The following is a 55,254-nucleotide window of genomic DNA, read 5'->3' as shown; positions in this document are numbered from 1 at the left end:
GGACTGCGCGGGCAGGTTCTGATCTACCCCGGTCTCGGCTTCCCGCACGAGGCTGGCAGCTTTGTGCAGCACGCCGAGGCGCCGCTGCTGAGCACACGTGATCTTGGCACCTACCGCGAGGTCCTTGGCGGCGATCCCGAGGACCCGCGCCTCGTCCCGGCGAAGGGGGCGCTCTCAACGCTGCCGCCGACATGGCTGTTCCCGGCCGAATGCGATCCGCTGTACGATGATGCGCTGCGCTACGCCAGGGCCGCTCGGGAGGCGGGAGCCGAGGTGCATCTGCAGAGCCACGCCGGGCTCGTGCATGGCTGGCTGCGCGCGCGCGATGTGAATGATCATGCGCGGACCAGCTTTTCGCAGATCGTGTATGCGTTGGTTCAGCTCTCGCGCTGACGCGGACGGGGCGCGCGCGCCTTGCGGATCGGGTGGCCGAAGGCCAGCCGGAAGGCCTTGCTCAGCGCCGAGGCATTGGAATAGCCGCAGCGCAGGGCGATCTCGCGCAGGTCGTAGTCGCTCCCGGAGGCCAGCTCGCGGGCGTGGCTCAGCCGCATGAGCTGGTAGTAACGCCCCGGCGACATCGCCAGTTCCGCCTGGAAGAGGCGGTTGAGGGTCCGGCGGGTCAGCCCGGCGCGCTGCGCCAGATCCTCGAGGGGCAGGGGGTTTTCGATGGTCTCGACCATCAGGTTGACGATCTTGCGAAGCCGCGCGGTGCCCTTGCCCACCAGCCAGTTCGCGCCGCGCCCGCTGCGCTGCTGGCGCTCGGCGTCATGCACGAACATGGTCGAGACGAGGAAGGCATCCGCCGGGCCGAACTGCTCGGAAATGATCGCAAGCATCAGCTCGAGCGCAGTCGAGGCGCCGCCACAGGTCGAGACCCGCGGCCCGCGCACGAAACGCGCATTGCTCGGCTGGATTTGCGGGAAGGCCTCGGCGAACTCGGCGAGGACCGCCCAGTGGATGGTGGCGCCCTGATCATCGAGCAGGCCCGCCGCGGCCAGCAGCCAACTGCCGGTGTCGGCTCCGACGATGGCCCGCGCGCCGCGGGTCATCCGGCGCAGCGGCGCCAGGCGCTCGGGCCGCGCATGCTCACGGTAGCCGTAGCCGCTGACCACGATCAGCAAATCGCAGCGGTCGCAGTCGGCAATGGCCGCATCGGGAGAGATGTTCAACCCGCTCGAACTGCGCGCCGGCCCGTCATCGGGCGTGACGATCTGCCATGACAGCCCGCCCGCACCCTGGTCACGGACGGCTCGCAGCGGCTCCAGAAGGCACGAGAGCACCATGTTGGAGAAGCCGTCGTAGAGCAGAAGGGTGACGCTTTTCATCGCAGGAGGCATATTGGGAACATATTTTGTCACAATAGGTACATTTTGCCGGGGAGTCCCGAGGTATTCTTCGCGCGATTGGCAGTCGGATGTGCGCCCGATCACGAGGCGTTCCGCCCCTTTGAAAGGGCGATGACCTGGCTGCCACCGCAGGAATATCAGGAGTTCTTCATGCCTCTTACGATGAACAAAGAGGTCTTCATCACTTGTGCGGTGACCGGCTCTGGCGGCACGCAGGACCGCTCGCCGCATGTGCCGCGCAGCCCCGAGCAGATCGCCAGCAGCGCGATCGACGCCGCGAAGGCCGGTGCCGCAGTGGTGCATTGCCATGTGCGCGATCCCGAGACCGGCGCGCCCGCGCGCGATCCGGCGCTCTACCGCGAGGTCACCGAGCGCATCCGTGACGCCGAGGTGGACGTGGTGCTGAACCTCACCGCCGGCATGGGCGGCGACATCGTCTTCGGCTCGACCGAGGCGCCCTTTCCGGTCAAGGCCATCGGCACCGACATGGTCGGCGCCAGTGAGCGCATGGCGCACGTCGCGCAATGCCTGCCGGAGATCTGCACCCTCGACTGCGGCACCATGAACTTCGCCGAGGCCGATTACGTGATGACCAACACGCCGGGCATGCTGCGCGCCATGGGCGGCATGATGACCGCGCTCGGCGTCAAGCCCGAGATCGAGGCCTTCGACACCGGTCATCTGTGGTTCGCCAAGCACCTCGTCGCCGAGGGCGTGTTGACCAGCCCCGCGCTGGTGCAGCTCTGCATGGGGGTGCCTTGGGGCGCACCGAACGATCTCAACACCTTCATGGCCATGGTGAACGCGGTGCCCGAGGAGTGGACTTGGTCGGCCTTCAGCCTCGGTCGGGACCAGATGCCGTTTGTCGCGGCCTCGGTGCTGGCGGGCGGCAACGTCCGTGTCGGACTCGAGGACAACCTCTGGCTCGGCAAGGGCCAACTCGCGACCAACGCGCAGCTCGTGGAGCGCGCGGCCTCGATCATCGAGAACATGGGCGCGCGTGTGGTCGGCCCCGAGGAAGTCCGCGCCCGGCTCGGCCTGGTGAAGCGCGCGCCGAAGGTGATGGCATGAGCCCAGCTCGGAAGACCGCCGCCATCGTCGGCGGAGGGGTCATCGGCGGCGGTTGGGCCGCGCGCTTCCTGCTCAACGGCTGGAACGTGAACGTCTTCGATCCCGACCCCGAGGCCGAACGCAAGCTCTCCGAGGTGATTGCCAACGCCCGCCGCGCCCTGCCCGGGCTTTACGACCGTGCGCTGCCGGAGGAAGGCGCGCTGACCTTCTACGGCGATATGGCCAAGGCGGTCGCCGGGGTGGACTGGGTGCAGGAGAGCGTGCCCGAACAGCTCGCCCTCAAGCACAAGGTCCTGGGGGCGCTCTCGGGGCTGGCGCCGGAAAGTGCTGTGATCGGTTCCTCGACCTCGGGCTTCAAGCCCTCAGAGCTGAATGCCGCAGGGGCCCGCGCCATCGTCGCTCACCCGTTCAACCCGGTCTACCTGCTGCCGCTGGTCGAGCTGGTCGGCCTGCCCGAGCGCATCGGCCCCGCCACAGAGATTCTGCGCTCGGTCGGCATGTTCCCTCTGGTCCTGCGCAAGGAGATCGACGCCCATATCGCCGACCGCCTGCTCGAGGCGGTCTGGCGCGAGAGCCTGTGGCTGGTGAAAGACGGGGTGGCGACCACCGAGGAGATCGACGAGGCCATCCGCATGGCCTTTGGCATCCGCTGGGCGCAGATGGGCCTATTCGAGACCTACCGCGTCGCCGGAGGCGAGGCGGGGATGAAGCACTTCATGGCCCAGTTCGGCCCGGCGCTTTCCTGGCCCTGGACCAAGCTCATGGACGTGCCGGAGTTCACGCCCGAGCTGGTCGATCTCATCGCGGGCCAGTCTGACGCGCAATCCGGGCACATGTCGATCCGCCAGCTCGAGCGGCTGCGCGACGACAATATCGTCGGCATGCTGCGGGCGCTGAAGCGCAGCGGTTCCGGGGCGGGGGGCGTGGTCACCAGCCACGAGGCGGCGCTCGGGCAAACCAACATCGGGCAAGCCGGCACCAAGGACGGCCTGCCGGTCACCGCTCGGCGGCAGGTGCCTGCCTGCTGGACCGACTACAACGGGCACATGAATGAGACCCACTATCTCGAGGCCGCCTCGCTTGCGACGGACCGGCTGATGGAGATGGTGGGGGCTGGCGCCGACTATATCAGCGCGGGCCGCAGCTATTTCACCGTCGAGAGCCACATCCGCTACTTGGAGGAGGTGCGCGCGGGCGAGCGGATCACCGTCACCACGCAGGTCCTGCAGGGCACGGGCAAGAAGATGCAACTCTTCCACCGGCTGTGGCGCGGGGATGACGCGCTCGCGGCCACGATCGAGGTGCTATTGCTGCACACGGATCTCTCCACGCGGCGTTCAAGCCTGCCGGCTCAACCCGTCGCAGAGGCGCTGGCCGAATTGGCGGAAAAGCATGCACAGATCGAGAGCACGGGGGCCGGACGCTTCGTCGGAGAGCGCCCGCCCGGCGGATAAGTTGAGAAATCCGGGGATTGGTATTAGGAAGCGACCAAACGGAAACGACGGGCCCCCTCCCGGAGACGGGTCCGCAATAAAAACTGAAAGCAAGAAACAGGGGTACATGATGACCGACCAGACCAAGACATCGACCTACCAGCGCTTCGCCCGCAAGGGACTTTCGCGCCGCACTCTGCTGGGCCGAGCCTCCGTGCTCGGCCTTGGCGCTTTGATCGGGGGCAGCGTCCCGTTCAGCGCCGCGCTGGCGCAGGAGCCGGTCAAGGGTGGCATCCTGAAAATGGGCCTGGGTGGCGGCGAGAGCACGGAATCTCTCGATCCGGCGATGGCGCTGGCACAGGTGGCCTTCAACGTCACCCGGACCTTTGGTGAGACCCTGCTCGACGTGAACCCGGACGGCTCGCTGGACATGCGTCTCGCGACGGATGTGAGCTCGAGCCCCGACGCCAAGACCTGGACCTTCGCGATCCGCGAGGGCGTCAAATTCCACGACGGCTCCGATCTGACCGCCGAGGACGTGCTGGAAACCATGCGCCGCCATTCGGACGAGGACTCGCAGTCCGGTGCGCTCGGCATCATGAAGGGCATCACCGGCATGCGCGTCGAGGAAGGTAACTTCATCGTCGAACTGGCCGATGCCAACGCCGACCTGCCTTACCTCATGTCGGACTATCACCTGGTGATCCAGCCCAACGGCGGGCGCGACAACCCCGCCGCGGGCATCGGCACCGGGCCCTACCGCGTGGTCGAGGCCGAGCCGGGCGTGCGCTACACCTTCGAAAAGTTCGCGGACTATTGGGACGACAGCCGCGGCCATTTCGACGGCGTCGAATTTGCCGTGATCAACGACGGCACCGCGCGCAACGCCGCGCTGCAGTCGGGCCAGGTGCACATCATCAACCAGGTCGCGCCGAAGGTGGCCGGGCTGCTCGGCCGCGCGCCGGGTCTCGAGGTGAAGAGCGTGGCGGGTCGCGGGCACTATGTCTTCATCATGCATTGCGACACCCCGCCCTTCGACAATGCCGACCTGCGCATGGCGCTAAAATACGCCATCAACCGCGAGGAGATGGTCGACAAGATCCTGCAGGGCTACGGCACGGTCGGCAACGATATCCCGATCAACTCGTCCTACCCGCTGTTCGACGACACCCGCCCGCAGCGCACGTATGATCCCGAGAAGGCCAAGGAATACTACGAGAAATCCGGTCACGACGGCAGCCCGATCATCCTGCGCACCGCTGACGGCGCGTTCCCGGGCGCGGTCGACGCGGCGCAGCTGTTCCAGGAAAGCGCGCGCGCCTGCGGCATCCCGCTCGAGATCAGCCGCGAGCCCGATGACGGCTACTGGTCGGACGTGTGGAATGTCGAGCCCTTCTGCGCATCCTACTGGTCCGGCCGCCCTGTGCAGGACCAGATGTACGCCACGGCCTACCTGTCGACCGCTGACTGGAACGACACCCGCTTCGACAATGCCGACTTCGATGCCAAGCTGATCGCCGCCCGCGGCGAACTGGACCAGGACAAGCGCAGGCAGCTCTACCGTGAGATGGCCGATATCCTGGCCGATGAGGGCGGGCTCATCTGCCCCATGTTCAACGACTTCATCGAGGGCGTGAGCGACCAGATCCGGGGTTGGGAAGAGAGCGGCGTTCTGGAACTCATGAACGGGCTGGCGCCGCACAAGTGCTGGCTGGCCTGAGGCCGCCCGCATGAACGCCTACATCGCGAAACTTGTGGCCCAGCGTATCGCGCTGGGTCTGCTGCTCATATTCCTCGTGTCGATCATGATCTTCCTCGGCACGCAAATCCTCCCCGGGGATGTCGCGCAGGCGATCCTCGGCCAGACCGCCACGCCGGAATCCCTTGCCAACCTGCGCGAGGAACTGGGGCTCAACGTGCCCGCCACCCAGCGCTACGTCACGTGGCTCGCAGGGATCCTGCAGGGCGATCTCGGCACCTCGCTCAGCAATGGCCGCGACATCGCCGGCGCGATCTCGGAACGGCTGGGCAACACGCTCTTCCTTGCCTCTTGGGCCGCGCTGATCTCGGTGCCGCTGGCGATCATCCTGGGTCTGGTCTCGGTGCTCTACCGCGGCCGCTGGCCGGACAAGCTGATCTCGGCCGCGACGCTCTCGGCGATCTCGGTGCCGGAGTTCATGATGAGCTACATCTTGATGTACTATGTCGCCGTGCAGCTCGGATGGGCGCCCTCGGTGGCTATGCTCAACGACCGCATGAGCCTTCTGGAAAAGCTGCACGCCATCTCGCTGCCAGTCGCGGTGCTGGTCATGGTGGTTCTGGCGCACATGATGCGCATGACCCGCGCCGCGCTGCTCAACGTCATGCAATCCGCCTATATCGAGACCGCCGAGTTAAAGGGGATCCGCCGCTCCGCGGTGATCTGGCGCCACGCCTTCCCGAACTCCATTGCGCCGATCGTCAACGTGGTCATGCTCAACATGGCCTATCTCGTCGTCGGCGTCGTCGTGGTCGAGGTGGTCTTCGTCTACCCCGGGATGGGCCAATACCTCGTCGACCACGTCTCCAAGCGCGACGTGCCGGTGGTGCAAGCCTGCGGCCTCATTTTCGCGGCGGTCTACATCGTCCTGAACATGGTCGCGGACATCGTGTCGATCCTGGCGAACCCAAGACTGAGGCACCCCAAATGAGCCGTGTTCCCATTCCCGCCCTGATCGGGCTTGTCATCACCGCGCTCTTCCTCTTCAGCGCCATCGCCGCACCGCTCATCGCGCCCTACGGCGTCAGCGAAGTTGTCGGCGACGTCTGGGAGCCAGCCTCCGGTGCCTTCCTGCTCGGCACCGACAACATCGGGCGCGATCTGCTGTCGCGGCTGATCTGGGGCGGGCAGACCACCATCCTCGTCGCCAGCGCGGCCACCGTGGTCAGTTTCGTCACCGGCTCCATCGCCGGGCTGTTCGCCGCGGTCATCGGAGGCTGGGTCGACCAGCTGCTGTCGCGCTTCGTCGATCTGGTCATGGCGATCCCGACGCTGATCTTCGCGCTCGTGGTCCTCTCGGTGATGCCGGTCACCATTCCCGTGCTCATTCTCGTGATGGGGCTGCTCGACTCGACCCGCGTCTTTCGCCTGTCCCGGGCCGTTGCCAGTGATATCGCGGTGATGGACTACGTCGAGGCGGCCGAGCTGCGCGGCGAGGGCCGCGCCTGGACGATCTTCCGCGAGATCCTTCCCAACGCGCTGTCGCCGCTGGTCGCCGAGGCGGGCATGCGCTTCATCTTCATGGTGCTCTTCGTGTCGACCCTGTCGTTCCTCGGACTCGGAGTGCAGCCGCCCGCCGCCGACTGGGGCGGCATCGTGAAGGAGAACAAGGACGGTATCGTCTACGGCATTCCCGCGGCGCTTCTGCCCGCGGTGGCGATCGCGGCGCTGGCGATCAGCGTCAACCTCGTGGCCGACTGGGTGCTCGACCGCACCTCCTCGCTGAAAGGAGGCCGAAATGGCTGACCCGCTTCTGCGCATCGACAATCTCAAAATCGAGGCGACAGCGCAGCCCCCGGGAGAGGCGCCACGGCGCATCACCATCGTCGACGGCGTCTCCCTCGAGCTCGAAAAGGGCAAGGTGCTGGGGCTCATAGGTGAGTCCGGGGCGGGCAAGTCGACCATCGGCCTTTCGGCCATGGGCTACGGCCGTGGCGGCATCGAGCTGACCGGCGGGGAGATCGTGCTCAACGGGCGCGAGATCCGCGGCGCTTCGGGCCGCACCCTGCGAAGCCTGCGCGGCGCCGAGGTGACCTATGTTGCGCAATCCGCCGCCGCCGCCTTCAACCCCGCCAAGTGCCTGATGGACCAGGTGGTCGAAGCCAGCGTCAGCCATGGCCGGGCCACCCGCGCCGTCGCCGAGGCGCGTGCTGTAGAGCTCTTCCGCAAGCTTGGCCTGCCCGAGCCGGAAAGTTTCGGAGGCCGTTATCCGCATCAGGTCTCCGGCGGGCAGCTGCAGCGCGCGATGACGGCCATGGCGCTCTGTCCCGAGCCCGATCTGGTGATCTTCGACGAGCCGACGACCGCGCTCGACGTGACCACCCAGCTCGGCGTTCTGGCGGCGATCAAGACGGCGATCCGCGAGCAGGGCGTCGCGGCGCTCTACATCACCCATGACCTTGCCGTTGTGGCGCAGATCGCAGACGACATCATGGTGCTGCGTCAGGGCAAGACGGTAGAATACGGCACAGCCAGGCAGATCATCACCGCGCCGCAGGAGGACTATACCAAGGCGCTGGTCTCGGTCACCGCCAAGGTCCACGAGGAGAAGATCACCGAGCAGCCGCCCGTGCTCGAGATCGAGGGGCTCACCGCACGCTATCGCGGCATGGATCGCGACGTGCTCAGCGACATCAATATGGCGATCCAGCCGGGAACCACGCTGGCCGTCGTCGGCGAGTCCGGCTCGGGCAAGTCGACGCTGGCGCGGGTGATCACCGGTCTGCTGCCGCCCGGCTCGGGCAAGATCACTTTCGACCGGCGCGTGCTCCCCGCCGAGCGCAGGCGCCGCACCCGCGAGGAGCTGCGCGAGCTGCAGATGGTCTACCAGATGGCCGATGTCGCGATGAACCCGCGCCAAACAGTGGGCACGATCATCGGGCGGCCTCTGCGCTTCTACTTCGGCATGAGGGGCCGCGAGCAGCGGCGCAGGGTGATCGAACTGCTCGATCAGATCGAGCTGGGTGAGGACTTCATCGACCGCTATCCCGCCGAGCTTTCGGGGGGGCAGAAGCAGCGCGTCTGCATCGCCCGCGCGCTGGCGGCCAAGCCGAGGTTGATCATCTGCGACGAGGTGACCAGCGCGCTCGATCCTCTGGTGGCCGAAGGCATCCTCAAGCTGCTCGCCGATCTACAGGCGCGTGAGCAGGTTTCCTATCTCTTCATCACCCATGACATCGCCACGGTCCGCGCCATTGCCGACACGATCGCCGTCATGCATCTCGGCAGGCTGGTCCGCTATGGCGCCAAGTCCGAGGTGCTGGCGCCGCCTTTCGACGACTATACGGACATGCTGCTGAAGTCGGTGCCGGAGATGCGCCTCGGCTGGATGGAAGAGGCGACGTCCCGCTGAGGGCTTGCCGGCGCGCCGGTGCCGCCGCGCCCGTCCTGCGGGCGCGGCACACTGCGTTTCGCCTTGAAACCTCTCCTGTCGCCCGTCTAGCTTGTCGCCAAGGAAAGGCGCCGGACGCGCCGAGAAGGAGAACCTCATGACCCGATCCGCGATGCCCACCAGCATAGGAACCCGCTGATGGAGGCTGTCGTCATCCATGCTCCGAAGGACCTGCGGCTTGACACCCTGCAGGGCGCCCCTGCGCCCGGTCCCGGCGAGGTGCGCATCGCGGTCAGCCATGGCGGCATCTGCGGCTCGGACCTGCATTACTACCTGCACGGTGGCTTCGGCACGATCCGCATCCGCGAGCCCATGGCGCTGGGGCACGAGGTCTCGGGGATCGTCACCGATCTCGGCGCGGGGGTCAGCGGGGTGTCGGAGGGCGACCGCGTGGCGATCAACCCCTCGCGCCCTTGCAACGACTGCGAATACTGTCTGCGCGGCATGGCCAACCATTGCCTCGACATGCGCTTTGCCGGGTCCGCCATGCGCTTCCCGCACGAGCAGGGGTTCTTCCGCGCCCAGCTGACGCTGCCGGCGCGGCAGGCCGTGCGGCTCTCGCGCAAGGCCGATCTCGCGCTTACCGCCATGTCGGAGCCGCTGGCGGTCTGCCTGCACGCGGTGGCACAGGCGGGCAGCCTGATCGGCAAACGCGTGGCGGTCTCGGGCTGCGGTCCCATTGGCTGCCTGACAATCGCGGCGGCACGGCTCGCGGGGGCCGAGGAGATTGTGGCGACCGACATTTCCGCAGCGGCGTTGGAGGTGGCGCAGATCATGGGCGCGGATCGGGTGATCAACCTTGCGGCGCAGGAGGGCGCGCTCGAGCCGCTGCAGGCGGGCAAGGGGCAGGTGGATGTGCTCTTCGAATGCTCGGGCGCCCCGGCGGCGGTGGTCGCGGGCTGTTCGATCCTGCGCCCGCGCGGCACCATGGTGACCGTCGGCCTCGGGCCCGAGACGCCGCTGCCGATGACCGTCATCGTTGCCAAGGAGCTGCGGCTGATGGGCAGCTTCCGCTTCGATCCCGAGTTCGCCACGGCGGCGCGGCTGATCGACAGCGGGCGGCTCGATGTGAAGCCTCTCCTCACCGGGGTGTTGCCGGTCGTGCAGGCGCAGGAGGCCTTCGAGCTTGCCGCCGACAAGAGCCGCGCGATGAAGGTGCAAATCGCCTTCCCCGAGCCCTGATCCCGGGCGATCAGAATTGAGCCGAGGCCCGGCGCGTGAGGATCCCGCGCCGGACCAAGGCCAAGAGGAAGATCGCCGTCAGGATCAAGATGATCGTGGGGGCAGGGGCGCTGTCGAGGAAGAAGCTGAGGTAGGTTCCCGCCAGCATCGCCAAGAGACAGGCGGCGCAGGCGGCCAGCATCATCTTCCCGAAGCTGCGCGCGAGCAGAAAGGCGATGGCCCCCGGCGCGATCAACAGCCCCACCGCAAGGATCAGCCCGGTGGCGGTGAGCGTCGCCACGATGGTCAGCGAGATCAGCGTCAGCAGCCCGTAGTGCAGCAGCCCCACAGGCAGCCCGCTCGCCCGCGCCTGCGCCGGGTCGAAGGCGTGCAGCAGCAGGTCCTTCCACTTCAGTAAGAGTGCCCCGGCCACCAGCAGGGAAATCAGCCCGGCGGTCCAGAGGTCCTCGCTGCCCACGCCCAGCATGTTGCCAAAGAGGATGTGGTCGAGGTGCACATTGGTGTGGATCTGTGTGTAAAGCACGATGCCGAGCGCGAACATGCCCGAGAAGACCACGCCCATCACCGTGTCCTGCTTGACGCGGCTGTTGCCCGCGAGAAAACCCGTGGCGAGCGCCGTGACCATGCCCGCCCCAAAGGCCCCGAGGATCAGCGGCAGGTTCAGGACATAGGCCAGCACCACGCCCGGCAGGATGGCGTGGCTGATCGCGTCTCCCATGAGCGCCCAGCCCTTGAGCACGAGGAAGCACGACAGCAGCGCGCAGGGGATGGCGACGATGGCGCAGATCAAGAATGCGTTCTGCATGAAGGGGAACTGGAAGGGGGCGAGCAGGGTCTCGGTCATGCCGCCTCCTCCAGCGCGGCCTTCGCCTTGCGGCGGGCGGCGAGCCGGCCGTGCTTGGGCGCGAAGGTGAAGGTCAGCAGGAAGATTGCGGTTTGCAGAAGCACGATGATCCCGCCGGTCGCCCCGTCGAGGAAATAGCTGAGATAAGCGCCCGCGAAGCTGGTCACGGTGCCGATCGCCACCGAGGTCGCGATGAGCCGGGGAAAGCGGTCGCAGAGCAGGTAGGCGGTGGCACCGGGGGTGACCACCATGGCGATCACCAGAAAGGCCCCGACGGTCTGCATCGCGGCAACCACGCAGGCCGAGAGCAGGGTGAAGAAGAGCGCCTTCAGAAGCCCCGGCCGCAGCCCGATGGAGCGGGCGTGGCCCTCGTCGAAGAAGACGACCATCAAGTCCTTCCACTTGGCCAGCAGAACCGCCAGTGAGACAAACCCGATGATCGCGAGCTGCAGCGTATCTCCCGGGGTGATGGCGAGAATGTTCCCCATGGTGATGGTCTGGATCGAGATCGCCATGGGGTTCACCGAGGCCATGAAGAGGCCGAGCCCGAAGAAGCTGGTGAAGATGAGCCCGATGATCACGTCGCTCTTCAGTCCCGAGCGGTCCGAGAGCAATAGCATCGCCGCCGCCGCCAGTCCGCCCGAGATGAAGGCGCCGAGCGCGAAGGGCAGGCCGAGCATGTAGGCCCCGGCGACGCCCGGCACGACCGAGTGCGAGAGCGCGTCGCCGATCAGCGACCAGCCCTTGAGCATCAGATAGCTCGACAGGAAGGCGCAGACCGCGCCAACCAGCGCCGACACCCAAATGGCGTTGGTCATGTAGCCATAGGAGAAAGGCTCGAACAGGCTCATTCCGTCTCCTCCCGCTTCGCTCGGCGGGTCTCGCCGCCGTAGCGCACCAGCGGGCGCTCGTCGTCGGTGAGGATCGACAGGCGGCGGGGGTCGGCATCGTCGTGCAGCTCCGCCCCTTCGATGGTGAAATGCCGCAGCACCCCGCCGAAGGCCTCTTCCAGCGCGGCGCGGGTGAAGGTGGTCTCGGTCGGCCCGTAGGCAAGAACCGTGCCCTTGACGAGGACAGTGCGGTCGCAGAACTCGGGCACCGTGCCGAGGTTGTGGGTCGAGACAAGCATCACCCGGCCTTCGTTCTTGAGTTCCCGAAGCAGGGCGATGATCTGCTCCTCGGTCTTCACGTCGACGCCGGTGAAGGGCTCGTCGAGCAGGATCACCTGTCCCTCCTGCGCCAATGCGCGGGCGAGGAAGACGCGCTTTTTCTGACCGCCCGAGAGCTCGCCGATCTGGCGCTGGCGGAAATCGGTCATGCCGACGCGGGCGAGCGCCGCCCCGACGGCGACGTGATCGACCTTTGCCGGGCGACGCAGGAAACCCATGTGGCCGTAGCGGCCCATCATCACCACGTCCTCGACCAGAACCGGAAAGGACCAGTCGACCTCTTCCGACTGTGGCACATAGGCGACAAGGTTGCGCTTCAGCGCCTCTGCCACCGATTGGCCGAGCAGGCTGATCGAACCCTGAGCCACCGGCACGAAGCCCATGAGCGCCTTAAACAGCGTCGATTTGCCCGCGCCGTTGACACCGACCAATGCGGTGATCGTACCCCGCGGGATCTCGAAACTGGCGCGGCGCAGGGCGGTGTGGCCGTTGCGGTAGGTGACGGTGACATCTTCGACGCGGATGCCGTCCATCGAGGCGGTGTCCTTCACGGAGGCCTCCAACGCGGTCATCGTCCGGCCTTCTGCGTTTCGAGCCCCGCCTCGAGCCCGTCGGCAATGGTGCGCGAGGTGACGGCGAGCAGGTCGAGATAGCTCGGCACCGCGCCGTCCGGCTCCGACAGGCTGTCGACGTAGAGCACGCCGCCATAGGCCGCGCCGGTCTCACGCGCCACCTGTTCGGCGGGGCGGGTACTGACGGTGCTCTCGCAGAACACCACGGGGATCTCGTTGTCGATGACCCCGTCGATCACGGCCCGCACCTGCTGCGGCGTGCCCATCTGGTCGGCGTTCATCGGCCAGAGGTAAAGCTCTTTCATTCCGAAATCGCGGGCGAGGTAGCTGAAGGCCCCCTCGCAGGTAACCAGCCAGCGCTGCGCCTCGGGAATGGCGGTGATGCGCGCGCGCAGAGGCTCGAGCGTGGCGCGAAGCTCGGCCTTGTAGGCCTCGGCGTTGGCGGCATAGGTCGCTGCGTTGTCCGGGTCGTGCTCGGCGAAGGCGCGCTCGATATTGTCGATGTAGATCAGCGCGTTCTCAAGCCCCATCCAGGCGTGCGGATTGGGTTTTCCCTGGTAGGCCCCCGTCGAGATCGGGATTGGGTCGATCCCGTCGGAGAGGGTCACCGAGGGCACATCCCGCAGGTTTGACAGGAACTGCTCGAACCACAGCTCGAGGTTCAGCCCGTTCCACAGGATCAGGTCCGCCCCCTGCGCCCGCACGATGTCGCGCGGGGTGGGCTGGTAGCCGTGGATCTCGGCGCCGGGCTTGGTGACCGAGACCACCTCGGCGGCCTCCCCGGCGACCTGTGCCGCCATGTCCGCGAGCACGGTGAAGGTGGTGACCACCTTCATCTTCTCTGCCGCTTCGGCAGGCTGGGCGATGAGCAGGCCAAGCGTAGCAAGGGCAGTCGACAGCAGGGATTTGGCGGGCATGGGGTCTCCTCGGGGCGGTTTAAGAAATGTAAATGCGAGGCATTCGCAGAAGTCAAGGTAGATGAGAGTCGTTCTCATTTATGTGTGCAGTGCCGCCTTCCCGCCGCGGCGTGGTTGCCTCGTTGCCGGACCGGGGATATCAAACTGGCCTGAACAGGAGTTGCCAATGACCGCGGTCTCGACCGATTTTGCCCAGGCCTTGCGCGATGCGGGGCTGCGCGTGACGCAGCAGCGCATGATCGTGATGTCCGTGCTCATGGAGTCCGAGGACCATCCGAACGCCGACGAGCTTTTCGCGCGGACCAAGGCGATCGATGGCTCGGTCTCCTTTGCCACGGTGTATAGGACGCTGGCGGCACTCGAGGAGGCGGGGCTGATCCGCAAGCTCAGCTTCGAGCACGAGTCGGCGCGCTTCGAAGTCACGCCCGCCGCCGAGCACGATCACCTTGTCGACGTCGACACCGGCGAGGTGATCGAGATCGAGAGCGCCGAGATCGAGCGGCTCCGGCGCGAGCTGGTGGAACGGCTGGGCTACGAGATCATCAGCCATAACACGCTGATCCGCGCGCGCAAAAAGCCGCGCTCCTGAGGGCTGCGCATCTGTCCCGCGTGGCTTTCACGAGGATTTTCCGAAAGATGCCCCTGGGGGAGATTTGCTCTGCCGACGCGCTCGGGTAGTGTCTGAATATGGATTCGGGCATCGATTGGCATTGGGCGCGCGCGGCGCTGGACTGGCAGCTTGAGCTGGGCGCCGACGAGGCGATCGGCGAAGCGCCTGTTGACCGCTTTGCGCTGGAAGCGGCGGAGCAGGCGGCGCGGGCGCAACCTGCTGCCGCGCCGCAACCCGAGCGCGGCGCGGCCCCCGCACCCATGGTCGCGCCCGCCGGGCCGGACCCGGTGCAACTTGCGACGGAGGCCGCAAAGGGCGCGGGCAGCCTCGAAGCGCTGCACGCGGCGATGGACGCCTTTGAGCACTGCGAACTGAAGCGCGGCGCGCGCAACCTTGTCTTCTGCGACGGAGTCCCCGGCGCGCGGGTGATGATCGTCGGCGAGGCGCCGGGCCGCGAAGAGGACTTGCAGGGAAAGCCGTTCGTCGGGCGGGCCGGGCAACTGCTCGACCGGATGCTGGCGGCGATCGGCCTCGACCGGTCAAGCTCGGTCTACATCACCAACGTGCTGCCCTGGCGGCCGCCGCAGAACCGCGACCCGCGCCCCGAAGAGATCGCGATGATGAAGCCCTTCCTGGCGCGGCACGTCGAGCTGGCCGATCCCGACCTTCTGGTGATCATGGGCAATATCTCCTGCGATGCGCTGCTCGGCAAACGCGGCATAACCCGTCTGCGCGGCAAGTGGACCGAGGCCGAGGGCCGCCCCGCCATGCCGATGTTCCACCCGGCCTACCTGCTGCGCCAGCCCGCCATGAAGCGCGAGGCCTGGGGCGACTTGCTTGAGCTTCAGGCCAAGCTCAAGGCGCTGGGGTGAGGCCCGTGCGGGCCGGGCGCATCTGTGCCGGGGCCGTTTGTGCGTTGCTGCTTGCGGTTGCAACCGGGGCTCGTGCCGATGGCTTCAGCCCGGACTACATCGCGCTTTTCCGCGTTCACGCCTCCGAGGTCGAGGAGCCATCTCCGGGGCTCGAAATCCTCGAACTGCCTGGCCCGGTGATCCTCACCCGCCGCGACGGCGAAGGGGTGCGCGCAGAGGATCAAAGCGGCCATGGCCCTGCCGGCTGCGCATTGGCACGGCTGGTCGAGATCACCGCCGCCGTGCAGCTCTGCCCCGATCTGCTGTCCATAGCCGAGCGGGACCGGCTGGCCACGCTCCTCCTGCGCGCCGCGCGATTTGCCGCCGAGAACACTTATCCTCCGCTCTCGGACGACGAGCGCGAGGATGCGCTGGCTGCGACGCTGGCCAAGGCGCGGCTGGCACAGGGCGGCACCTGTCCGCAGCCAGAGACCGAGGCCGACTGGGTGCGCTTTGCGCGCAGCCTTGCCACCGATGCGGCGGCCCGCCGCTTCGCCCATATTTTCGCCGTGCCGCGTCTGCCTGTGGCGGAGCCCTGCCCGTGACGCTATGGCTGACGGCGAGACCCCTGTGATCCCAGTCCTGATGGAGCCTGCATGAGCCGCATCGACGAAACCCGAGAGTTCATCCCTGTCCGCATCGCGGTGCTGACCGTGAGCGACACCCGCGGCCCAGATGAGGACCGCTCGGGCACCACGCTGGTGCAAAGGCTGACCGATGCCGGTCACCTGCTGGCCGATCGCGCAATCGTGAAGGACGACCGCGCCGCCATTTCTGACCAGCTTCGCGCCTGGATCGCCAGCCCCGAGGTGGATGTGATCATTTCCACCGGCGGCACCGGGCTCACCGGGCGCGACGTGACCGTAGAGGCGCACCGCGATGTCTACGAAAAGGAGATCGAGGCCTTCGGCACCGTCTTCACCCTGGTTTCCATGAAGAAAATAGGCACTTCGGCAGTACAGTCGCGGGCCACGGGCGGGGTCGCGGGCGGCACCTACCTCTTTGCGCTGCCGGGCAGCACCGGCGCCTGCAAGGACGCCTGGGACGAGATCCTGCGCTGGCAGCTCGACTACCGGCACATGCCCTGCAATTTCGTCGAGATTTTTCCGCGTCTTGAGGAACACAAACGGCGGAAATGATACGATCCCGCGTATCACCGTGACGACTTGGATTGCGCCGGGCATCGGGCGTAAGCTGAATGCAGCCAGACAGAGGGGCGCCGCCCCTCCATTTCGCGGGACGATCACATGCGGTTTCTTCGCCGGAGCCTAGTCGGGCTCTTTCTTCTTTCGCTGACGCTGGGCCTGCTGGCCTGGGCCGGGATCCTCGTGCGCGACGCGGTGCAGACCCGTCTGGCAGACACGCCGCAGATCCCGCAGGCCCGCGAGCGGGTGTTCGCGGTGAACGTCGTGCCGGTACGGCTCGAGACTGTGGTTCCCGAGATGACCGCCTTTGGCGAAATCCAGAGCCGCCGGAGCCTGGAACTGCGCAGCGCCGTGGGCGGCACGCTGATCGACCTTGCGCCTGCCTTCGTCGAGGGGGGGCGGGTCGCCGCGGGCACGCTTCTGGCGCGCATCTATCCGGCTGACATGCAGGCCGAACTGGAACGGGCGCAGAGCGCCTTGCAGGACGCCGAGGCCGAGCGCCGCGAGGCGATCCGCGCGGTCGAGCTGGAGAAGGACGCGCTGGCCGCCGCCGAGGAGCAAGCGGCGCTGCGCCAGCGGGCCTATCAACGTCAGGCCGATCTGCAGACCCGCGGCGTCGGCACCTCGGCGCTTGTGGAAGAGGCAGAGCTTTCGGCCTCTTCGGCACGGCAGGCGGTGGTCACCCGGCGGCAGGCAGTGGCCCTGAGCGAGGCGCGCGTCGACCAGAGCACCACCGCGCTCACCCGTGCGCATATCGCGCTCGACGAAGCGCAGCGGCGGCTCGACGAAACGGAAATCCGTGCCGAGTTCGACGCCCAGCTCGAGGATGTCTCGGTGGTCGCCGGGCGGCGGATCTCGGCCAATGAGCAGCTCGCCACGCTGGTTGACCCTACGGCGCTGGAAGTTGCCTTCCGCGTGTCGACCCAGCAGTACCTGCAGCTGCTCAACGCCTCGGACCAGCCGCGCGAGTTGCCGGTGACGGTGACGCTGGATTTCTACGGCGCCTCAGTGAGCAGCGCGGGCACGCTGATCCGCGAGGGCGCGGCGGTGGGCGAGGGGCAGACCGGTCGCCTGCTCTTTGCGGCATTGGAAGAGCCCCGCGGCTTCAAACCCGGCGATTTCGTCACCGTGAAAATCGCCGAGCCGCCGCTCGAGCAGGTGGCGCTTCTGCCTGCCACGGCGCTTGGACCGGCGGGCGATGTGCTGGTGCTCGGTGCCGACGAACGGCTCGAAGCGGTGCAGGTCGAGCTGCTGCGCCGGCAGGGCGATGAGGTGCTTGTCAGGGCAGCGCTGGACGGGCGGATGGTCGTTGCCGAGCGCACGCCGCTTTTGGGCGCCGGGATCAAGGTGCGCCCGCTCAACACCGAGGCCAGCAGCGGCCCCACCGGCCCCGACGTGCAGGCCGAGGCCGCCATGCTCGAGCTGACCGAAGAGCGCCGCGCGCGGCTCGTCGCCTTCATCGAGGGCAACGACCGCATGCCCGCCGAAGCCAAGCAGCGCCTGCTCGCCCAACTTTCCGAGGCGATGGTCCCCGCCCATGTGATCGAGCGGCTCGAAGCGCGGATGGGAGGCTGACCCGATGCGGCACATCCCCGGAACCGCCAGCGGCCTTTTGAGCTACTTCACCCGCCACCGCACAGTGGCCAACCTGCTGCTGGTGCTGCTCATCGGTGCGGGGCTGCTCGCTGTGCCCAACATGCGCGCGCAGTACTTCCCCGACGTGATCGAGGATGAGATCGACGTGCGCGTCAACTGGGACGGCGCCGGGGCGCAGGATATCGACAACGCCATCGTGCAGCTGCTCGAGCCCACGCTGCTGGCGGTCGAGGGCGTGGTGGCGACCGAGAGCCTCTCGCGCGAGGGCTCGGCGCTGATCGAGCTGGAGTTCGAGCCCAATTACAACATGGCCAAGGCGCTCGACGACGTGCAGACGGCGGTGGATTCCGTCGACAACCTGCCCGAGCAGGCGGATGATCCTCAGGTGACCTCGGGCGGATGGCGCGACCGGGTGACCGATGTGGTGATAACCGGGCCGGTCGGGGTGGACCAGCTCGGGCGCTTCGCGGACGAGTTCGTGGTGCGGCTCTTCGCCGAGGGGGTGACCCGCACCACCATCCGCGGCGTCGCCGCGCCGCAGATCATCGTCGAGGTGCCCACCGCCAACCTGCTCGGCTACGACGTCACAATGCAGCAGATCGCCGAGGCGATCTCTGCCGAGGTGGATGCCGCGCCGGCGGGCGATGTCAGCGGCGCCAATGCCCGGGTCCGCGCCGGGGTCGAGAAGCGCGCGCTGCGCGACATCTCGGCCATCGTGCTGCGATCGGAGCCTGACGGCACCAAGTTGACGGTCGGCGACGTGGCGCTGCTCCGCGAGGAGGGGATCGACCGCCAAAGGGCCTACTACGTCGGCGACCATCCGGCGATCTCGGTACGCGTCGATCGCTCGGCGGATGGCGACGCGATCAAGATACAGGCCGCGGTGGCCGAGGTGGCGCGCGAGTTCCAGTCGGTGCTGCCCGAGGGCACCACCGTCGACCTCATCCGCACCCGCGCCGAGGCGATCACCAACCGGCTCGACCTTTTGCTGCACAACGGGCTGTCGGGGCTGGCGCTGGTGCTGTGCCTGCTGTTTCTCTTCCTGAACGCGCGCACCGCGCTCTGGGTGGCGGCGGGGATCCCCACCGCGATGCTGGCGGCGCTGGCGCTGATGTATGCCTCGGGTCTGACGCTAAACATGATCTCGCTCTTTGCGCTGATCATCACCCTTGGCATCGTCGTCGACGACGCCATCGTCGTGGGCGAGCATGCCGACCACCTGCACCGCCGGCGCGGCCTGTCGCCGGTCGAGGCCGCCGAGACCGCCGCCCGGCGCATGGCGCTGCCGGTGTTCAGCTCGACGCTGACCACGGTCATTGCCTTCTTCGGGCTGACCGCCATCGGCGGGCGCTTCGGGCAGATGATCTCGGACATCCCCTTCACGGTGATCGTCGTTCTGATCGCGAGCCTCGTCGAGTGCTTCCTGATCCTGCCCAACCACATGGCCCATGCCATCGCCAAATCGACCGAGCACCATTGGTACGACTGGCCCTCGCGGCTGGTGAACCGTGGCTTCCGCTGGGTCCGAGAGACACTCTTCCGCCCGTTCATGGCCGGGGTGATCGCGGCCCGCTACGTGGTGCTTGCGGCGGCGGTGCTCCTGCTTGCATCGCAGGTCGCGAGCTTCATCCGCGGCGACGTGGTCTGGCGCTTCTTCAACTCGCCCGAGCAGCCTTCGGTCAGCGGAAACTTCGCCATGGCGCCGGGGGCCACGCGCGCCGATACGCTCGCGCAGATGCGCGAGCTGCAGCGTGCCACAGAGGATCTGGGCCGCGAGTACGAAGAGAAATACGGCCGCAATCCGCTCGACTACGTCATCGCCGAGATCGGCGGTAACTCCGGGCGCGAGCTGGCCGAGGCCGAAAACAAGGAACCGGACCAGCTCGGCGCCATCTCGATCGAGCTGATCGAGCCCGACTTCCGCCCCTATTCCAGTTTCCAGTTCGTCGCCGACCTGCAGGAGCGGGTCGCGCAGATGCCGATGCTCGAGGTGCTCAGCTTCCGGGGCTGGCGCTCGGGACCGGGTGGTGACGCGCTCGACGTCCAGTTCTACGGCGCCGATGCGGCGACGCTGAAACGGGCCGCCGAAGATCTGAAGACCGCCGTGCTGCGCTACCCGGAAGTCTCGGCGGTCGAGGACAACCTTTCCTACGACAAGGACGAGCTCGTGCTCGAGCTGACCCCGCAGGGGCAGGCGCTGGGGCTGACCGTGGATGATCTTGGCGCGGTGCTGCGGCATCGCATCGGCGGCATCGAGGCGGCGACCTTCCCCGTGGGACCGCGCAGTGCCGAGGTCAGGGTCGAGCTGCCGGAAAGCGAGCAGACCGCCGATTTCCTCGAGCGCACGCAGATCCGCACGCCGCAGGGCGCCTACGTACAGCTCGCCGACATCGTCCAGGTCGCACGCACCAGTGGCTTTTCCACGGTGCGGCGCGAGAACGGCCTGCGCACGGTCTCGGTCACTGGAGACATCTCGGAGGACAATGCCGAGCGTGCCGCCGAAATCATGAAAGCGCTGCAGGACGAGATCCTTCCCGGCATTGCCGCCGAGCGACAGGTCGAATATCGCGTCTCCGGCCTTGCCGAGGATGAGCGGGACTTCCTGTCCGACGCAGGCGCAGGCCTCGTGCTGGTGTTGCTTGGCATCTACCTCGTGCTGGCCTGGGTGTTCGCCAGCTGGACGCGGCCGCTGGTGGTGATGGCGGTGATCCCCTTCGGCCTTGTCGGCGCGATCTATGGCCACGCGCTCTGGGATGTTCCGCTGTCGATGTTCACCGTGGTGGGGCTGCTCGGCATGACCGGGATCATCATCAACGATTCCATCGTTCTGGTCAGCCAGATCGATGAATACGCGCCGGACCGCGGTATCTTCCAGGCGATCATCGACGGCGCCTCGGACCGCCTGCGGCCGGTGTTCCTGACCACGGCGACCACGGTGCTCGGCCTCGCGCCGTTGCTGTACGAGCGCAGCTCGGACGCGCAGTTCCTCAAGCCGACGGTGATCACCCTGGTCTACGGGCTCGGCTTCGGCATGCTGCTGGTCTTGCTGGTGGTCCCGGCGCTGCTGGCGGCGCAGCATGACATCGCCCGGCGGATCGCGGCAGCCCGCCGGGGCGCGCGGCATCGCCACGGCGGTGTGCGGGCTCTGGTGCTGGGCCTCGGCGCGCTGGTGCTGGGCTGGCTGGCGGCCACGATGGGCAGCCTTCTGGTCCAAGGCGCGCTGCCCGAGGCGTTGCAGCTTCCCGTGCTGGACGGGCTTCCGGGGCCAGTCGCGGGCTTCGCGCTCTTCGTCTGCGGCGTGGCGCTGCTGCTGGGGCTGGTCTGGGTGGCGGTGCTCGCGATGGCGCTGCGGCGGGGCCGGGCAGGGGCGTAGCGCCCTGCGCGTCCCGGCGGGCCGTCAAGGCTCAGGCGCTCAGCCGCAGCCCCGGATGTCGACGGCCTGGCTCTCGCCGAGCACGGTGAAGCGCAGCTTCGAGCGGTCGAGGGCAAAGGGCTTGCCCTCCATGTGCATCAGGCGGGTTTCGCTGATCAGCGTGCCACCTTGGCGGCGGGTGTTCGGTTCAGACGCCCAGAGCTCGGGCTGCCCTGCCTCGACCACGGTCTCTTCCGGTCCGGGAAGCGCGGGCATGTCGATCTCGGTGCGCAGCTTGACGCCGCCCTTCGCCGGGCTGACGGTGCAGCGGACCGCGCTGACCCGCGCCTCGCGGGCGGTAAAGGGAGCTTCGGCCAGCGCCGCAGCGATCATCGGGTCAACGCTGCTGCTGTCGGGGAGCGCTGCCGTCACATGCAGCGTCTGCGGCACGCAGATGTCGCTGCACACGCCGATCATCATGTTCGCCTCGAGCGTGACCGGGCCGCCGGTGCCCGCGATCCGCAGCGGCAGCAGGAGTTCGTCCTTGTAGCCCACCGAGCGCGCGCCGGACTGGCGGAACACATGCGGCGTCGGCCAGAGCGCCGTCACCCGCGCCACATTCGACGAGCCGCTCCAGTCGAAGACGGGCGGGATGCCGGCCTCGCCGGGCGCGCGCCAGTAGGTCTTCCAGCCGGGGGCCAGTCGCAGGTGCAGGGCCGCCATGTGATCGCCGTCCGGTAGGCGCCAGCCGGGCCGCAGCTCTGCGGTCACCGGATCTTGGGCATGGGCAGGCCCGGAGACCAGCGGGGCCATGCCGAGCGCGCAAAGGCAGGTCAGAGCTTTGAAGATATTGCGGATCATGAATTTCAAATGGCGCCTCCCCAAGCTCCTGCCAAGTCACATTGCAGCGAGAGCACGGTGTTTCAAGCAGGATGTGTGCTTGCACCCTCAGTGCCGGAAGGTCACACTCTGCAGGCAGACTGCAGAAAGGTCCTCATGACGCACGCCCAGATCGCCTCCGGCGCCACCGACCTCACCGGCTCCGTGCTGATCGCCATGCCCGGCATGGGCGATGAACGTTTCGAACATGCGGTCATCTACCTCTGTGCCCACTCGGATGAAGGGGCGATGGGGCTGATCCTCAACAAGCCCTCGTCCGACGTGACGCTCGAGGGGCTGTTCGAGCAGCTGGGAATCGACGCCGCGCCCGGATCGGGGCAGGTGCCGGTGCATTTCGGCGGCCCGGTCGAGATGGGCCGGGGATTCGTTTTGCACAGCGACGATTACCGCTCGGAGCTGACCACGCTGCAGGTCGACGACGGGTTCTCCATGACAGGCACGCTCGACGTGCTCGAACATATCGCGCGAGGGGATGGTCCGGACGCGTGGATTGCCATGCTCGGTTACGCGGGCTGGGGGCCGGGGCAGCTCGAGGATGAGCTGGCCGAAAACGCCTGGCTGGTTTGCCCGGCCAGCCACGAGCTGGTCTTCGGCACGCCTGATGACGCCAAGTGGGGCGCGGCGCTGGACAGCCTCGGCATCGCGGCGCTGGCGCTCTCGGCCGAAGGCGGCCGGGCCTGAACGCAGATGAACGCACCGACCAATGATCACGGCGTCTAAACGCGTCAGCGTGGCGCGGCGGCGCGGCTGAGCCGGTCGTTGATCGCCACGCCTGCCCCGACATGCGGAATCGGCGCGACGGCGATCACCTCGGCGCCCTGCGCATCGAGTTGGTGCAGATGGGCAAAGAGGTTGGCGGCGGCCTCATCGAGATCGCCCTTCGCCGAAAGATTGAGGTCGCATTCGATATCCCCGAATCCAAGCCGCGCCTCGCCCTCACGCCATTCGGCGGCGTTGAGTCGCATCTGTGCCTGCGGCGCGTAATGCGAGGCGGTCTGGCCGGGGGCCGAGATCGCCTCGCGCTCCTGCCGGCGCATCACCGGATGGCCGAGCGCTTCCGAGAGTTGCTCGGCGCTGATGCCGCCGGGACGCAGCAGGGTGGGGCGGCCGGCAAGGCCGAGGATGGTGCTTTCGAGGCCGACCGGGCAGGGGCCGCCGTCGAGTACCGCGGCGATGCGGTCGTCGAGGCTGCTCAGCACGTGATCGGCAGTGGTCGGGCTGATCCTGCCCGAACGGTTGGCCGAGGGACCGGCGAGCGGCCCGCCGAATTCGGTCAGCAGCTCGCGCGCCAGCGGCGCGGCGGGCATACGCACGGCCAGCGTGCTGAGCCCAGCGGTGACCCGGTCGGCGATGCCCGCATCCTCGCGCAGCGGCAGGACCAGCGTCAGCGGGCCTGGCCAGAAGCTCTGCGCGATGTTCTCGGCGGTGCCGGACCAGCGCACCAGCTCCTTGGCGTGCTCGATGCTGGCCACGTGCACGATCAGCGGGTTGTAGCTGGGGCGTCCCTTGGCCTCGTAGATTGCCGCTACCGCGCCATCGTCGCGGGCATCCGCCCCGAGCCCGTAGACCGTTTCGGTCGGGAAGGCGACGAGCTTGCCCGCGCGCAGCAGTTCGGCGGCGCGGGCGATCCCTGCCGCGTCGGCGGTCAGGCGCTGGGTCGAGGTGTGGGGCATCGAGGTATCCGTGACGCTGCGTTCCGTTTGGTCCGGGGCGAGCCATGGTCTTAGGGTCGCACACAAATCGTGGGATCCTCCCTAACCGAGGGGACCCGCCTTGCCAACCAAGATCGGAGGACCTGCCATGCCCTATCGCGCGCCCGTCGCTGAAATGACCTTCCTGCTCAACGAGGTGGTCGGCTTCGATGCGGTCAGTGCGACAGAGAGGTTTGCCGAGGCGAGCCCCGACATGGTGCAGGCGGTGCTCGGGGAGGCGGGGCGCATCTGCGAAGAGGTGATGGCGCCGCTCAACCGCGCGGGCGATCTTCAGGGCGCGAAGCTGGAAAACGGTGTGCTGCGCAGCTCGCCGGGCTTTGCCGAGGGCTACGCGGCGTTGGCCGATGGCGGCTGGGTGTCGGTCTCTGCCCCGCCCGAGTTCGGCGGCATGGGGCTGCCTGTGGCGGTGGGGACTGCGGTCAACGAGATGATGTCCGGCGCCTGTCTCGCGCTGCAATTGAACCCTTTGCTGACGCAGGGCCAGATCGAGGCGCTGGAGCATCATGCCAGCGAGGAGATCAAGGCGCTTTACCTGCCCAAGCTGATCTCTGGCGAATGGTCGGGCACGATGAACCTGACCGAGCCGCAGGCGGGCTCGGACGTGGGGGCGCTGACCAGCAAGGCGTCCGCCAATGGCGATGGCACCTACGCGGTGACCGGGCAGAAGATCTTCATCTCCTGGGGCGATTGCGACTTCACGCGCAACGTCTGCCACCTCGTGCTGGCGCGCCTTCCAGATGCGCCGGCGGGAACCAAGGGGATCAGCCTCTTCCTCGTGCCCAAGTTCATCCCCGACGCATCCGGAGCGCCGGGCGTGGCGAATGACCTCAAGGTGGTCAGCCTCGAGCACAAGATGGGCCTGCATGGCTCGCCGACCTGCGTGATGAGCTTCGAGGGGGCGACGGGCTGGCTGATCGGCGAGGAGGGCGACGGCATGCGCGCGATGTTCACTATGATGAACAACGCCCGGCTTGGCGTCGGCGGGCAGGGGATCGGTGCCGCAGAGGGCGCCTACCAGCACGCGCTCAACTACGCGATGGAGCGCAAACAGGGCCGTTCGCCCGATGGCACGATCGTCGGTCACGCCGACGTGCGGCGGATGCTGGCGGGGATGAAGGCGGATATCCTTGCGGCCCGCTCGATCGCGCTGAGCTGCGCCGTGGCGATCGACATGGGCCGGGCCACCGGCGAGGCCGACTGGATCGCCCGTGCGGCCTTCCTGACGCCGATCGCCAAGGCCTTCGGCACCGACATCGGCTGCGAGGTGGCCGAGGCGGGCGTGCAAGTCTACGGCGGCATGGGCTACATCGAGGAGAGCGGCGCTGCGCAATACTATCGCGACGTGCGGGTGACGGCGATCTATGAGGGCACGAACGGCATTCAGGCCATGGACCTGGTCGGCCGCAAGCTGATGGACGGCGGCGAGGCCGCGGGGCGGCTGCTCGACGAGATCGAGGCGCAGGCCGAGGCCGCGAAAGCCGGGCTGCCCGATCTCGCTGGCGCGGTCTGGGAGGCCGCCGAGAGCCTGCGCGAGGCCACCGAGGCGCTCGTGGCGACGCCGATGCCGGAGCGCTTCGGCGTGGCGGTGCCCTATCTGCGCGCCTTCGCCCGTGTGCTCGGCGCGCATTTCCATTTGCGCGCAGCCATGGCAGACCCCTCGGGAGCCCACGCGCGTCTCGCGCGTTTTTACATCACCCGGCTCCTGCCGGAACACGCTGGCCTGCTGGCCCACGTCTCGCGGGGGGATGCCGAGCTGATGGCCATCACTGCCGAGGACCTCGCCGCCTGATGAAGCCTGCCTTGCACTACCCGTTCGATGCCCCGCCGGCCTGGGGCGACGCCCTCGAGGTTGCCGAGGGGGTGCTCTGGATGCGCCTGCCGCTGCCGATGAAGCTCGATCACGTCAACGTCTACGCTCTGGACGATGGCGATGGCTGGACGCTGATCGATACCGGCATGCATACGCGGCGGGCGCTGCAGGTCTGGGAGCAGTTGCTGAAGGGGCCGCTCAAGGGCAAGCCGGTGCGTCGGGTGGTCGTGACGCATCACCACCCGGATCACGTCGGGCTCGCGGGCTGGTTCCAGCAGCAGGGGGCAGAGCTGCTGACCACCCGCACCGCCTGGCTCTTCTCGCGCATGCTGCAGCTCGATGCGCAGCAAGCGCCGCCGCCCGAGCAGGTGACCTACTGGCAGCGGTGCGGCATGGCGCCGCGGGTGTTGGAACGGCGGCGCACCGAACGGCCCTTCAACTTCGCCGACTGCGTCTGGCCGATGCCGCTTGGCTTCACGCGGCTGCAACAGGACGACGTGCTGCACATGGGCGGGCGCGATTGGGAGGTGCACATCGGCAACGGCCATGCGCCCGAGCACGCGACCTTCTGGTCGAAGGGGGACGACCTGGTGCTGGCGGGGGATCAGATCCTCTCGACCATCAGCTCCAACCTTGGGGTCTATGCCACCGAGCCCGAGGCCGATCCGGTGGGCGACTGGCTCGAGGCCTGCGAGCGCCTTGCCACGTTGGCGCGCGAGGCGCATTTCGTGCTTGGCGGGCACAAACTGCCTTTCACCGGGTTGCCCTTCCGCATGCGCCAGTTGATCGACAACCACCACGGTGCGCTGGAGCGTCTGGAGGCCTATCTCGATAAGCCGAAGAGCGCCGGAGACTGCTTCGCACCGCTCTTCAAGCGCACGATTGGTGACGCGGAATACGGGCTCGCCCTGGTCGAGGCCATGGCCCATTGCCAGCATCTCTACCTCGAGGGGCGTGCCACGCGGACGCTCGGCGAGGATGGTGCCTGGCTCTGGCAGGCGGCGCAGCGCTGAGCCCCAGAGACGGGCTTGCGCGGCCTCAAGACAGGTGACAGCTCGGCCAGAATCCGCTAAGCCTCTGAGCGGAGAAGAAACGCCCGAGGAATGGACGGACACATGGCAGACTACAAGCCTGGCAGCATGGACATCACCACGCAGGAAGAGACCTTTCACGGCTTTATCAAGTTCGTGATCCGCACGGTCTATGTGATCATCGCGATCCTGCTGTTCCTGGCAGTCTTCAACTCCTGAACCCGCGGGATCGCGGGAGGAGGATTTCTGCCAAGGACGGGCGGCGGAGGAGCCGCCCGCCGAGTAAGAGAAAGTCGGCTTTCATGCTGCATCGCGCCACGGTTCTGGCCGCTCTCGCCGCGCTTGCGCTGGCGGGATGCACAACGCCGTCCAACCAGTATCCGAATGCCACCCCCGAGGAGGTCGCCGCCGCGCGCTATGCCGCAGACGGGCCGCCGACGCTGACGCTTTACACGATGATCAACAACACCTCGAACGCCGGTGCGCATTCGAGCCTGATGGTCAGCGCACCGTCGCAGCGGGTGGTCTTCGATCCGGCGGGCTCGGTGCGGGCGCGCAACGTGCCCGAGGTGGACGACGTGCTCTACGGCGTCACCCCCGAGGTCGCGGATTTCTACGCTCGCGCCCATGCGCGGGAATCCTTCCGGGTGCGGATCCAGAGCGTCGAGGTCTCGCCCGAGGTCGCCGAACAGGCGCTGCGCGCGGTCGAAGCCTATGGCCCGGTGGGCCAGTCCCGCTGCACCCAGGCGACCTCGACCGTGCTGAGCCAGCTTCCGGGATTCGAGGGCATCAGCCGGAGCTGGTTCCCGAACAGCCTTGCCGAGGAGTTCGCCCGGCTGCCGGGGGTCACCGAGCAGGTGCTGCGCGAAGAGGATTCCGACGACAAGACGCTGGCCGTCGCCGCCTTCGAGGAAAGCGCCGGGGGCTGAACCGCCTCAGCCGATCAGGTAGCCGCCCGCCAGCAGCGCCGCCGCGCCGCTGAGAATCGCCAGGATCACGTTCTTGGTCAGCATGCCGATGCCCAGCGTCGCCGCAGCCGCGAGCAGCCGCGCCGGATCCGTCTGACCGTCGGTTGCCGCGGGCCAGGCCACCAGCGGTGCGACCAGCGCGGGCATCATCGCCACGGCCGTGTAGCGCAGGTGCCGCGTCAGCCAATCGGGCAGGGGGCGGTCGCCGACGAGCCCGAGGAAGAGAAAGCGCAGGCAGAAGCTGCCGAGCCCAAGGCCGATGATCACCAGCCAGAGATCGCCACGGTCGATCATTGTGCCATCCTCCGTTCGGTCTCGGCCCCGGCGATCATCCCGAGCGCGGCGGCGCACAGCACGCCGAGGTTGTAGGGCATCCAGGCCAGCAGCAGCGCACCAACCGTCGCGACCAGCGCCGCCACGACATGCGCACCCGAGCGCAGCGCCGGGGCGATCATCGCCAGGAAGGCGATCGGCAGGGCAAAATCGAGACCGATATCGCCAGGCACCGCCTCGCCGAGCCAGGCACCGAGCAGCGTGAAGCCGTACCAAGGCGGGCAGGTCGGGGTCATCGTCCCCATGAAGAAGGCAAATTTCTGCGCCAGTGTCTTCTCGGGGTGCCGCTCGAAATTCAGCGCCGAGGCGGCATAGGTCTGGTCGATCAGGAAATAGGCGCTCAGCGCGCGCTTCCAGAGCGGCAAGCCTCCGAGATGCAGGGTGATGGCGGCCGAGTACATCGCCATGCGCAGGTTCACGGCGAGGGCCGAGGCCAGCACGATCAGCGCGGGCACATGCTCCTGCAAGAGCTGAAGCGACACGAACTGTGCCGCGCCGGCGATCACCACGACCGAGAAGGTGAGTGTCTCGAAAATGTTCAGCCCCGCCTCGTTGGCGAGCACGCCGAACAGCGTGCCGAAGGGTGCGATCACCAGCAGGAACGGCGACGCGGCGCGAACACCTTGCCAGTAATCAGAATTTCGGGATGGCAGGGGCATTCGGGACTCCGGTCTTTCGGCCCGGCAAGGCCTAGCCAAGGCGCAAGGGAGATGCAATCGGCGGTGTGAAAGGAAAGGGGCGCGGCGCGCGGTGATGCGCGGGGAAGGTGAGGGCAGTGCGCGCCGTCCGCCTCTGGCGGACTGCACGGGAGACCTGAGCCTAGAAGAAAGTTAGGAGGCGTACGGTTGACGGTCTCAGTCGAAGGCGCCAGCGACGCGGCCCAGCAGCATGAAGGCGCGGGCGGTGCGGGTGTTGGACAGCTCGGCGATCTCGCTGTCGGAGGCGGTTTCGGCGAAGCGCACGAAGGCGCGGTCGTAGAGGCGCAGGAAATGATGCGCCGCGTCGCGGAAGATCGCGTCCTGCTTCATGCGGCCCGAGCTCAGCGCCAGCGACGCGCGGTCGCGCACGCCGCCGAGCGCCGCCACGGCGCGCCCGCGGGTGCCCCTGGCGAACTCGCGCCAGACTTCGGGACGGGCCAGATCGGGGCGCAGGTCGTCCATGTAGATGCCGTCCTGCGACAGCAGCGTCAGCACGTCCTGCGAGGCTTGGATCAGCTGCGCCGCGGGGCGGTCCTTGAGCGCCCGGCGCAGGGCGGCGAAGCCCTCGAGATCCTCGGCTGTGTCAGGGAAATTCAGCGCGCGGATGAAATCGGCATGGGCGAGCGGTGGCTCCAGCGCCTCGGCCGGGGTGCCGAGCGAGAGGGCGGGCTGGTCCTCGGTGGCGGCGACTTCGGTGAGGGTCGCGGGGGACTGAGCCTGCTGGATGGCCGCCTGCGCAGCGCGGGTCGAGCCGAGCATCGCCAGTGTCGTCTCGATCTTGCGTTGCGCCGCGGCGATCTCGTCGAGCTTGCGGGCGAGCGTGCTGGCCGAGGGATCGTTGCGCCCGGTCTGCGCCTGCGTCAGGTAGGATTTGCGGATCGCCTCGATGGCGGTCTGCAGGCGGGTGCTCTCTTCGCGCATCACCCGCGAGGCCCGGGCGGTCATCGCCGCCACGCAGATCATCGCCACCGGCAGGAACACCACCATCACCGCGAGCACAAAGCCCAGCCCACCCGGAATCGCCGGGCCGAGCGCAAAGACGTAGCCGCCCGAGAGGACCAGCCAGAGCAGGCTGGCCACCAGCGCGGCGATCTCGATCCCGGCCAAGCGGCGCTTGCCGCCCTGGTCATACATGCCAAGCGGCGCGGAGCGGCTGTCGTTGCTGTCTGCCATGATGCGGCGCGACCCTTACCTGTGGTGGGTTACTTGTAAGCGATCGTGAGGATCTCGTAGCTCTTCTCGCCGCCGGGCGTGCGCACCTCGACGCTGTCGCCTTCTTCCTTGCCTATCAGGGCACGGGCGATGGGCGACTTGATGTTGAGCAGACCCTTTTCGATGTTGGCCTCGTGCTCGCCGACGATTTGCCAGGTCTTCTCCTCGTCGGTGTCCTCGTCCACGACGGTGACCGTGGCGCCGAACTTCACCGAGCCCGAGAGCTTGGTCGGATCGATCACCTCGGCGAGCGAGATGACGCCCTCGATCTCCTTGATCCGACCCTCGATGAAGCTCTGCTTCTCGCGCGCGGAGTGGTACTCGGCGTTCTCCGACAGATCGCCATGCTCGCGCGCCTCGGCGATCGCCTTGATGATGGCCGGACGCTCCACGGACTTGAGCGTTTTCAATTCGGTCTCGAGCGCGGTGAAGCCCGCGCGGGTCATGAGTATCTTTTCCATTGGGTCTTTCCGCAACTGTCCCGGGGCCTGTCCCCGGCCCCTTGTGTTTGCCGTCTAAAACCATGTGTGGTCGTTTCTGGCAAGAGTGGGGATTGAACCCGGCTTTGGCAAGGGCGCGCGTGGTTTGCGGGGTGCGCGGGGTTTCGCCGCGTCCGGCCTTCGCGCTCTCCCCTATTCTTTTACCAAGGTCGCGAGAGGCGTCTTTTATGCCGCGTTTCGATTGACCTGTGCTGCGCTGCCGCGCTACGCCAATGCGCAAGATAATTACAGCAAACAGCCAGCGGAGGACCGGCATGGCCGAGATCGAGCGCGAGTCGATGGAATACGATGTGGTGATCGTGGGGGCGGGCCCGGCAGGGCTTTCGGCCGCGATCCGGCTGAAGCAGCTCGACGCGGATCTGAACGTGGTGGTGCTCGAGAAGGGCTCCGAAGTAGGCGCGCATATCCTGTCGGGCGCGGTGCTCGACCCCTGCGGTCTCGACGCGCTGATCCCCGACTGGAAGGAGAAGGGCGCGCCGATCAGCGTGCCCGTCAAGGAAGACAAGTTCTATCTGCTTGGGGAGGCCGGCAAGGTCTCGATCCCGCACTGGCCGATGCCGAAGTTCATGTCGAACGAGGGCAACTACATCGTTTCAATGGGCAACGTCTGCCGCTGGATGGCCGAGCAGGCCGAGGCGCTCGGCGTCGAGATCTTCCCCGGCATGGCCTGCTCGGAGCTGGTCTACGGCGACAAGGGCGAGATCCGCGGCGTGGTCGCGGGCGAGTTCGGCAAGGAGGCCGACGGCACCCCGGGCCCGGGCTACGAGCCGGGCATGGAACTCTTGGGCAAATACGTCTTCCTGTCCGAGGGCGTGCGCGGCTCGCTGTCGAAGGAAGTGATCGAGACGTACAACCTGTCGGACGGTCACTGCCCGCAGAAGTTCGGCCTCGGGATGAAGGAAATCTGGGAGATTGATCCCGCCAAGCACAGCGAGGGCCGGGTCGAGCACACCATGGGCTGGCCGCTTGGCGGCAATGCCGGGGGCGGGGCCTTCATCTACCACCTGGAGAACAACCAGGTCTATGTCGGCTTCGTGGTGCACCTGAACTACAAGAACCCGCACCTCTATCCCTACATGGAGTTCCAGCGTTTCAAGCATCACCCGCATGTGGCCGAGCTGCTCGAGGGTGGCAAGCGCGTCGCCTATGGCGCGCGGGCGATCTCCGAGGGCGGCTACCAGTCGATGCCGAAAATGGTGGCACCGGGTGTGGCGCTGCTGGGCTGCTCGGTCGGCCTCGTGAACGTGCCGCGCATCAAGGGCAACCACAACGCGATGCTCTCGGGCAAGGCGGCGGCAGAGGCGGCTTTTGAGGCGATCCAGGCCGGTCGCGCCTCGGACGAGCTGACGGCTTATGAGACCGAAGTGCGCGAAGGGGCCATCGGCAAGGACCTGTGGAAAGTGCGCAACGTCAAGCCGCTCTGGTCGAAGACTGGGCTCTTCGGCTCGCTGGCGCTCGGCGGTCTCGACATGTGGACCAACAGCTTCGGCTTCTCGCTTTTCGGCACGGTCAAGCACGGCAAGAGCGACGCGGCCTCGACCGAGATGGCGGCGGGGCACCAGCCGATCGACTACCCGAAGCCCGACGGCAAGCTCAGCTTCGACCGGCTGACCAACGTTGCCTTCTCCTTCACCAACCACGAGGAGAGCCAGCCGGCGCATCTGAAGCTCAAGGACAATCGCGTGCCGGTGCTCGACAACCTGCCGAAATACGCAGGGCCCTCGCAGCGCTACTGCCCGGCGGGCGTCTATGAGTTCGTCGAGAAGGACGGCAAGACGGAGTTCGTGATCAACTTCCAGAACTGCGTGCACTGCAAGACCTGCGACATCAAGGATCCGAGTCAGAACATCACCTGGACGGTTCCACAGGGCGGAGACGGTCCAAATTACCCGAACATGTGACCTCGCGGTTGCGGTTGACGCAAGGAAATGCCCCGGCCAAGCGCCGGGGCAAATTTTTTGGGAATCCGGCTCTTGCGCCCGGTCGCGACTTTCCTGTAGAGCGGTCCGCGGAGAGGTGGCCGAGTGGTCGAAGGCGCACGCCTGGAAAGTGTGTAGGCGGGGAACCGTCTCGAGGGTTCGAATCCCTTCCTCTCCGCCACTTGCACATCGCAAACCCGAAAACAGGTCCCTCGCGGGGCCTTTTTCTTTATGTGCCAAAGGGGTTTGCAGGGACCCTCCGCCCTTCGGAGACGGCCCAGCCGCGCGAGATCGGTCTCCGAACGCCCACCGTCTCTTTCCACCCGCCCTGCGCTCTCGGCAAGACGGGTAAAAAATCCCAATATATTTCAGTGAACTGACGTGACCTGCCCACTGCCGGTCCCTCATTCATAGCGAAAGTCTGCAGGTTGGATTTGGGCATTCGGACTCCCTGTTTGACGCACGCGCACCGGTCGCGGAGCCCTCGAATTGCTCAAGCGTGCGGCGCGCTTGCTGCGGTGTCTGGTTGGCCAGGGACGAATGCGGTCTGACGGTATTGTCGTCGTAGCACCAGAGAGACAGCCTGCGGTGCGGGTCGTCCAGACTGTCGAATATCTTCTCGTTCAGAAGCGCGTCGCGCAAGCCGCCGTTGAATACCTCGGTGATGGCTGTCTGCAGTCTTTGCCAACTACAATCTGCCGGTCAGGATCGAGTGCGAGGCGACCGGCAGCTGTCTCCGGCTGCCGGACTATGATCTCGGCCAGCAAGCGTTCGAACTCACGCTGGTCTCTTCCGTCAGCCTCGCCCGGACGCAGTGCACGAGGGTCTGGTCTAGCCGGGCAGCGGCAGGCCGATCGACCGTGCTGCGGGAAGGGTGACGGGCGCGCCGGGTACCTGCGGCTCAGAGTTTCACCGGCTGCCCGGTACGGATGCTCTCGTCCGCCGCGAGGCAGATGCCCAGCGAGGCGACGGCGTCGCTCATGTGCCGGGCCAGGTCCACGTCGCCCACGATAGCGCGATAGAGGTAGTCCTGTTCGCGGTCGCAGAGCGCCTGGTGATCCGGCTCGCCTTCCATGCTCAGCCATTCGTCCTCGTGCAGAAGTTCGCCGTTCTCATCGGTCTCGGCGTGGTGCACGCGCAGCCGCGACGTCTGGGTGTGCGCGTTGATGTCCGCCGAGCCGGTCTTTTCCTCCATGACGATAGAGACGGCGCCATTCGGCGACATGACGTCCTTCACGAAATAGGCGGTCTCCGAGATCATCGGCCCCCAGCCCGCTTCGTACCAGCCGACGCTGCCATCGTCGAAGAGCACTTGGAACTGGCCATAATTGTACATGCCCTCCTTCAGCCCCTTGGCGAAGGGCACGCCCATGCCGCGCACCTCGACCGGCGTGCCGTCGGTGATCTGGCACATGACATCCACGTAATGCACGCCGCAGTCGACGATCGGCGAGGTGGTCTTGAGGATCTCCTGGTGGATCTTCCAGGCGGCGCCGCTCGACTGCTGGTTGAGGTTCATGCGGAAGGCGTAGGGGCCGCCGAGATCGCGCGCCTCGGAAATCAGCCGCATCCACGAGGGGTGGTGACGCAGGATGTAGCCGACGACCAGCTTGCGACCGTGCGCCTTGGCGGCTGCGACCACCCGCTCGGCATCTGCGACATTGGCGGCGAGCGGCTTTTCCACGAAGACATGCGCGCCCGCTTCCAGCGCCGCGACGGCGTAATCGGCGTGGGTGTCGGTATGGGTGGCGATCGAGACCACGTCGGGCTGCAGCTCGCTCAGCGCCACAGCGAAGTCATGGTGCAGCGGGTAGCCAGCAAGCGTGTCGGGCAGGTCGCGTGTTGAGCGGTTCACCAGGCCGACGATCTCGAAGCCGGGGTGGGCGTGGTAGGCGAGGGCGTGGCTCTGGCCCATCTGGCCAAGGCCTACGACCATGACAGAGAGTTTCTTGCTGGCGGGGTCGGTCATCGGCGGCTGTCGTCTTTCTTGCTGTGCGTCAGGGCGGTGAGGCGAGGTCAGGCGTCGGCTTTGGCCACCGCGCGGCGCGTCTCGGCGATCTTCTGTGCGCCCATGCTGGCCAGCGCCACGATGAAGGGCGTCGGGTTGGTCGCGGTCACCGTGGGGATGATGCCATTGCCCGCGACGTAGAGGTTCTCGAAGCCCCAGACACGGCTGTAGCGGTCGCAGACGCTGGTGCCGTCGTCGCTCTCGCCCATGCGCATCGTGCCCTGGTAGTGGAGCGAGTTGCCGGTGGGGATGCGGACCGTCGCAAAGCCGTCGAGCAAGGTGCCGAGCGTGGTGGCGATCTTCTCGGCCATCGCCTTGCCCATCTCGATGCGTTCCTGGTCGACCTCGTTGACCGGGGCGTGAATCGAGAAGCTCGGCAGCCCCTTCCAGTCGAGATTGTCCTCGTCGAAGACGATCCGGTTCTCGGGCCGGGGGTCGGCGGCGACAAAGAGCCCCATGCCGACCAGCGTGCCCTCGATCTCTTCGGGGAATGGGAATTTCGCCGGATCGTTGCCGTGAATCGTGACCGAGAAGGGGAAATCCTCGGTGTCGACGCGCGGGATCCAGGACATCGAGGTGAGCGGGCCCTCGATGTCGGTGATGAAGAAGCGGTTGATCAGATAGTGGTCGTTGATGCCGCGCCCCAGCGCCTCGGGGCGAATGCCCGATCCGTAGAGCAGCTGCGGCCCGTGCAGCGAATCCGCCGCGACAACCACGGTGCCCGCCTCGACCTTCCAGCTCTCGCCGTTGGCCATGCTGACCAGCTCGACACCGGTGGCGACGCCATTTTCATGCAGCACCCGGCGGCAGGCGGTCTCGGGCAGGATGCGGAACATCTCCTCGGGCTCGGTCACCATCTCGCCGAGGATGTGGTCGGTGCCATGGGTTATGACGCCTTCTTCGGTGACCGTGTAGGCCAGCGGCATGGGCTGCACCTTGCGGTCCTTGGGGCGACCGGGGTTGAAGACCTCGCCGAGCCGGCGGCGCATTTCCTCGGAACCCTTGCACCCGGGGAACGGATGCTTGTTCGCGCCCAGCAACGCGTCGGCCAGCTGTAGCGCGGCCTCCATCTCGGCAGCGTCGATAAACGGCACGCGCTCGGACTTCGAGGGATGCGGGCAGCCCGACGTCCATTGCACCCCCATGCCGCCGACCGACGCGGCGGCAAAGCCGGCAAAGGCTCTCTCGTCCGGCGTGTCGGTATTGGCGAAGAAGAGGCCTGGGCGGCGCAGCAGCGAGGCATCATGCTTGCCGGCCTTGCGGGCCTCCCATTCGTCACGGGTGATCGGCGCATAGCTCTCGCCGCGTTTCGGACCCTGCGCCAGAAGCTGCGCCTCGGTGCGGGCGGCATCGGGCAGGTTGTCGAGATGTCTGCCGATCTCGGGCGTCGCCTTGGGGCCGGCTTCGACCATGAGGATGCGCGCCTCGGGCCAGTCGCGGCGGATGATCCGCGCATAGGTGGACCCGGTCGGGCCACTGCCCACGATGACAACATCGGCGGCTAGGATCGTCATGGTCGGACCTCCAGGGTGACATGGGTTGGACGAGGTTCTGCGTAAATTCTTTTCATTTTTGACCGCATGAACGCTCGGCGGGGTCGCAAAGTCAATAAGGTTGTGTAAAATATTTTCGGATGCTAGCGTCCCCGAAAGGCCGGCTGACCGACGCAGCGTGGCGCCTCCGTTCCCAAGTGAAAATAAGGATTGGCCATGCAATTCGGCATCAGCTCCTACAGTTTCCAGCCGCTGCTGCGGCGCCAGGAGATCAGCCTTGAGGGGGTGTTCGAGCAAATCGCCGCCTCGGGGGGAACGCATATGGAACTGGCCACGATGACCATCGGCCAGAGCCCCGAGACCATGATGGAATATGAGCTTTACGAGGACGCAGAAACCCGGCGGCGGCTCGAGGCGGCTGCCGAAAATTCAGGCGTTGCCCTGTCGGGTCTCTGCATCCCGGCGAGCTTTATTGATGAGGACGCGGCCACGCGCCGGGCGCAGATCGACAGGGCCAAGCGCTACGTCGATCTTTGCGCAGATATCGGCGTGGGGTTTCTGCGCACCGATGTGGTCCCTTGGGCGCTGCGGCCCGAGAGCTATGTGCAGGTCGAAGCGCTCTTCCCGGTTATCGTCGAGGCTTGCCTAGAGGTGGCAGAGCATGCGGCGAGCCGTGGCGTGGTGACCAGCATCGAGAACCACGGCTTTCTGATGAATTCGAGCGAGCGCTGCCGCCGGCTCGTGCAGGCGGTGGACAGCCCGAACTTCCGCATGACGCTGGACGTGGGCAACTTCCTCTGTGTCGATGAGGATCCGCTGATGGCGACGCGCAACTGCCTCGACATCGCGAGTTTCGTGCACGTGAAGGACTTCCTCTTGCGCAAACGTTACCCGGGGCCGGGCTGGCTCGAGACGCTGGGCGGGCGGCACATCGTCGGCACGGTCTTTGGCTTTGGCGACCTGGAAACGCGGGAGATCGTCCGGGCCATCCTGAGCTCGGGCTATGATGGCTACGTATCGCTGGAGTTCGAGGGAAACGAGCCGACGCTCATGGGCTGCGACACCGGGCTTGCCAACGTGATCCGCATCTTCGACGAGGTGACGGCCGAACTGGCCGCGTGACACTGATCCCATGAGAAGGGGGCGCGCCTGTGAGTCCGGCGCGCCCCTTTGTCTTGATCGCGCCCTCAGAGCACGCGCAGCGCCTCGACCCGTTCCCGGATCTCTGCCAGCCGAGCGCGCCCGCCGCCCGGCACCTCGACCGAGGCCCAGCCGCTGTAGCCGACCCCGCGCAGCGCCGCGTTCACCGCGGCCCAGTCGCAATCGCCCTTGCCAAGCTCGACGTCGAAACCCTTCCAAGGCCCCTCGGCTTCCATCTTGGCGCGGCTGAATTCCTTGAGATCGACCCGGGTGATGCGCGCGCCCAGCACCTCGATCCAATCGGTCGGATAGCCGTTGCGCAGGAGGTTGCCGACGTCGAGGTACCAGCCCAGCAACGGGTGATCGAAGCGATCGAGGAAGGCCGCGGCCTCGAGCGGGCTGAGCAGGAAGTTGTTCCAGACGTTCTCGATGGCGATGCGCACGCCGGTGCGCTCGGCATGGGGCAGGAGCTGTTCGAGTCCCGCGATCGCGCGGTCCCAAGCGGTGGCATAGCTGACCTCTGGCCCGACGGCACCGGGCACAAGCAGCACGGTTTCCGCGCCGATGGTGCGCGCGGTCTCAAGCGCCGCGATCATTCCCTGCACACCCGCGGCGCGGGTCTCGGCGTCGGGCGAGGAGAGCGGCTGGCTCCAATGGCGCGCGTTGATCACCCCGGGCAGGGCGACGCCGCTGGCGGCGCTGGCGCCGCGCAGCTCGTCCAGCGGCATGTCCGTCGGCGCGTCGATTTCGACCCCGTCGTAGCCCAGTTCGGCGAGCATGGCGAAGGTCTCGGCGATGCTCAGCTCAGGGGCTTCGATCATACTCCACTTGAGGCTGATGCGGGCAAAGGGGAGCGGGACGGTGGACGTAGCGGTCATGGAAAGGCTGGGTCCTTGTATCGGGTGCCCGGACAAGCCGGCGTATGGCTTCCTGCGATGTTTGGAAATTTCTTTCATAAATTCGCACAAACCGCGAGGAATCTATTGCCTAGTTTCAATGTTCGCGCCAGAAAAAAGAAAATCAATTTCGTGGAGTGCCCGTCATGACCCTTCCCGGTATTCAGCGCCTGGACGCCGCCGACACCCAGGCCGGCGGCCAGGAGCGCCCCTTTTCCAAGGCCGTGCGTGCCGGGGACTTCGTCTTTGTCTCGGGTCAGGTGCCGACGCGCGACGGCGAGGTGGTCGCGGGCAATATCGCCGTTCAGACCGAAGTGGTGATCGAGAACCTCAAGGAGGTCTTGGCACTGGCGGGCTGCGGGCTTGAGCACGTGGTGAAAGTCGGCGTCTGGCTTGATGACGCGCGGGACTTCTCGTCCTTCAACGCGGTCTTCAAGAAGCACTTCAGCATTCACCCGCCAGCCCGCTCGACGGTGGAATCGCCGCTGATGGTCGATGCCAAGGTCGAGATGGACGTGATCGCCTACAACCCTCTGAAGGCCTGAGCCGCGGTGAAGATCCTGATCCTTGGGGATGCCGCGGCGGCAGCGGTGCGCGCCGCCGAGATCATTGCCGCGCAACTCACCGCCAAGCCCGCCTCGGTGCTGGGCCTCGCCACGGGCGGCACGATGGAGGCGGTTTACGAGAAGCTGATTGCGCTGCACCGCGTCGGACGCGCCTCCTTTGCCGGAGCGCAGAGCTTCAATCTCGATGAATACGTCGGGCTTTCGGGCGATCATCCCTGTTCCTACCGCCGCTACATGGCCGAGAAGCTCTTCGACCAGATCGACATCGTGCCAGACGCGGCGCATCTGCCCATGGGCGAGGCCGCGGATGCGGAGGCCGAGGCGGTGCGCTACGAGGCGGCCATCGTCGCGGCGGGCGACATCGACCTGCAGTTGCTGGGGCTGGGGCTGAACGGCCACATCGGCTTCAACGAGCCGACCTCGAGCCTCAGCTCGATCACCCGGCTGAAGACGCTGGAGCGTTCGACTCGCGAGGCCAACAGCCGTTACTTCCCCGAGGGCGAGGAACCGCCGCGACTGGCGATCACCATGGGCATCGGCACGATCATGCGGGCGCGCGAGGTGTTGCTGGTCGCGACCGGCACGGCCAAGGCACGGGCGGTGGCGCAGGTCGTCGAGGGGCCGGTCTCGGCGCGCTGGCCGGGAAGTGTCTTGCAGATGCACCGCCATGCGACGCTGGTCCTCGACCGGGCTGCGGCCAGCGAGCTGGAGCTCTTCGACTACTATCTGGATGTGCACCCCGAGTGAGGCGACTGCCGGTCACGGGGAGAGGGTGGCCCTAGGGCCGCCCGCTGCGGTCCTCGAGCAGGCGTTTTAGCCCGGCCACGGTGGCGGCATCGGTGCGCCGTGCCCCCTCGGTCTGGAAGCCGAAGCGGGCAATGGCGCCGCTTGCGGGATCGGGCTGCGAGGCGGACGCATGCACGTCGCTCGGATCGAGAGCCGCGAGCAGGCCGGGGAGGGTGGCGGCAGAGATCCCGGCGCCGGGCATGATGCTCAGCTGGCCCGCGGCGTGCGCGGACATTTCCTGCAGGCGCGTGATGCCTTCAACGGCCGACAGCGCGCCTCCCGAGCTTAGAATGCGCGAGATGCCGAGCTCTGCCGACTGGTCGATGGCTTCGAACGCGTCTTCGATGAGGTCGATGCAGCGGTGCAGGGTGAGATCGAGCCCCTGTGCCGCCGCAACCAGTCGCTGCATGACGGGAAGGTCGAGCGTCACGGTGCCTGCGCCGGAGCGCGTCGCGCCGATCACCACGCCCGCGAGGCGCGCGCGCGCGACGGCGGCGATCTCGACTTCCATCGCGAGGACCTCATCCTCGCTCCAGTCGAAGCCTCCGGCACGGGGGCGGATCATCGCCACAACCGGGATCGGCGCACGGGCGGCAAGGTGTATCAGCCCTTGCGTCGGCGTCAGCCCACCAAGCGCCAGCGCCGAGCAGAGCTCTATGCGGTCCGCACCGCCCTCGACGGCGGCGGCAAGGCCAGCGGGGCTGTCGACACAAATTTCCAGGGTGCGGGTCATGGCCTCTCCTCTGCGGCGGCGGGTGTGAGCGGATGCCAGCGTTCCAGTGCCACGAGGCCGAGCGCCCCGGCAAGCCCGGCGGCGATGCCCATGAAGGCGACCGTGGAATAGCTGCCGATGGTGGTGCCGAAGCCGAAAAGCCCGGCGGCGATGGCGCCCGCAAGAAAGAGGTTCAGCGAGATCAGCGAGGCCGAAAGACCGGGACGATCCGCGATCAGCTCCTGCAGGTAGCCGAGCGGCAGGGTGATCAGCGCCGAGGCCGCGGTGCCTCCGAGAAAGGCGCCGGCGATGATCATGCCGGGCGAGGTTGCCAGAGCGATGGTGCCCAGATAGCCGGTATAGAGCGCCATGGCGATGGCCAGCGTGGTGACCGTCGAGATGTGGCGTGTGACCCGCGCCCAGCCGAGCAGGAAGAGCAGTTCCATGCCCGCGACGATGCCGACGGTGATGCCGACATCGCCGTTGGTGCCCCCGGCGCGGCCGGTCATGATCAGCGGCATGACGGCGGCATGCACGTGGATCGCCGAGGTGATCGCGGCGGTTCCGACCACGCGCAGGGTCACCGCGGGGCGCGCCAGCAGCCCGAAGGCGCCGAGCAGCGAGACCTTCGGCGGCCGCTTTGCCGGATCTCCGCTGCCGCCGCGGGGCATGGCGAGTTTAAGCACGATCAGCACAGCCGTGGCGGCCAGCGCCGCGACGAGGAAGGCAGGCAGCATCGAGCCGCGCCCGGCGAGTGCAAAACCCAGCATCCCGGGCACGAGGATCCAGGCCGCCGAGACCATGCCGCGCAGGACCGAGGACATGGCGGCGCGGTCGGCGCGCGGCAACCCGTCGGAAAACACCCGCCCGGCTGCGAAGAGCATGGGCGTCAGTCCGCTGAAGATCGACACCGGCAGCAGCAGCGCGGGCACGAAGACTGCGGGCTGCGGGAAGAGGAAGATCGCCGCATAGCCGGCGATGCCGATCGCGGCGAGCCACATGAGCAACTTGCGGTAGCCCGTATCGCGGTCCGCCAGCATGCCGAGGTAGATCGAGGCCAGCACGTTGATGATCGCCGCCGTCAGGGTGAGCGCCGAGAAGGCGCCGTCCGAGAGGCCGAGCTCGCGGATCGCCACCACCGATTTGTAGGGCGCGGTCGAGGCCGCGGCGATGCCGCAAAAGAAGACCGCTGTTGCGCAGGCCCGCAGGCCCTGCGAGGCGCGGAGCGATTTGAGGATGTCGAACATCGGGCTCTCGGAGGGATGCGGCCCGCGGGCCGAGGCGGAACGGACGGCTCCTCGGCGCGGCTCCATGCGCCGAGGGGCCTGAGGTGCTGTCAGCTCAGGCGCGGGCCGAGCGGGTGGGAGCGGGCGTGAAGGTGGCCTTTGTGTCCCAGGGGTAGAGGCCCGGTGCGCGGTGGTGGCTCTCGAGGCGCGGGATGTCCTGGTTCACCACGCCATCGGTCAACGCCATGAGGTTCGGACTGGCAATCGGCGCAAGGTCGGGCGAGAGATATCCCGACTTTACAACCAGCAGGCTGACCTTGCGCGGGTCGAGGCCGAGCAGTTCGAAGTCCTCGAAGTTGTGGAAGGGCCGGCGCCGCGCGGCGAGCACGAGGGTGATACCCCCGGTCTTCACCACTGCTTGGGCAAAGGCGCCGCCGGTGCCCTCCACGAGGGTCACCACGGTGAACCGCGCGGTGGCCGAGCTGCCTGCCGGGTCGAGCTTCGCGCCGACGGTCAGCTCCAGTTCGGCGCCGACCCCGGCGGCGAAGCACGCCGCGACCGCCTTGGGATCGGTGATCCCGGCGATCAGCGCGTCCTGCCAGTCCCGTTCAATCAGCGCCTTAAGCACCAACCCGTTGTCACCGACCCCGCCGCCGGTGGGGTTGTCGCCGCTCTCGGCGAGGATCACCGGCGCGGTGCCCGCCTTGGCGGCGATATCCAGCATTTCGCTCAGCGGGCCGGTGACCGGGCCGAAGGCAAAGGCGCCGCGCGCATCCCAGTAGGCCTGGGCCAATTCGCTGGCGACGGCCTCGGCCTCGGCGGCATCGGTGGCGGTGACGATGGCGGCGGCGGTGCCGCGCGGCTCGTCGGCCCAGACGTAGCCGACCATCTGGTCGGCGGACCAGATGCCGGGGCGCCGGTCATGGGCAGGCAGGGCAGCATAGAGCGACTTGGCGGGCTCATCCTCGGTCGAAGAGCGTTCGCCCGGCATCAGCACCGGGATCTTCGCCCAGGTGACAAAAGGGCGCGCGCCGCTGCGCAGGCAGCGCAGCAGCATCTCCCAGGCGCGCTGCATGGTCTCGGTCACGTCGATATGCGGCGCAGTACGATAGGCGGCGAACATGTCGATCTGGTCGATGATCCGCTGGCTGACGTTGCCGTGCAGGTCGTAGCTGACCGAGATCGGCACCTCGGGGCCGACAAGATCGCGCACCGCCTTGATCCAGTCGCCCTCGGCGTCCCACATGCCGTCCACGTGCATCGCGCCATGCATGGCGAGGTAGACGCCGTCGAGCGGCAGCGCCGCCTCGAGCCGGGACAGCAGGTCGGACTTGAAGCCCTCGTAAGCCGGACGGTCCACCGGCCCGCCGGGGACGGCGCGGGCGTGCAGCAGCGGCAGGATCTCGATGTCGTCCTGCGGCAGGAAGGCGAAATAGGCCGAGGCGGTCAGCTCCGCGCCGCGCATCACCGTGAAATCCTCGGCACGGATGAGCACCGGGTTGTAGGTCGAGCATTCGGTATGGATGCCGCCGACGGCGATCCGTTTCTTCGGGGTCATGGTGGTCGGGCCTGTTGGTTTGGCGTTGCGGAGGGGGCCGCGTTGGCGCGACCTCTTGAGGAGGGGCTCAGTCGCCCAGAAGCTGTCGGTCGTCGCCGTCGCGGTGGCGGATCAGGCTCTCCTTGATCCGGCGCAGGGTGGCGGCGCTCTCGGTCCGGTTGGTGTAGGCGACGAGGTTCGCAAGGATGTCGACGACGGCCAGCATGGCGTAGCGGGTCGAGGTGGGGCGGAAGATGTTCTCGCCCTCGGGAAGGACCACCGACAGCACCACGTCGGCGGCCTCGGACACCGGAGAGCCGGACTGGGTGAGCGCGATGGTCGTCGCTCCCTGATCGCGGGCAAGACCGAAGGCGCGCACCAGCTCGGCGTTGCGCCCCGAGAAGGACGAGCCGAACACCACGTCCCGCTGGGTCACCGCCGAGGCCTGCATCATCTGCATGCCGTGGTCGGTGGAAGTGGTGATCCGCGCACCGAGGCGGAACAGGCGGTTCTGCATCTCGTTGACGATCATCGACGAGTTGCCGCCCGAGCCGAAGGCATAGATCATCTCGGCCCGTGAGAGGGTTTCCGCGGCGCGTTCCATGGCTGACATGTCGAGCGCGTCATGCATCATGAAGAGCGCTTTCTGGGCCTTGGTCACAATGTCTTCGGCCACCTCCGAAGGGGTCGAGGACTTTGCCTCCGGGCGCAGGTAGCGCAGCCCGACGTAGGAGGACTTGGCCAGGGTGACCTTGAAATCCGAGAAGGAGTTGCAGCCGAGCCGGCGGCAGAAGCGGGTCACGGTGGGGGGCGACACTTCGGCCCTTGCGGCGAGGTCGGTGATCGAGGCATTGGTGGCGAAGTCGATGTCCTTCAGCACAAGGTCGGCGATGCGCTGCTCGGACTGTGAGAGCTTCAGCCCTTCCTGCATCAGCGTTGCGAAGATATCCATGGGCTGACCCCCTCGAAGATTCCATCGGACAGGACACTCCACAGAGCCGAAGGTGCGCGGATTTTGCTCTTGTCCGAAAATCATTTTCTTATTTTCGTTGACACTTTCGCATGCGGGCGGAAAAGTGGCCAGTGTTTTCGGTAATCTACGAAAATAATTTGCAACATGACACGGAATGAGGCCGCCGAGATGCGTGATCCGATGCAGAACCCCTTTGCGCCCGAGGACAGCGCCCGCCACGCCATCTGGGAGATGCTGGTGCCGCGCGACATCGATGCCTTCATCGGTGCCGACTGGGGGATGATCGAGGGCGATTTCCTCTCCGAGAACTTCATCGGGATGAACGGAAATTTCAATCCCGATCCGCAGACGTGGACGCTCTCCTTCGCCTCGCTCGAGGCTTATCGCGACGAATGGCTGCGGCAGGCCGCGGAGGGGCAGAGGACCGACTACGCCGAGGATCCCCGCGCCGGCATCTTCCGCGCCACCAAGCTCGAGGAGATCGAGGTTGACGGCGCTGTGGCGCTGGTGCGCAAGAAGTTCGACGGGATCCTCAAGCGTGCCGATGGGGGCGAGGATCGGCTGCTGTGGCAGACGCTGTACACCTGTCGCGAGACCGCGGACGGCTGGAAAATCGCCGGATTCGTGGGCTACCTGCCTTACGCGGGGCACTGATGCCGGGTCTCGCGAATATCTGGCCGGCGCCCGGCACGCCGCTTTCCGAACTGCTGACCCCGCTGCCAGTCATCGACGAGGCGCGCATGGCGGACAACATCGCCCGCGCCCAGGCGTATATGGACAGGCTCGGCCGGGCTTTCCGCCCGCATATCAAGACGCACAAGCTGCCCGAGGTCGCGCGCGCGCAGCTCGAGGCAGGGGCAGTGGGGATCAACTGCCAGAAGGTGACCGAGGCAGAGGTCTTCGCCGAGGCCGGCTTCGACGACATCCTGATCACCTACAACATCCTCGGCGCGGCAAGGCTGGCGCGGCTCAAGGCGCTGAAGGCGCGCGTGGCGCGTCTTGCGGTTACGGCGGACAGTTTTGAGGTCGTGGCCGGCCTCGCCGCCACCTTCTGCGCCGATGCGCCGCTGACAGTGCTGGTCGAATGCGACACCGGCGGCGGGCGCTGCGGCGTGCAGACGCCGTCGGCCGCGGCGGCGCTTGCTGCCGAGATCGCGGCGGCCGGCGGGCTCCGCTTCGGCGGTCTGATGACCTACCCGGCGCCCGGCGGGGCCGCGGCGGTCGAGAGTTTCGTATCCTCGGCCAAGGCGCTTCTGGACGATGCTGGGCTCGGCTGTCCGGCGGTGACGGTCGGCGGCACTCCGGATTTCTTTGCGGCAGGGGACATCCCTTCGGCGACCGAGCACCGCGCGGGGACCTATGTCTACAACGACCGTGCCATGGTGCGCGCGGGGCATGCCAGCCTCGATGAGTGCGCCATGCATATTCTCGTCACCGTGGTTTCGCGCCCGACGCCGGATCGGGCGGTGATCGACGCGGGCTCCAAGGCGCTGACCTCTGATTTGCTCGGCTTTCAGGATCACGGGCTGATCGTCGAATACCCCGGTGCGCGGATCACCGGTCTGTCGGAAGAGCACGGCGTGGTGGACCTGTCGGGAATCGCGGGCGAGGGGCCCAAGGTGGGCGAGGTGCTGCGGGTGATCCCGAACCACACCTGCGTGGTCACCAATCTCTTCGACCGGATGGTCTTCCACGACGGCGAGAAGGTCACCCGGGTGCTTAAGGTGGCGGCGCGCGGCACCGTCTGGTGAGCCAGGAACCGCTCGGCCCCCGAGCGCTCTATGCGCGAGCTCCGGAGTGAAGAAAATGCCCCCGCGATCCCTGCGGGGGCATTGTTGTTTCAATCTGCGACCAGCCCGTGAGTGAGCCCGCCAAGGTGCCTCAGGCGGTGGCCGCTGCCGGGATCGGCATCGAGCTGTCGACCTTGCGGGCGAGGGCCATGCCGTCGGCGTCAAAGAGGTGGCAGTCGGCGGCGAGGAAGGAGAGCGTCGCGGGTGTCGCCGGGGCCACCGGAGAGGATCCGGGCAGCAAGGCCGAGATCGTGCCCACGCCCTCGAGTTCGGCATAGGCCACGGTGTTCACCCCCAGCCGTTCGACGACATTCGGGATCACGTCGATCGACAGATCGCCGCCGGCCTGGCTCAGGTGCTCGGGGCGGATGCCCAACGTGATCTGGTGGCCTTCGAGACTGCGGGGCGCCTCGACCGGCACGGTGATCGTGCCGCCAGTGTTCAGGCTCACCGTGGCGCCCTCGGGACCGACCTTTGTGCAGGTGCCGGGGAGGAAGTTCATCCGCGGGTTGCCGATGAAGCCCGCGACGAACAGGTTGTCGGGCTTGTGGTAAAGCTCGAGCGGCGCGCCGACCTGGCTGATGCTGCCGCCGTCGAGCACCACGATGCGGTCGGCCATGGTCATCGCCTCGACCTGGTCGTGTGTGACGTAGATCATCGTCGCCTTGAGTTTCTTGTGCAGCGCGGTCAGCTCGATGCGCATCTCGGCACGCAGCGCGGCGTCGAGGTTCGACAGCGGCTCGTCAAACAAGAAGATAGATGGCTGACGCACGATGGCCCGGCCGATGGCGACCCGCTGGCGCTGTCCGCCAGAGAGGTTGCCCGGCTTCTGCTGCAGCCGGTTCTCCAGTTGCAGCACCCGCGCCGCGCGCATCACACGCTCTTTGATCTCGGCCTCAGGGAGCTTCTCGACGCGCAGCGGAAAGGCAATGTTCTCGAAGACCGACATATGCGGATAGAGCGCGTAGGATTGGAACACCATGGCGATGCCGCGCTTGACCGGCGGCAGGTCGTTGACGCGGATTCCGTCGATGGTGCATGCGCCCTCGGTGATCTCTTCCAGCCCGCAGATCATCCGCAGCAGCGTGGACTTGCCGCACCCCGAAGGCCCGACGAAGACGACGAATTCGCCATCCCGGATGTCGAGGTCGATCCCATGGATGACCTCAAATTTGTTGAAGCGTTTCTTCACACCGCTCAGGGCAAGCTGTCCCAAGGGAAAGTCCTTTCCTATTCAAGCGGTCCGGACCCGAAGGTCCGGACCATGAGAACCCATGCGGGCTCGGATCAATCAGCGCTGGGTCACTCGAGCTCTTTGAGCGCGGCGTCGGCCTTGGCCAGCGCGTCGGCGGGCTCGGCCGCGCCGGTGACCACGGATTGCACCATCTCGATCATGACGTTCTGGAAGCCACGGTAGTCGGTGAAGAGCGGCTCCGGACCACCGAACTCGATGCCGTCGATATAGGGCGCCCAGTAGGGGGTCTCCGCGACCAGCGCGTCGATGTTGGCGGAGGGGCGCAGCGGCGTCAGGCCTTCGGCGAGGTCATATTCTTCCTGCGCTTCCGGCGCGGTGAGGAATTTCGCCAGCTCGACGGCCTTTTCCTCGTAGCCGGAGCCCGAGAAAACGGCGAGGCTGTCGGTGATCAGCAGCGTGCCCGGGCCTTGGGCCTCCGGACCGAGCGGCAGGTTGGCCACGCCCCAGTTGATGTCGGTGTCCTCTAGGCGCGAGACAGCGGCGATCGAGGCGTGCATCATCGCCACCCCGCTGTCGAGGAAGATCGCGCGGACCTCGTTCTGCTCGTAGGCGGTCGGGCCTTCCTCCGAGTAGGGCACCAGCGCCTTGTAGGCTTCCAACGCCTCGAGGTTCTGGGGCGAGTCCAGCACGATGTTGCCCTCGGCGTCCACGACCTGGCCGTTGTTGGTATACACCCAATGCAGGAACTGGTGCATGGTATTGTCGAAAGTCTTGGCGACGAGGCCGAAGCCGGCGCTGTCGGTGTTCTCGGTGACGGCCTTGGCGGCGTCGATGACCTCGGCCCATGTCTTGGGCGGGCTTTCCGGATCGAGGCCGGCTTCCTTGAAGAGATCCTTGTTCCAGTAGAAGGCCTTGGTCGAGAAGGCGACCGGAACGCCCCACTGCTCACCCTGATAGGTCACGGTGTCGACCACGTTGGGGTAGTAGGAGGCCTTTTCCTCGTCGCTCATCGGCACCGGCTCGATCAGGCCGAACTCGGCAAATTCCTTCAGCGTCCGCGAGCCGACGTAGGCGAGACCCACGGGGGTGCCTGCGACGGCGAGCGTGGTCACCTTGTCCTGGCATTGGCCCCAGCCGACGACTTCTGGCGCGACGGTCCAGCCTTCGTTCTGGGCTTCCCACTGGTCGATATACTTCTGGTGGACCGGGTTCATCGTGTCGCCGCAGACAATCATGGTGATCTCTTCGGCCATGGCGGGCATCGCGGCGGTCAGCGCGACGAGCGCGGCGCCGGTGCGAAGAAGGGTCTTGGTCATTCCTGTTCTCTCCTGTTGGTGCCCTTTCGGGCGGGGCCGTTTCTTGCCGCTTGTGCGGCGGGCCTTTCTGGCTCCCCTGTCCCGGGGCGGTCTTCGGCTGCTCCCTCTCGCGGGAGTCGCCGGTCGCCCCCTCCCTCGGGGGCCATGGAGGGCCTCCGCGCGCGGCGCGGACGCCAGCTCTTGCGCGGCCTACTGCTTCACCGCCCCGGCGGTGAGGCCGGCGACGAGGTAGCGTTGCAGCGCGAAGATCAGGATCATCGCCGGGGCGATGCCGACGAAGCTCGCGGCCATAAGCTCGTTCCAGATCACCTCCTGGCGACCGAAGTAGGCATAAAGGCCGATGGGCAGCGGCATGAACTCCGTCTTGGAGTTGAAGGTCAGCGCGAAGATGAACTGCTGAGCGTAGGCACCGATAAAGGTGGTGATGGCGACAACGGTGATGCCCGGCATCGCCAGCGGCAGGATCACCCGGCGCAGGATGTAGAAATGGCTGGCACCATCGACATAGGCGGCCTCGTCCAGCTCGCGCGGGATGCGGCGCATGTAGGTCGAGAGCAGCCAGATCGCCGTCGGGATTAGGAAGGCCACGCCGGGCACGATCATCGCCCAGTAGGTGTTGAGCATGCCGTAGGCGCGCATCAACCGGAACAGCGGGATGAGCAGCACCGCGCCCGAGAACATGTTCACCGCCAGAAAGGCGCCGAGCAGCGTGCCCGAGCCGCGAAAGCTGATCCGGGCAAAGGCATAAGACGCGGGCACCACCAGCAGCAGCACCACCACGGTGATCACAGTCGAGATGAAGAAGGAGTTGAAGATGTAGCGGCCGAACTCGGGCACGCTCTCCCACATGGTGAAGTAGGCCTTGAATGAGCCGTTCTCTGGCAGGAACTTGTAGGGCGTCGAGAAAAGCAGGCCCAGCGGCTTCAGCGAGACCAGGAAGCCCTCGATGAAGGGCGCCAGCACGAAGAAGAGGAACATGAAGATGCCGCAGTACATCAGGACCACTTCCCACCAGCGGTAGCGGTCGATCATGGCGTTTTTCTTCATCATGTGGTCATCCTCCTCGACAGCTTGGTGACGGCGCGGAAGTAGAGCAGGGCAAAGGCCGACAGGAACAGGCAGATCACCACCGCTCTCGCCGCACCCTCGCCGAACTTCTTGGAGCCGAGCGCGGTCGAATAGGTGTCGATGATCATCGTGGTGGTCGAGCCCGAGGGGCCGCCCTGGGTCAGGATCCAGATCGGATCGAACGAGTTGAAGGTCGAGATTAGCGAGATCATCGACATGGTGATCGCCGCCGGGAAGATCATCGGCAGGGTGATCCTGCGCATCCGGTAGAGACGGCTCGCGCCATCGGTCCAGGCGGCCTCGTGCAGGTCCTGTGGCACCGATTGCACGGCGGCGAGCATGTACATGGTCACCATCGGCACACCGATCCACACGTCGGTGATGATCGTCGCCCAGAACGCAGTGTGGCCGTAGGCGAGGAAGGCGACCGGCCCGTCGACCAGCCCAAAGCGCTGCAGCAGGCCCGAGATCATGCCGAACTGGCCGTTGTACATCCAGCCCCACATGAAGATGCCGATGGCCATCGGCACGATCCAGGGCGGCATGGTCAGGATGCGGAAGAGCGCGCGGCCGGGCAGCGCGGCATTGAGCAGCATCGCCCCGCCGGTGCCGATGATCATCTTGATCGAGACCGAAAGGAAGGTCCAAAGGAAGGTCCGGCCGATGATCGTGGCGAACTCGGCGTCGAAGATCTTCGCATAGTTCTCCCAGCCAATGTAATTCGTGGTGCGGCGCAGCGAGGCGTCGGTGAACGACAGGTTCACGGTCTGCAGCAGCGGGTAGACGACAATGGCGGACACATAGGCCAGAGCGGGGACCAGCAAGATCCAGGCAAAGATGACGGCGGACTTCTGTGCGCTCATCAGGCCGGAACCTTGGCGGTGAGGGCCTCGTCGTAGAGATCCCAGGTGCGCGACATCTCGATGACCGTGCGCTTGGCGCGGGCCTCGTCCATTGCCATGGCGAGCAGCCCCGCTTCGAGCGCGTCGAGCACCGAGACGGGCTGTGTCGCACCGGTCAGCACCGAGGCGATGACGCCCTTGGCCATCTCTTCGTCCGCGCCGTAGTGCTGCGAGAGGTCGCTGGCCTGGTAGGTCTTGCGCTCGAGTGGCTGGCGGGTGTGGCTGTCGGTGACATTGAGAAATCCACGGACGAAGTCGCCTTCGGCCATGCCGCGGGTGCCAATCACCGCGAAACGGCGAAAATCGTCGGGCACGTTGAGGTTGGTGTGGAAGTTCAGCGCGGCGCCGTTCTCGTATTCGACGATGGCCACCTGGTAGTCGATGATCTCGGCGTCGCTGTCGAAGACCTTGTCGGTGCCGTTCCAGCCCGAAGGCTTCTGGCTGTAGACCCCGAGATCGTTGATGCCCCGGGCGCGCGGATCGTTCGCGGGCACGAAGGTGCGGCGGCCGCCGAAACTGCTCACCCGCTCGGGGCGTGCGCCGATGACTCCATTATAGAGGTCGATGTCGTGGCAGCATTTCTCGAGCATGAACCCGCCGGCCCAGCGGTCGTAGCGCCGCCAGTCGCGCATGAAGAAGGCGCCGTGGTAGGGGGGGATGTGCTCGCTGGCTTCGATGGACACCACATCGCCGAGCTCGCCGCGCGCCTGCGCCGCGCGCAGGTCGGTGTAGAGAGGGGCGTAGCGCAGCACGAGGCCGACCAGCAGGTTCCCGACGCCGTATGTCGCGAGCAGCCGCGCCATCTCGAAGCTGTCGTCCTTGGTGGTGACGACGGGCTTTTCGGAAAACACCTTCACGCCTGCCTCGAAACCGGCGCGGATGTGCTCGAGGTGCATGCAGTTGGGCGAACCCACCATCAGCAGGTCGAGGTCTTCGGCCTTGAGCAGCTCCTGCACTGTCGCGTACTGGGTGCCTGCGGAGATGCCCTTCTGCTCCAGCAGACCCATGCCCGCAGGGGCGGGATCGACGTAGCCAGCGATCTCGAAATCAGGATGCATTTGCGTGAAGACCTGGCTCAGGTAGCCTAGACGGTACCCAAGCCCGACGATGCCGACTTTCATTCTCGATCCCTGTTCTTTTCCCGGGCGAGGGTGCCTTCCGCAACGGTGGGTGACGCGGGGCTGTCGCACGGATTACGTAATTTATTTTCGTAGACTGTGGGTCAGTTTCGTGACAGTCAATATAAAAATGCGAAAGACAGCGACTATGGTGAAATTCATTTTCAGTTCCTGCCTCAGATGCGGGCGAGCGGCTCAGGCCGCGCTCCCTCTGTGCGGCCCTGCGGAGCCCCGGAGCGCATGAGGACAGGGATTTCCCCGGTCGCGCTCCGGGTTTTCGACGGTTGGAACTGGCATGAGACCGCCGCGGTGAGCTTTGCGGACGGGAAAGTGACCGGGGTGATTCCCGGCAAGGCGGCAGAGGTCGAGCTGATCGTGCCGGGTCTCGTCGACCTGCAGGTCAACGGCGGCGGCGGGGTGCAGTTCAACGACACCACGAGCGCCGCAGGGCTGGCGGCGATCTGCGCCGCGCACCGGGCACTCGGGACTACCTCGATCCTCGCCACGCTGATCACCGACACGGCAGAGAAGACCTCGCAGGCGCTCGCGGCCTGTGCTGCGGCGCATGCCGCGGGGCAGCTGGGGCTCGCGGGTCTTCATCTCGAGGGGCCGCACCTCGATCCGCGCCGCAAGGGCACCCACGCAGAGGACTTGGTGCGCCCGATGGAGGAGGCCGATCTGCAGCGCATCCTCGCGGCAAAGGGCAGCTGCGGTCATCTGCTGGTGACGCTGGCGCCCGAGGCGGCGACGGTCGAGCAGGTCGCGCGGCTGGTCGCCGGGGGCGTGCAAGTCTCGCTCGGGCACAGCGACTGCAGTGCCGAGACCGCCGCGCGCTATTTCGCCGCCGGGGCGAGCATGGCGACGCATCTTTTCAACGCGATGAGCCAGATGGGCCACCGCGCTCCGGGTCTGGTCGGCGCGGCACTGGACGCGGGCGCGGTGAGTTGCGGGCTGATCGCCGACGGGCATCATGTCAGCGACGTGGCCATGCGGGTCGCGCTGCGCGGGAAGCGCGGGCCGGGGCATGTGTTCCTCGTCTCGGACGCCATGGCCGCGACGGGCTCGGACCTGACCGAGATCACCCTCAACGGCCGCACCATCTACCGCGCGGGCGGGCGCCTGACGCTGGCCGACGGTACGCTGGCAGGGGCGGACATCTCGATGCTGGAGGCGCTGCGCTACTGCGTCGCGGCACTGGAGCTGCCGCTCGAAGAGGCGCTGCGCATGGCGACGCTCTATCCCGCACAGGCCGCAGGATTGTCCGACGTCGGGCGTCTTGCCGAGGGCGGTCGCGCAGATTTCCTCGTTCTTGATCGAGACCTTGCGTTGCAGGACGTCTGGATCGGCGGCAGCCCGTGGGACGATGAGGTGGCAGCATGATCGTCTGTTTCGATATCGGCGGCACATCGGTGAAAAGCGCCGTGGCGACCAGCATCCATGACGTGCGCGCGCTCTCGCGCCGTCCGACGCCGGGGGATGACTTCGATGCCTTCGTGGCCACCCTCAGCGAGGCCATCTCCGAGGCGGCGGGAAGGGCCGAGCGGGTGGCCATCTCGATCGCGGGCGTGGTCGATCCGAAGACCGGCCGGGCCACCGTCGCGAATATCCCCTGCCTGACCGGACGCCGCCTGGCGCCCGAGCTCACGGCGCTGCTCGGGATCGAGGTGCTCGTGGCCAATGACGCCGATTGCTTCGCGCTTGCCGAGGCTGCCGTGGGGGCCGGGAGCGGGCATGACGTGGTCTTCGGGGCGATCATCGGCACCGGCGTCGGCGGCGGGCTCGTCGCCGGGGGGCGGCTGATCGGCGCGGGCAGCGGCTACGCGGGCGAATGGGGGCACGGACCAGTGGCCAAACGCCTGCTCGACTGCCTCGACACGCCGCTGCCATCCTACCAGTGCGGCTGCGGCCTGAACGGCTGCCTCGATGCCACCTGCTCGGCGCGCGGCATCGAGCGGCTGCACCGCGACATTGCCGGGACGGAACTGCCCTCGACCGAGATCCTCGCGCGCTGGCACGCGGGGGATGCGGGCGCATCGAGGACCGTGGCTGCCTGGCTCGAGCTGCTCTCTGGCCCCTTGGCCATGGTGGTCAACATGACAGGCGCCACCGTGGTCGCCGCGGGTGGAGGGCTGGCGAACGATGCCGCGCTGATCGCGGCGCTCGACGAGGCCACTCGGCCGCTGACGCTGGCGAAACCCTCCGAGCCGCTGGTGGTGCAGGCGCAATGCCGCACCGAACCCGGCCTCGTGGGCGCCGCCATCCTCGCCCTGCGCGCGCCGTCGCGCGACGCGGCCTGAGCGGATGACCCGGCGCGCGGCGACAGGACTTCACAAAAGCGGACCCGCGCCTGTCCGCCACAATGCAAGGAGGGTCGCCGCGTGAGGGTGTTTACCGCGTCTCTGGCCACCGAAACGAATACCTTTTCGCCGCTGCCGACCGATCGCGCGGCCTTCGAGGCGGCCTTCTACGCCGCGCCGGGGGAGCACCCCGAGACCCCGACGCTCTGCTCTTCGCCGGTGCCGATCCTGCGTCGGCGCGGCCGCGACGAAGGCTTTACGGTGATCGAGGGAAGTTCGACCTGGGCGGAACCTGCGGGACTCATCAAGCGGGAAACCTTCGAGGAACTGCGCGACGAGATCCTCGACCAACTGCGCGCGGCCATGCCGGTGGACGGCGTGGTGTTCGGACTGCATGGCGCGATGGTGGCGCAGGGCTATGACGACTGCGAGGGCGATTTCCTCGAGCGTGTCCGCGCCATCGTCGGCCCCGAGGTGCTGGTGGCTGCCGAGTTTGACCCGCACAGCCATCTCACGCGGAGGCGCGTGGCGCAGCTCGACCTGGCGGCGACCTTCCTCGAGTTCCCCCATACCGATTTTCATGAGCGCGGTACGCATGTGGTGGACCTTGCCCTGCGGGCCCTGCGCGGAGAAGTGCGCCCGGTGATCTCGACCTTCGACTGCAAGATGATCGGCCTCTATCCGACAAGCCAGGAGCCCATGCGCGGCTTCGTCGACCGGATGAAGCTGCTTGAGGGGCAGGGCAAGATCCTGTCGTGCTCGATCATCCACGGTTTCATGGCGGGCGACGTGCCCGAGATGGGCACGAAGATCATGGTGGTCACAGACAATGCGCCGGAGGAGGGCGCGGCGTTGGCCCGAAAGCTGGGAGAGGAGCTCTACGCATTGCGCGGCAAGACCGCGATGCCGATCCTGGACTACGAGGAGGGCATCGATCTCGCGCTCGCGGTGCGCGAAGCCGATCCATCGATGCCGGTCACCATCGCCGACACCTGGGACAATCCGGGCGGCGGCTGCGCGGGGGATGGCACCTACGTGCTGCTCTCGCTGATGGCGCGCGCCGTCGACAGGGTCGCCGTGGGGGCGATCTGGGATCCGGTGGCGGTGGGCTTCTGCCATGCAGCGGGCCTCGGGGCGACGCTGCGCCTGCGCTTTGGCGGCAAGGCCGGGGCGGAAGCTGGCCCGCCCATCGATGCCGAGATCGAGGTCATCCACCTCGCGCAGGAGGGTCACCAGAGCTTCCGTGCCAGCCGCGTGACGCTGGGCCGCTCGGCCACCGTCCGCATCCTCGGCACCGAGATCGACATCGTGCTGATTTCCAGCCGGACGCAGACCTACGAGCCGACGCTCTTTTCCAACCAAGGGGTGGATTTCACAGGAAAGGAAATCCTGCTGGTCAAATCCACCAACCATTTTCATGCCGGGTTCGATCCGGTGTCCTCGCGGATCATTCACGTGGACAGCCCGTCATCCTATCCGACGAAACCGGCGCTGACTGCCTATCAGAAGGCGGGCAGCGATTTCTGGCCCAAGGTGGCGGACCCACTGGGGCTCGATGCCGTGACTGCCGAAGACGAGGAAGCCTGAGATGTTGCTGAGCGGAAAACGTGTTGTTCTGACTGGGGCGGGGGGCGGCATCGGCACCGCCATGACGGCCGCGCTGAAGGAGGCGGGCGCGCATGTGGTCGCCTGCGACCGCGCCGGAAGCGGCCTGCAGGCCGATGAGGTCGTCGAGTTCGACATCACCGACACGGACGAGACCGAGGCGGCGGCGGCGAAGATTGCGCAATCGCCGGTGGACGTTCTGATTTCCAACGCCGGGGGCACCCGCGTCGATCTGCTGGACAACA

52 protein-coding genes, 1 tRNA gene and 1 pseudogene (2 of these 54 running past the window's edge) are annotated in these 55,254 nt (G+C 66.9%); 30 read left to right on the top strand and 24 right to left on the bottom strand.

Annotated features, from left to right (window positions below):
- Positions 1-393 carry the 3' portion of an alpha/beta hydrolase gene (locus CEW88_RS18255; protein ID WP_108969511.1) on the top strand. The gene continues 486 nt to the left of window position 1, outside the view, so the window shows 393 of its 879 coding nt (coding positions 487-879); the start codon falls outside the window, past its left edge; its stop codon occupies positions 391-393.
- Here CEW88_RS18255 and CEW88_RS18250 read toward each other — a convergent pair.
- Positions 378-1,325, bottom strand: coding sequence for a GlxA family transcriptional regulator (locus CEW88_RS18250; RefSeq protein ID WP_254694481.1), 948 nt, complete (start codon positions 1,323-1,325; stop codon positions 378-380). The two genes, CEW88_RS18255 and CEW88_RS18250, sit on opposite strands and share 16 nt — an antisense overlap.
- A gap of 171 nt (positions 1,326-1,496) precedes the next feature.
- On the opposite strand from CEW88_RS18250, the gene CEW88_RS18245 reads away from it, so the two are divergent.
- From CEW88_RS18245 to CEW88_RS18215, 7 genes are all read left to right on the top strand, one after another.
- Positions 1,497-2,417, top strand: coding sequence for a 3-keto-5-aminohexanoate cleavage protein (locus tag CEW88_RS18245; RefSeq protein WP_108969933.1), 921 nt, complete (start codon positions 1,497-1,499; stop codon positions 2,415-2,417).
- On the top strand, positions 2,414-3,871 hold the full coding sequence (locus CEW88_RS18240) for a carnitine 3-dehydrogenase (protein WP_108969508.1): 1,458 nt from the start codon (positions 2,414-2,416) through the stop codon (positions 3,869-3,871). Before CEW88_RS18245 ends, CEW88_RS18240 begins: the two co-directional genes overlap by 4 nt.
- Positions 3,872-3,980: 109 nt before the next feature.
- A complete protein-coding gene (locus CEW88_RS18235; RefSeq protein ID WP_108969931.1) occupies positions 3,981-5,570 on the top strand; it encodes an ABC transporter substrate-binding protein in 1,590 nt (529 codons plus the stop codon).
- A 10-nt stretch (positions 5,571-5,580) separates the two neighbouring features.
- Positions 5,581-6,540, top strand: coding sequence for an ABC transporter permease (locus CEW88_RS18230; protein WP_108969506.1), 960 nt, complete (start codon positions 5,581-5,583; stop codon positions 6,538-6,540).
- Positions 6,537-7,355, top strand: coding sequence for an ABC transporter permease (locus CEW88_RS18225; RefSeq protein WP_108969504.1), 819 nt, complete (start codon positions 6,537-6,539; stop codon positions 7,353-7,355). The genes CEW88_RS18230 and CEW88_RS18225 overlap by 4 nt, the downstream gene beginning before the upstream one ends.
- On the top strand, positions 7,348-8,961 hold the full coding sequence (locus CEW88_RS18220) for an ABC transporter ATP-binding protein (RefSeq protein WP_108969503.1): 1,614 nt from the start codon (positions 7,348-7,350) through the stop codon (positions 8,959-8,961). The genes CEW88_RS18225 and CEW88_RS18220 overlap by 8 nt, the downstream gene beginning before the upstream one ends.
- A 177-nt stretch (positions 8,962-9,138) precedes the next feature.
- Positions 9,139-10,182: an L-idonate 5-dehydrogenase gene (locus CEW88_RS18215; RefSeq protein ID WP_108969501.1), complete on the top strand. Its 1,044-nt coding sequence runs from the start codon at positions 9,139-9,141 to the stop codon at positions 10,180-10,182.
- Positions 10,183-10,192: 10 nt separating this feature from the next.
- Here CEW88_RS18215 and CEW88_RS18210 read toward each other — a convergent pair whose 3' ends face one another.
- From CEW88_RS18210 to CEW88_RS18195, 4 genes are read right to left on the bottom strand one after another with little or no spacing between them, the layout of a single operon-like run.
- On the bottom strand, positions 10,193-11,026 hold the full coding sequence (locus CEW88_RS18210) for a metal ABC transporter permease (RefSeq protein ID WP_108969499.1): 834 nt from the start codon (positions 11,024-11,026) through the stop codon (positions 10,193-10,195).
- Positions 11,023-11,877, bottom strand: a complete 855-nt coding sequence (locus CEW88_RS18205; RefSeq protein WP_108969498.1) for a metal ABC transporter permease — start codon at positions 11,875-11,877, stop codon at positions 11,023-11,025. Before CEW88_RS18205 ends, CEW88_RS18210 begins: the two co-directional genes overlap by 4 nt.
- Entirely contained in the window at positions 11,874-12,767 is an 894-nt protein-coding gene (locus CEW88_RS18200; protein ID WP_108969496.1) for a manganese/iron ABC transporter ATP-binding protein, read from the bottom strand. Before CEW88_RS18200 ends, CEW88_RS18205 begins: the two co-directional genes overlap by 4 nt.
- Positions 12,764-13,684, bottom strand: a complete 921-nt coding sequence (locus CEW88_RS18195) for a metal ABC transporter substrate-binding protein (protein WP_108969495.1) — start codon at positions 13,682-13,684, stop codon at positions 12,764-12,766. Before CEW88_RS18195 ends, CEW88_RS18200 begins: the two co-directional genes overlap by 4 nt.
- Before the next feature lie 166 nt (positions 13,685-13,850).
- Between CEW88_RS18195 and CEW88_RS18190 the strand changes: the two genes are divergently transcribed.
- The 6 genes from CEW88_RS18190 to CEW88_RS18165 all read left to right on the top strand — a co-directional run bounded on the left by CEW88_RS18190 (position 13,851) and on the right by CEW88_RS18165 (position 21,319).
- Positions 13,851-14,273 (top strand): Fur family transcriptional regulator, encoded by a 423-nt coding sequence (locus CEW88_RS18190; protein WP_108969493.1) that lies wholly within the window; start codon positions 13,851-13,853, stop codon positions 14,271-14,273.
- Between the two features lie 98 nt (positions 14,274-14,371).
- On the top strand, positions 14,372-15,166 hold the full coding sequence (locus CEW88_RS18185) for a uracil-DNA glycosylase (RefSeq protein ID WP_108969492.1): 795 nt from the start codon (positions 14,372-14,374) through the stop codon (positions 15,164-15,166).
- 44 nt (positions 15,167-15,210) lie between these two features.
- Complete coding sequence (locus CEW88_RS18180) at positions 15,211-15,750, top strand: hypothetical protein (protein WP_254694480.1); 540 nt, start codon at positions 15,211-15,213, stop codon at positions 15,748-15,750.
- 51 nt (positions 15,751-15,801) lie between these two features.
- Positions 15,802-16,344 (top strand): molybdenum cofactor biosynthesis protein B, encoded by a 543-nt coding sequence (gene moaB, locus CEW88_RS18175; RefSeq protein ID WP_108969490.1) that lies wholly within the window; start codon positions 15,802-15,804, stop codon positions 16,342-16,344.
- A gap of 108 nt (positions 16,345-16,452) precedes the next feature.
- Positions 16,453-17,925 carry an efflux RND transporter periplasmic adaptor subunit gene (locus tag CEW88_RS18170; protein WP_108969488.1) on the top strand — a complete coding sequence of 491 codons (1,473 nt, stop codon included), beginning with the start codon at positions 16,453-16,455 and terminating at the stop codon, positions 17,923-17,925.
- 4 nt (positions 17,926-17,929) lie between these two features.
- Entirely contained in the window at positions 17,930-21,319 is a 3,390-nt protein-coding gene (locus tag CEW88_RS18165) for an efflux RND transporter permease subunit (RefSeq protein WP_108969486.1), read from the top strand.
- Between the two features lie 39 nt (positions 21,320-21,358).
- Here CEW88_RS18165 and CEW88_RS18160 read toward each other — a convergent pair whose 3' ends face one another.
- Entirely contained in the window at positions 21,359-22,159 is an 801-nt protein-coding gene (locus CEW88_RS18160; protein WP_193989094.1) for a protein-disulfide reductase DsbD domain-containing protein, read from the bottom strand.
- 135 nt (positions 22,160-22,294) lie between these two features.
- On the opposite strand from CEW88_RS18160, the gene CEW88_RS18155 reads away from it, so the two are divergent.
- Positions 22,295-22,879, top strand: a complete 585-nt coding sequence (locus CEW88_RS18155) for a YqgE/AlgH family protein (RefSeq protein ID WP_108969484.1) — start codon at positions 22,295-22,297, stop codon at positions 22,877-22,879.
- 44 nt (positions 22,880-22,923) lie between these two features.
- On the opposite strand, the gene CEW88_RS18150 is transcribed toward CEW88_RS18155, so the two are convergent.
- Positions 22,924-23,871, bottom strand: coding sequence for an L-threonylcarbamoyladenylate synthase (locus tag CEW88_RS18150; protein ID WP_108969483.1), 948 nt, complete (start codon positions 23,869-23,871; stop codon positions 22,924-22,926).
- A gap of 127 nt (positions 23,872-23,998) precedes the next feature.
- Between CEW88_RS18150 and CEW88_RS18145 the strand changes: the two genes are divergently transcribed.
- The 4 genes from CEW88_RS18145 (at position 23,999) to CEW88_RS18130 (ending at position 27,680) form a co-directional block, all read left to right on the top strand.
- On the top strand, positions 23,999-25,699 hold the full coding sequence (locus tag CEW88_RS18145) for an acyl-CoA dehydrogenase (RefSeq protein WP_108969481.1): 1,701 nt from the start codon (positions 23,999-24,001) through the stop codon (positions 25,697-25,699).
- Positions 25,699-26,733, top strand: coding sequence for an MBL fold metallo-hydrolase (locus tag CEW88_RS18140; RefSeq protein ID WP_108969479.1), 1,035 nt, complete (start codon positions 25,699-25,701; stop codon positions 26,731-26,733). The genes CEW88_RS18145 and CEW88_RS18140 overlap by 1 nt, the downstream gene beginning before the upstream one ends.
- Positions 26,734-26,835: 102 nt before the next feature.
- On the top strand, positions 26,836-26,970 hold the full coding sequence (locus tag CEW88_RS18135; protein WP_095883387.1) for an aa3-type cytochrome c oxidase subunit IV: 135 nt from the start codon (positions 26,836-26,838) through the stop codon (positions 26,968-26,970).
- Positions 26,971-27,053: 83 nt separating this feature from the next.
- Positions 27,054-27,680: a hypothetical protein gene (locus CEW88_RS18130; protein WP_108969477.1), complete on the top strand. Its 627-nt coding sequence runs from the start codon at positions 27,054-27,056 to the stop codon at positions 27,678-27,680.
- Positions 27,681-27,686: 6 nt separating this feature from the next.
- Here the strand turns inward: CEW88_RS18130 and CEW88_RS18125 are convergent, their stop codons facing one another.
- From CEW88_RS18125 to greA, 4 genes are all read right to left on the bottom strand, one after another.
- A complete protein-coding gene (locus CEW88_RS18125; RefSeq protein ID WP_108969476.1) occupies positions 27,687-28,013 on the bottom strand; it encodes an AzlD domain-containing protein in 327 nt (108 codons plus the stop codon).
- Positions 28,010-28,711: an AzlC family ABC transporter permease gene (locus CEW88_RS18120; protein WP_108969474.1), complete on the bottom strand. Its 702-nt coding sequence runs from the start codon at positions 28,709-28,711 to the stop codon at positions 28,010-28,012. Before CEW88_RS18120 ends, CEW88_RS18125 begins: the two co-directional genes overlap by 4 nt.
- Positions 28,712-28,906: 195 nt before the next feature.
- A complete protein-coding gene (locus CEW88_RS18115) occupies positions 28,907-29,923 on the bottom strand; it encodes a hypothetical protein (RefSeq protein ID WP_108969472.1) in 1,017 nt (338 codons plus the stop codon).
- Between the two features lie 29 nt (positions 29,924-29,952).
- Positions 29,953-30,423, bottom strand: a complete 471-nt coding sequence (greA, locus tag CEW88_RS18110) for a transcription elongation factor GreA (RefSeq protein ID WP_095882974.1) — start codon at positions 30,421-30,423, stop codon at positions 29,953-29,955.
- 293 nt (positions 30,424-30,716) lie between these two features.
- Here greA and CEW88_RS18105 point away from each other — a divergent pair, with 293 nt between their 5' ends.
- Together CEW88_RS18105 and CEW88_RS18100 are read left to right on the top strand one after the other, a co-directional pair.
- A complete protein-coding gene (locus CEW88_RS18105) occupies positions 30,717-32,363 on the top strand; it encodes an electron transfer flavoprotein-ubiquinone oxidoreductase (protein ID WP_108969470.1) in 1,647 nt (548 codons plus the stop codon).
- A 109-nt stretch (positions 32,364-32,472) separates the two neighbouring features.
- Positions 32,473-32,562 (top strand) — tRNA-Ser (locus CEW88_RS18100).
- Positions 32,563-32,789: 227 nt separating this feature from the next.
- Here the strand turns inward: CEW88_RS18100 and CEW88_RS18095 are convergent.
- The 3 genes and pseudogenes from CEW88_RS18095 to CEW88_RS18085 form a co-directional block, all read right to left on the bottom strand.
- Positions 32,790-33,056: pseudogene (locus CEW88_RS18095) on the bottom strand (integrase core domain-containing protein); the annotation flags it as partial.
- A 226-nt stretch (positions 33,057-33,282) separates the two neighbouring features.
- The gene (locus CEW88_RS18090) at positions 33,283-34,350 is read right to left on the bottom strand and encodes a Gfo/Idh/MocA family protein (protein WP_108969468.1); all 1,068 of its coding nucleotides are present in this window, start codon (positions 34,348-34,350) and stop codon (positions 33,283-33,285) included.
- Between the two features lie 47 nt (positions 34,351-34,397).
- A complete protein-coding gene (locus CEW88_RS18085) occupies positions 34,398-35,903 on the bottom strand; it encodes a GMC oxidoreductase (RefSeq protein ID WP_159099658.1) in 1,506 nt (501 codons plus the stop codon).
- A 195-nt stretch (positions 35,904-36,098) separates the two neighbouring features.
- Between CEW88_RS18085 and CEW88_RS18080 the strand changes: the two genes are divergently transcribed.
- Complete coding sequence (locus CEW88_RS18080) at positions 36,099-37,004, top strand: sugar phosphate isomerase/epimerase family protein (protein ID WP_108969926.1); 906 nt, start codon at positions 36,099-36,101, stop codon at positions 37,002-37,004.
- Positions 37,005-37,069: 65 nt separating this feature from the next.
- Here the strand turns inward: CEW88_RS18080 and CEW88_RS18075 are convergent, their stop codons facing one another.
- The gene (locus CEW88_RS18075) at positions 37,070-37,900 is read right to left on the bottom strand and encodes a sugar phosphate isomerase/epimerase family protein (RefSeq protein WP_217626457.1); all 831 of its coding nucleotides are present in this window, start codon (positions 37,898-37,900) and stop codon (positions 37,070-37,072) included.
- Between the two features lie 164 nt (positions 37,901-38,064).
- On the opposite strand from CEW88_RS18075, the gene CEW88_RS18070 reads away from it, so the two are divergent.
- Positions 38,065-38,463, top strand: a complete 399-nt coding sequence (locus CEW88_RS18070) for a RidA family protein (protein ID WP_108969465.1) — start codon at positions 38,065-38,067, stop codon at positions 38,461-38,463.
- A 6-nt stretch (positions 38,464-38,469) separates the two neighbouring features.
- The gene (gene nagB / locus CEW88_RS18065; RefSeq protein WP_108969463.1) at positions 38,470-39,231 is read left to right on the top strand and encodes a glucosamine-6-phosphate deaminase; all 762 of its coding nucleotides are present in this window, start codon (positions 38,470-38,472) and stop codon (positions 39,229-39,231) included.
- Between the two features lie 31 nt (positions 39,232-39,262).
- Here the strand turns inward: nagB and CEW88_RS18060 are convergent, their stop codons facing one another.
- The 4 genes from CEW88_RS18060 to CEW88_RS18045 form a co-directional block, all read right to left on the bottom strand.
- Complete coding sequence (locus CEW88_RS18060; RefSeq protein ID WP_108969462.1) at positions 39,263-40,003, bottom strand: copper homeostasis protein CutC; 741 nt, start codon at positions 40,001-40,003, stop codon at positions 39,263-39,265.
- Positions 40,000-41,229, bottom strand: coding sequence for an MFS transporter (locus CEW88_RS18055; RefSeq protein ID WP_159099657.1), 1,230 nt, complete (start codon positions 41,227-41,229; stop codon positions 40,000-40,002). Before CEW88_RS18055 ends, CEW88_RS18060 begins: the two co-directional genes overlap by 4 nt.
- Positions 41,230-41,323: 94 nt before the next feature.
- Positions 41,324-42,766: a M81 family metallopeptidase gene (locus CEW88_RS18050; protein WP_108969459.1), complete on the bottom strand. Its 1,443-nt coding sequence runs from the start codon at positions 42,764-42,766 to the stop codon at positions 41,324-41,326.
- A 67-nt stretch (positions 42,767-42,833) separates the two neighbouring features.
- Positions 42,834-43,697 (bottom strand): MurR/RpiR family transcriptional regulator, encoded by an 864-nt coding sequence (locus tag CEW88_RS18045; RefSeq protein ID WP_108969457.1) that lies wholly within the window; start codon positions 43,695-43,697, stop codon positions 42,834-42,836.
- 165 nt (positions 43,698-43,862) lie between these two features.
- On the opposite strand from CEW88_RS18045, the gene CEW88_RS18040 reads away from it, so the two are divergent.
- Positions 43,863-44,372, top strand: coding sequence for a hypothetical protein (locus tag CEW88_RS18040; protein ID WP_217626456.1), 510 nt, complete (start codon positions 43,863-43,865; stop codon positions 44,370-44,372).
- A complete protein-coding gene (locus tag CEW88_RS18035) occupies positions 44,372-45,469 on the top strand; it encodes a D-TA family PLP-dependent enzyme (protein ID WP_108969455.1) in 1,098 nt (365 codons plus the stop codon). Before CEW88_RS18040 ends, CEW88_RS18035 begins: the two co-directional genes overlap by 1 nt.
- Before the next feature lie 130 nt (positions 45,470-45,599).
- Here the strand turns inward: CEW88_RS18035 and CEW88_RS18030 are convergent, their stop codons facing one another.
- From CEW88_RS18030 to CEW88_RS18010, 5 genes are all read right to left on the bottom strand, one after another.
- Entirely contained in the window at positions 45,600-46,724 is a 1,125-nt protein-coding gene (locus CEW88_RS18030) for an ABC transporter ATP-binding protein (RefSeq protein ID WP_108969454.1), read from the bottom strand.
- Between the two features lie 86 nt (positions 46,725-46,810).
- Positions 46,811-48,019, bottom strand: a complete 1,209-nt coding sequence (locus tag CEW88_RS18025; RefSeq protein ID WP_108969452.1) for an ABC transporter substrate-binding protein — start codon at positions 48,017-48,019, stop codon at positions 46,811-46,813.
- A 189-nt stretch (positions 48,020-48,208) separates the two neighbouring features.
- Positions 48,209-49,069 carry a carbohydrate ABC transporter permease gene (locus CEW88_RS18020; RefSeq protein ID WP_217626455.1) on the bottom strand — a complete coding sequence of 287 codons (861 nt, stop codon included), beginning with the start codon at positions 49,067-49,069 and terminating at the stop codon, positions 48,209-48,211.
- Entirely contained in the window at positions 49,066-49,950 is an 885-nt protein-coding gene (locus CEW88_RS18015) for a carbohydrate ABC transporter permease (RefSeq protein WP_108969450.1), read from the bottom strand. Before CEW88_RS18015 ends, CEW88_RS18020 begins: the two co-directional genes overlap by 4 nt.
- The gene (locus tag CEW88_RS18010) at positions 49,950-51,110 is read right to left on the bottom strand and encodes a Gfo/Idh/MocA family protein (RefSeq protein ID WP_108969448.1); all 1,161 of its coding nucleotides are present in this window, start codon (positions 51,108-51,110) and stop codon (positions 49,950-49,952) included. The genes CEW88_RS18015 and CEW88_RS18010 overlap by 1 nt, the downstream gene beginning before the upstream one ends.
- 237 nt (positions 51,111-51,347) lie before the next feature.
- Between CEW88_RS18010 and nagA the strand changes: the two genes are divergently transcribed.
- The 4 genes from nagA to CEW88_RS17990 all read left to right on the top strand — a co-directional run.
- Entirely contained in the window at positions 51,348-52,487 is a 1,140-nt protein-coding gene (nagA, locus tag CEW88_RS18005; protein WP_108969447.1) for an N-acetylglucosamine-6-phosphate deacetylase, read from the top strand.
- Entirely contained in the window at positions 52,484-53,404 is a 921-nt protein-coding gene (locus tag CEW88_RS18000; RefSeq protein WP_108969445.1) for an ROK family protein, read from the top strand. Before nagA ends, CEW88_RS18000 begins: the two co-directional genes overlap by 4 nt.
- 81 nt (positions 53,405-53,485) lie before the next feature.
- Positions 53,486-54,991, top strand: a complete 1,506-nt coding sequence (locus CEW88_RS17995) for a M81 family metallopeptidase (RefSeq protein ID WP_108969444.1) — start codon at positions 53,486-53,488, stop codon at positions 54,989-54,991.
- Position 54,992: 1 nt separating this feature from the next.
- A protein-coding gene (locus CEW88_RS17990) for an SDR family oxidoreductase (RefSeq protein ID WP_108969442.1) crosses the window boundary here: on the top strand, positions 54,993-55,254 show its beginning. It continues 482 nt past the right edge of the window; 262 of the gene's 744 nt are visible here — the first part of the coding sequence; the start codon lies at positions 54,993-54,995; its stop codon lies beyond the right edge, outside the window.

The organism is Alloyangia pacifica (assembly GCF_003111685.1).
GTDB classification, from domain to species: domain Bacteria; phylum Pseudomonadota; class Alphaproteobacteria; order Rhodobacterales; family Rhodobacteraceae; genus Salipiger; species Salipiger pacificus_A.
This window is presented reverse-complemented; position numbering and strand designations above follow the sequence as displayed.

Coding starts and splice junctions, on each gene's coding strand:
- CEW88_RS18245 (WP_108969933.1), top strand. CDS start 1,497: ATGCCTCTTACGATGAACAAAGAGGTCTTCATCACTTGTGCGGTGACC.
- CEW88_RS18015 (WP_108969450.1), bottom strand. CDS start 49,950: ATGAGCGCACAGAAGTCCGCCGTCATCTTTGCCTGGATCTTGCTGGTC.
- CEW88_RS18075 (WP_217626457.1), bottom strand. CDS start 37,900: ATGACCGCTACGTCCACCGTCCCGCTCCCCTTTGCCCGCATCAGCCTC.
- CEW88_RS18020 (WP_217626455.1), bottom strand. CDS start 49,069: ATGATGAAGAAAAACGCCATGATCGACCGCTACCGCTGGTGGGAAGTG.
- nagA (WP_108969447.1), top strand. CDS start 51,348: ATGAGGACAGGGATTTCCCCGGTCGCGCTCCGGGTTTTCGACGGTTGG.
- greA (WP_095882974.1), bottom strand. CDS start 30,423: ATGGAAAAGATACTCATGACCCGCGCGGGCTTCACCGCGCTCGAGACC.
- CEW88_RS18085 (WP_159099658.1), bottom strand. CDS start 35,903: ATGACGATCCTAGCCGCCGATGTTGTCATCGTGGGCAGTGGCCCGACC.
- CEW88_RS18165 (WP_108969486.1), top strand. CDS start 17,930: ATGCGGCACATCCCCGGAACCGCCAGCGGCCTTTTGAGCTACTTCACC.
- CEW88_RS18215 (WP_108969501.1), top strand. CDS start 9,139: ATGGAGGCTGTCGTCATCCATGCTCCGAAGGACCTGCGGCTTGACACC.
- CEW88_RS18115 (WP_108969472.1), bottom strand. CDS start 29,923: ATGGCAGACAGCAACGACAGCCGCTCCGCGCCGCTTGGCATGTATGAC.
- CEW88_RS18210 (WP_108969499.1), bottom strand. CDS start 11,026: ATGACCGAGACCCTGCTCGCCCCCTTCCAGTTCCCCTTCATGCAGAAC.
- CEW88_RS18025 (WP_108969452.1), bottom strand. CDS start 48,019: ATGACCAAGACCCTTCTTCGCACCGGCGCCGCGCTCGTCGCGCTGACC.
- CEW88_RS18225 (WP_108969504.1), top strand. CDS start 6,537: ATGAGCCGTGTTCCCATTCCCGCCCTGATCGGGCTTGTCATCACCGCG.
- CEW88_RS18090 (WP_108969468.1), bottom strand. CDS start 34,350: ATGACCGACCCCGCCAGCAAGAAACTCTCTGTCATGGTCGTAGGCCTT.
- moaB (WP_108969490.1), top strand. CDS start 15,802: ATGAGCCGCATCGACGAAACCCGAGAGTTCATCCCTGTCCGCATCGCG.
- CEW88_RS18070 (WP_108969465.1), top strand. CDS start 38,065: ATGACCCTTCCCGGTATTCAGCGCCTGGACGCCGCCGACACCCAGGCC.
- CEW88_RS18160 (WP_193989094.1), bottom strand. CDS start 22,159: ATGATCCGCAATATCTTCAAAGCTCTGACCTGCCTTTGCGCGCTCGGC.
- CEW88_RS18125 (WP_108969476.1), bottom strand. CDS start 28,013: ATGATCGACCGTGGCGATCTCTGGCTGGTGATCATCGGCCTTGGGCTC.
- CEW88_RS18150 (WP_108969483.1), bottom strand. CDS start 23,871: ATGCCCCACACCTCGACCCAGCGCCTGACCGCCGACGCGGCAGGGATC.
- CEW88_RS18080 (WP_108969926.1), top strand. CDS start 36,099: ATGCAATTCGGCATCAGCTCCTACAGTTTCCAGCCGCTGCTGCGGCGC.
- CEW88_RS18000 (WP_108969445.1), top strand. CDS start 52,484: ATGATCGTCTGTTTCGATATCGGCGGCACATCGGTGAAAAGCGCCGTG.
- CEW88_RS18235 (WP_108969931.1), top strand. CDS start 3,981: ATGACCGACCAGACCAAGACATCGACCTACCAGCGCTTCGCCCGCAAG.
- CEW88_RS18190 (WP_108969493.1), top strand. CDS start 13,851: ATGACCGCGGTCTCGACCGATTTTGCCCAGGCCTTGCGCGATGCGGGG.
- CEW88_RS18140 (WP_108969479.1), top strand. CDS start 25,699: ATGAAGCCTGCCTTGCACTACCCGTTCGATGCCCCGCCGGCCTGGGGC.
- CEW88_RS18250 (WP_254694481.1), bottom strand. CDS start 1,325: ATGAAAAGCGTCACCCTTCTGCTCTACGACGGCTTCTCCAACATGGTG.
- CEW88_RS18050 (WP_108969459.1), bottom strand. CDS start 42,766: ATGACCCCGAAGAAACGGATCGCCGTCGGCGGCATCCATACCGAATGC.
- CEW88_RS18105 (WP_108969470.1), top strand. CDS start 30,717: ATGGCCGAGATCGAGCGCGAGTCGATGGAATACGATGTGGTGATCGTG.
- CEW88_RS18010 (WP_108969448.1), bottom strand. CDS start 51,110: ATGAAAGTCGGCATCGTCGGGCTTGGGTACCGTCTAGGCTACCTGAGC.
- CEW88_RS18130 (WP_108969477.1), top strand. CDS start 27,054: ATGCTGCATCGCGCCACGGTTCTGGCCGCTCTCGCCGCGCTTGCGCTG.
- CEW88_RS18060 (WP_108969462.1), bottom strand. CDS start 40,003: ATGACCCGCACCCTGGAAATTTGTGTCGACAGCCCCGCTGGCCTTGCC.
- CEW88_RS18155 (WP_108969484.1), top strand. CDS start 22,295: ATGACGCACGCCCAGATCGCCTCCGGCGCCACCGACCTCACCGGCTCC.
- CEW88_RS18040 (WP_217626456.1), top strand. CDS start 43,863: ATGACACGGAATGAGGCCGCCGAGATGCGTGATCCGATGCAGAACCCC.
- CEW88_RS18185 (WP_108969492.1), top strand. CDS start 14,372: ATGGATTCGGGCATCGATTGGCATTGGGCGCGCGCGGCGCTGGACTGG.
- CEW88_RS18230 (WP_108969506.1), top strand. CDS start 5,581: ATGAACGCCTACATCGCGAAACTTGTGGCCCAGCGTATCGCGCTGGGT.
- CEW88_RS18055 (WP_159099657.1), bottom strand. CDS start 41,229: ATGTTCGACATCCTCAAATCGCTCCGCGCCTCGCAGGGCCTGCGGGCC.
- CEW88_RS18145 (WP_108969481.1), top strand. CDS start 23,999: ATGCCCTATCGCGCGCCCGTCGCTGAAATGACCTTCCTGCTCAACGAG.
- CEW88_RS18035 (WP_108969455.1), top strand. CDS start 44,372: ATGCCGGGTCTCGCGAATATCTGGCCGGCGCCCGGCACGCCGCTTTCC.
- CEW88_RS18170 (WP_108969488.1), top strand. CDS start 16,453: ATGCGGTTTCTTCGCCGGAGCCTAGTCGGGCTCTTTCTTCTTTCGCTG.
- CEW88_RS18195 (WP_108969495.1), bottom strand. CDS start 13,684: ATGCCCGCCAAATCCCTGCTGTCGACTGCCCTTGCTACGCTTGGCCTG.
- CEW88_RS18240 (WP_108969508.1), top strand. CDS start 2,414: ATGAGCCCAGCTCGGAAGACCGCCGCCATCGTCGGCGGAGGGGTCATC.
- CEW88_RS18135 (WP_095883387.1), top strand. CDS start 26,836: ATGGCAGACTACAAGCCTGGCAGCATGGACATCACCACGCAGGAAGAG.
- CEW88_RS18045 (WP_108969457.1), bottom strand. CDS start 43,697: ATGGATATCTTCGCAACGCTGATGCAGGAAGGGCTGAAGCTCTCACAG.
- CEW88_RS18205 (WP_108969498.1), bottom strand. CDS start 11,877: ATGAGCCTGTTCGAGCCTTTCTCCTATGGCTACATGACCAACGCCATT.
- CEW88_RS18220 (WP_108969503.1), top strand. CDS start 7,348: ATGGCTGACCCGCTTCTGCGCATCGACAATCTCAAAATCGAGGCGACA.
- CEW88_RS18200 (WP_108969496.1), bottom strand. CDS start 12,767: ATGACCGCGTTGGAGGCCTCCGTGAAGGACACCGCCTCGATGGACGGC.
- CEW88_RS18120 (WP_108969474.1), bottom strand. CDS start 28,711: ATGCCCCTGCCATCCCGAAATTCTGATTACTGGCAAGGTGTTCGCGCC.